Origin of the sequence: Cognataquiflexum rubidum, assembly GCF_022538115.1 — a bacterium.
In the GTDB taxonomy this organism is placed as follows: Bacteria; Bacteroidota; Bacteroidia; order Cytophagales; family Cyclobacteriaceae; genus Cognataquiflexum; species Cognataquiflexum rubidum.
Window position 1 is genome coordinate 1 of record NZ_JAKZAL010000025.1, and the last position, 57,671, is coordinate 57,671.

Genomic DNA, 57,671 nt, shown 5'->3' on the forward strand with positions numbered 1-57,671 from the left:
TATTTCGGTCAAAAGCTTTTTGACAGACTCATCATTGCTTCAATTTATCCTTACTGGAATGATTGCGGATAATCATATAATTAAATATTTGGATTGAATTATTTGATTTAAAGAGCTGAATTACAAAAAAAACCACCGATCAGGTGGTTTTATTGTTTTAATCAGAAGATCGTAATTCCTATTCCTCTTCATCTTCCTCCTCAGCCACGATATCCATTGTCTCCTCTGCCCAAGTCACGATCTTGGCACGCTGCGCATCGTCAAGCTTGCCCGAAGGATGCATTAAGGTGTAGATATCCATCGGCATGCGGCCTTCTTTTACCTCAATGGCGATGTCATCCAGGATGCCCAGCTTATCCATCATGTCGTATTCCTGCCAAATGGAGAAGTTGACTTCCTCACGGGCTTCCCGCACATCCTTGGCCACCAACCAAGAGGAGGGCGCCACATACGAATACCATGGATAAACCGTCTCATTGCTGTGACAGCTGTAACAGGAAGTTTTCAACATAGTGGAGATTTCTTCACTTGCCAAACCTCCGAGCACGATATCGCCGGGATTGTCGGTTTGGACAGCAGGAAGTTCATTGGGAACAAACTGAATCCCAATAAATACTACCCCCAATCCTAGGAGCAGGTATTGCCAAAGTTTCATTAGTTGGATTTCTTTTTGCCGGCACTCCATTCCATCAGAGTCGCAAGATCGGACTCAGACAACTTGCCCTCAGGCTTGTTTTCGAGGAACTTCGCAGGAGGCATTTCCCCTTTTGCCAATGTCTCGTTGATCTTTGCCATGGTAGCGAGTTGCTTGGACTTTTTGGTAGCCTCAAAAGCATCCCAATCCAATTTGGCTTTTCCTTTTTCGTTTTTGGATTCAGCATTGTGACAGCCATAGCACTTTTGCTCCACCACAGCCTTCACGTTTGCAGGCATGTCAGGAGCCATGGCATGCAGTTCAATTTCTGATTCGGAGACAGATTTGGAGGTGCCTTGGATAAATAGCAGGCCGAGGATGGCCAAAGTCGGGAATAAAAATGTTTTCTTCATAATGAGAGTTTTATGGTTCTAGCAGGAATTTCAAAATTTTTCCCCAGTCCTGCAAGAGGAGCTGATAGGTTTAATCCTGTTTTTTTAAAAATGCGCTCATTTTTGGTATAATCGGCTAGAATTCAAGCACATTATGAAAAAAAATGAGGATAGGACCCTGATTTTCATACTCACCTTGCAGAAGGTTATTTACAGAATCCGACTAAAAACAACCGTATGGAAACAAAAAAAGTAAGGTCAAATCACCCCACTCTTGGGCGAGGAAAAAGTGGGATGTTGCGGCTGTGTGGTTGCTATTGGCAGGCAATTCCACTGCAACGACTCGGTGGAATTTGCCTACCCTACACCTGGCCCAAAGCTAAAATGATCCAAAGCGATCATTTCCAAACACTTTGTCCTACCCTTTTATCTTTTGAAATTTGCAATTGGATTCAATCAAAAAACCTCTAATTAAAAGTTAATTCTTGGCAACTTGAATTACAAATTCATTTTGATAGAAAAGCGTAGTTACAAACTACGCTTAGAGCCTACGCCATTCTACATCTAGATGGGCCAATATTCAGTAATAATTATAGATTAATTAAGAGTTATGCATTCCTTTCTAACATAACTTAACATGCCTGAAATTTCCCATTCCATTAAATTTGAGGATGAAATATTTTATATGCCTGATTCTTGTTGCAGCATTAATTGGTTGCGGAAAAGATAAAAACACAGATCAATCCATTTCATCAAATTATAAATTTGAAATTACAGATTCAATCAGAGTCAATCACCTGGAAGAATTGACATTAATTGATATGGAAGACGGAATGTTCTTGGCAAAAGAAGAGGGGCTTTCAACCTACATTATTTTTGACAAATCCGGTACCATCATCTCTCCTATTGAGCTCAAAACAGACGGTCCAAATGCGATAAACATGGTCTATTCAGGAGGGTTTTTTGATGGGAAATTTACCATAATGGATTTACATAAGGGATTGATCCAGTTTTCAAATGAAGGAGAGATAATCAAAAATATCCCTATACCAGAGGATTATCTATATATGCATCCGTACAATAGACCGGCATTTAAATTGGGGAATAAAATAGCATACTACCGTCCTGAGAGAGATCTAAAAGATTGGGAAGACCAAGAGAAATTCTATCGAAAATACTACAATGAACCACTGCTCGAAGTTTTTGATCCCATTACAAAAGAAGTAACGCTGAAAATGGAACTTCCTGAAACTTCAATCTACAAAGACGGCGATTTTCATTTCTTATATCATCCTAAAATCATAAAAAAAGGAAAACTCTGGTATTTATTCCTGATGGCTGAAATGAAGTTTTATGTCTATGAGGAACAGGACGAAGAGCTGATTTTTAAAGAAAGTGTCAGTCTGAACGTGAAAGATCAAATCCCTTTTCCACAGGCCAATTTACAAAACACACAAGAATTATTTTCCAAGCTGGAAATGGTAGTCCCATCCATGATAGAACAACTTTATGTGATCGAAGACAAAATCATTCTTATTTACAAAAAAGGCGCCGGCGAAAATATCGTGAAGAATTACGACAGGGAAAACCAAGCTGAGTGGATGGATTTCTTAGGATCCTTACCAGTATATGCGGCAGTTTTTGATTCAGATTACAAATTGCTCCAAGACGATATTGAATTGCCATCAGGAACAATCTCAAGCCCTATCGTAAACAAAGAGGGACAAATTTTTGTCCAAAAAAATCAAAGGCTTCTTGGGGAAGAAGATTGGAATACATACTATTTGTTAAAGCTAAATGATGGAAACAAAACGGATTGATTGTTTCAGTTTGGGAAAAAAGTTCAAAAACAAAGGAGAGGGTTGAATTTATTTGTTCTTTTCTCGATGTGGTTATGATTTTTTTGACCATTTATCCTGGTGTCACTTTTTGTCTTGAAACAAAAAGTAACCAAAAAGTTCAAGTCGGCGGAATCCTATCCACGCTCATTCCCCCCGCCGGCCCGGTCCGCCGACCTCCTCCCCACAAGTGTTCCAAAAGAGGATCTTCCTGAAGTTTAAGATTACTATCCTAGGTTTAGTTTACCGGCTGATGCTGCGACTGGGTGGGATTTGTAATTACACCCTTTTATGACTCCATCCACGATAGCCATCGGGATGCAATTGGACTATCCGACCAACGGCTCAAACGAAAGATAACAGTGGTTTTCTTCATTTACAAATTCTATTAGCATGATGAATAAATCCGACTTTAAATAATCATAGGCAACAAAAAAAGGTGAGGCCAAAACCTCACCTCTTCACTTTTTTTGACAGTACATTCTACTTAAACATATCCGCTTTTCTGTAAGCCGCAATCAATGCTGTTTCCCACTCTTCTTTTGTGACTATCTTCTTTGCGCAAATGGCGTCTTTGCGGGCTTCATTTTTCTTTTTATCTCCATGCCTTGGCTATTTTTTCCTTTCTCTCCGTGCTCTCAGTGTGCTCTGCGGTGATTTTTTTACTTAAACATATCTGCTTTTCTATACGCTGCCATCAGGGCCAACTCCCCTTCTTTTCCGGGAATGGCATTGCCGTGTTCCATCCCGCAGACGCCTTTGAATCCTTTGGCATCGATGTGCTTGAAGACATTCAGGTAATTGATTTCACCTGTTCCGGGTTCTTTTCTCCCCGGATTGTCCCCAATCTGAATATAGGCTATCTCATCCCAACAGGCATCCATCATCGCGATTAGGTTGCCTTCGTTGCGCTGCATGTGGTAGGCATCATAGAGAATTTTGCAGGAAGGACTGTCGACCGCCTTGCAGATGGCGTGGGTTTGGTCCGAAAACCTCAGAAATAGCTCCGGAGTATCACTCAATGGCTCCAAAACCATCACCAATCCACTTGGTTCCATGACCTCGGCACCACGCTTCAGCGCTTCGATCACATGCGAAGTTTGGATTCCCATCGGCAGTTTTCTCTCAAAAAAGCCGGGAACAACCGTTGCCCATTTGGCATTGACACGCTTGGAGGCCTCCACAGATTTTTTGCAGGTAGCGACAAAGTTGTCGATAAACTCCTGCTTGCCGGAAGCGAGGGAAATCTTCCAATTGTCACCTCCGTCTACCACAAAAACCCCCATGCGCATGTTGAGCCTTTCGAGGGTTTTGCCGATGAGATTTTGGTCTTCAACAGGACGTCCAAGCAGTCCATTGTCCTCCAAAGACCTGAATCCCTGATCAGCCATGAATTCCAGTTGGGAAACAAGTCCGTCTCCGGCGTGGGCTTTAAACATCCCAAAGTGGGGAGCATAATCCAGGTTAAATGGCTTTCCGGCTGCATTGCTTTTTGCAAAGGAGGAAAGGCTAGTACCACCGGCGAGAGCAGCTACTGCAGATCCCAAACTTATATTTCTAACAAAATTTCTCCTTTTCATATCAGATTACTTTTGTTTTGCCCGGTATCGCAAAAGGGTAATAGCCATCTGCATTTGGCAGGACTTTCGGCATGGCATCCCAAGCCAAAGTATTTGGCATTAAATTGATCTCAGAATTGAGGGCTTCATCCCAAGTGACTACCTTGCCAGAATAGGTTGCATTTCGGCCAAGAATAGCTGTCATGGTACTTTTTGCCGCATTTTCTGCATCGGCATATTTGTATTCTCCCTTCACAATGGCAGCGAAAAGTTCATCATGCTCCACCTGATATGGATTTGGATTATTCTCCCGATTGTGGGAGTAAATAGAATTTCCTTTGTAATCAGAAATTTCTCCATGATTTCCTGCGCTCATATATACTTTACCTTTAGTGCCTTGGAAAGACTCGTCAACCCTATTGGCTGCTCCCGGGAAGTGGCGGCATTCGCTGAAGATTACTGATCCATCAGGATAAGTAAAGGTGATACTGTGGTGGTCAAAAATTTCGCCGTGCTCTTTCCCTGTTCGGACCTGACGGCCACCGGTGCCATAAGCCTGTACAGGGTAGCTGTTTTTCACCCAATTGGCCACATCGAGATTGTGGACATGCTGCTCATTGATATGGTCACCGCAAAGCCAATTGAAATAATACCAATTCCTCATCTGGTATTCCATCTCGGTTTGACTAGCTTCGCGTGGATTGACCCATACACCACCGTCATTCCAATATACCTGCCCACCGACAATTTCACCGATGGCACCGTCATGAAGACGCTTGATGGTTTCTCTGTAATTGTCCTGATAATGTCTTTGAAGACCAACCACCACATTGAGTTTTTTCTTTTTCGCTTCTTCTGCTGCTGCCAACACTTTTCGGATACCGGCTGCATCAACTGCTACTGGCTTTTCCATAAAAACCTGCTTGCCTTGCCTTACCGCTTCCTCAAAATGGTCCGGTCTGAATCCTGGAGGCGATGCCAAAATCACCACATCAGCCAATTTGATGGCTTCTTTGTAACCTTCAAAGCCCACAAACTTCCTGTCTTCAGGAACATCGACTTTGTCTTTTCCATATTTCTCAAAAATGGGGGTATAGCTTTTGTCTATCCTGTCTCTGAAAGCATCTGCCATCGCGACGAGTTTGATATTGTGCCCGGTGTCAAAGGCCTGGAAAACGGCACCCGTTCCCCTGCCTCCACAGCCGATGACGGCAAGTTTGATTTGATCAGTTCCTGAGGCATAAGCCCCCGGCATGCCAAAAGGCTGAAGTATTATTCCTCCGGCAAGGATTGCGGAAGTTTTGATAAAGTCCCTGCGTTGATTTTGGTTATTCATGAGTGTATTGTTTTATGGTTATTTGCTTTAATAATCTGTTATCGGAGCCCTGTCATAATAGGCCATGATCTCTGCCTGACTTGGCGGGTTGAGGGGTCTAACCACCCTCAAACCAAGAAAAGGAGCTTCAGGAAACCACCATTGGCTTTTGGGAATCTGTGGATCTATCCTCTTCCATTCTGCCTTTGATGCTGTTCTTTTGGCTGTGCGCAGGTCTGGTCCAGGACTGTTGTAATGTCCACCCCGAATAGCTCCAGGATATAGTTTTTTGATTTCAATGGTAGGATCTTTCACTTGCTTATCCTTCCTGCTCTGGTAGGTATCCGCTGCATATTGGTCTGAAGTCCATTCCATTACATTGCCGAGTATATCGTACAATCCCCATGGATTTGGCTTTTTCTGCCCAATATTGTGGGTTATGTTTCCACTGTTGGCAGCGTACCAAGCGTATTGATCCAGGAGTTTTTCATCCTCTCCAAAAAAATACATGCTTTTTGAACCTGCCCTTGCGGCATATTCCCATTCAGCCTCAGTAGGCAATCTATAGAAAATCCCTGTTTTGAGATAAAGCCACTTACAGAACTGAATCGCACCATAATTGGTCATGCCGATGGCCGGTTTGCCTTCTTTGCCCATGCCTGCCGTCATATCCAAGTATGGAATGCTTGGCCGGCTGAGACCGTCTACCTGTGCAGGAAGTTCTTTTTCCGCAATGGCGATCTCATAATTTTTATCCAAAAAGAGTTCGAATATGTCCCAGGTAATCTCATGCGTTCCCATCCAAAAGGGAGAAATCTCTACCTCATGGACCGGACTTTCATCCGGCAAGGTTCCTTCGCTTCCCATCATGAATTTGCCTCCTTGGATCGGGACCATTCCGAAACTTTGACCCGAATCAGGAATTTTTTGGGAATAGGGAGTAAAAGCTTCTTGCTCGAATGACTTCCATGAGGCAATTGTCACCAATACGGCGGAAACGAACATTACCAGGAAGCCACTTCTTTTCAAAATATGATTCATATCATCGGTTAATTTGAGATTGTTAAGCTAATTATGGGATTCAAAAGAAATTGATGGATTGGTTTTTTGTCTTAGGTCATTTGCTTTCTCCTGTCGGTAATTCGACTTCTTCACCCCAAACATATTTTGCAAACCATTGCCAGTTGTGCCAGGTGGCGGCCAATCTTTCCTTGGGTTTGGTGATGCCATGTCCAAAACCTTTGTACACCACCAATTCTGCAGGCACATTTTGATCCCTTAATCCCTGAAGTAATTCATAGGCATTTGGAATAGGAACCCTTTGGTCAAATTCTCCATGTTGGATCAATGTAGGGGTTTTTGCTTTTTTGATGTTGGTCATGGGGGAAGTTTTGCGGTAAATTTCCTCATTGTCCCAAGGATTGGCTTTCAAGTATTGGATAGTAAATGGATGGATATCCGTGTTGACATAGTAGGTCATCCAATTGGAAATCCCGGCACCGACACTTACTGCTTTGAACCTGTTAGTATTGGTAGTCAAAAATGCTGAAATATACCCTCCCTGACTCCATCCCATGACAGCCATTCTAGTCGTGTCGATCAGGTTGCTTGCGCTGAGATTATCCACACCACTCAATACATCCCAAGCATCTCCCACGCCGAGATTTTCAACATTGAGCGATCGGAAAGCTTCTCCGTAACCTGCCGACCCACGGTAATTGGGTTGAAGGACAAGGCAGCCTTTATTCAGCCATTGCACAATCGGATAGACATATCCCGGAACGGGAGATGGCGTATCAATCCCCGTTGGACCGCCATGAATCACCACCATCAAAGGATATTTTTTGGTGGGATCGTAGTCCACAGGTTTGTGCAGGACACCTTCTATCAGGGCTCCGTCTTTGCTTCTCCAGACCACCACTTCACTTTGGGACACCTTCCAATTTTCAATCTGCTTTGTCAGGTTGGTGACTTTTTTTGCAGCAGGTTTTTGGATGTTGCTTACCCAGATTTCATTGAGTTGGTTTCCGTTGCGGGCATTGACGACTAATTTTTCTCCTGATTGGGAAAAAGAAACCCCTGTCACCATTTCCGGAAATCCTTTCAAGATCGTGAAGGAACCGTCTTTGGGTTCGATCCTGTAAATGTGTCTTTGGGTTTTTTGCCAAAATAGTCCATAGATTCCTTTGGGATTCCAAGTCAATCCAGATGGATTTTCATCAAGTTTGGCTGCAATTTGCTTACTGCTTTTGGATCCCACATCAATGACAAAAATTTTCGAATTGGAATAAAAATTAGAAACAGTATCAGCCACATGGCTTGTGTACAGCAACTGTTTGGAATCCGGAGACCAATCTTCCAATCTGTCCGAACTTGGGTTACTGACCAAAAGCTGGGTTTCCATTTTATCTAGATCCAATACGGATATGTCGGATTTGGAACTTGAATTGATCAGGGGATTTGGCTGATGGGTATATGCTATCTTTTTCCCGTCAGGCGAAATTTTGAAGACATTGACATTGAAATCTCCTTCAGTCAGTCTTTTTGGCTTGGCTCTCGTGATGCAGCCGCTTACAGTTTTGAGGGAATCGGCCGTTTCATAGCAAGGTAACTCAGATGGATTGGGCTGGTTTGGATCAAAAGCGATTTCCCATAAATGCGTCAAGGAATAATCTTTGTCATCCATAAAGAAACCACCGTACCTGCTTTCGATTTTCTTTTTAGAGGGATCATCCTTTTCCCTTTTTGCAAAAATTATCCTTTTTCCATCCGGATGCCATTGAAATGCACTTACCCCATCCTCTTCTTCGGTTAGTGGTATTGATTCCCCACCATTCAGGCGCATAGCATAGACTTGGGTCTTATTGCCTTTATCCGCCAAAAATGCGAGCCACTTGCCATCGGGTGAAAATGTCGGTGCAAAACTGCTGTTGCCGGGATTGTTGGTAACCTGAAAAGGTTCGCTTCCATTTTTGACCATCCATATCTCTGTGTCAAACCTATTGTCCTTCCAGTCAGAAGTCTGTTGGGTAAAGGCCACCAATTCCCCGCTCGGAGACATCACCACCGCACCTACGCTTCTGAGAGAGATTACTTCTTCAAAAGTCGGGTCCTTTTTCTCAGCTTGGGCCAAAACCTGAACATTGAAAGCAAGAACAAAAGCAGCCAAAAGGAAATATTTCATATAATTCGTGTGGTTAAGGATCCGAAAAGGTTGAAAGAATTTCAATTTAACATTTGGAACCAGAATTTCATACCAAATTTTGATTGCCGATTTTTTAACATCCCAATAAATCTAGATTGATATTTTTCCATATCATTAACATTTATGGTATTTTATTAAATATAATGTATATTTTTAGCTATTTTATTGAATTAATTTTAATGTAATGGATGTTTTACTAACTTTGATTCATCAAGAAAGACAAATGGTCTTCTTACACATTGTAGGGTGTTGAAATTGGCAGACAAGCCCTCCGGTCTCGGGGGTAGGGATCTCAGAATAAAGCAAACATGGAGCTCGTGTTTTGCCTAACTGCCCTGTGGAGGTTCGAATCCTTCCCCTACAGCAAGAATAACGAAATCAAAAGGAGCGCAAAAGGCACTTCAAAAATTGAAAAATTTATATTGTAGGATGTTGAAACTGGCAGACATGCCCTCCGGTCTCGGGGGTAGGGATACCGGCATAAAGCAAACATGGAGCTCGTGTTTTGCCTAACCGCCCTGTGGAGGTTCGAATCCTTCTCCTACAGCTGGTTATTTTGGGTTTATTGTTAATTGACTAAAGCTGTGAGCACGTATTCACAGCTTTTTTATTTTTATAGCAATCGGAATTATTTACCACAGAGTGCACCGAGTCCTCGGAGCTGGAGGGAGCAAAGAATCGAGCTGGTCATTCGTAAATCGTAGTTCCCAATTTAAATTGTACCTACTACATTCCTCCTCCCACCTTTTTTCTCTGTAGTGATAATTTTTATTTACCACAGAGTGCACCGAGTCCACGGAGCTGGAGGGAGCAAAGAATAGAGCTCGTCATTCGTAAATCGTAGTTCCCAATTTAAATTGTACCTACTACATTCCTCCTCCCACCATTTTTCTCTGTGGATTCTGAGGCTTTATTGGTGATTATTTTTTTTACCGCAAGGAGCGCGAGGGTTTCGCAATGGTCGCAAACGGAGAAGTGTAAATTGACCACAGAGATCACTGAGAACTCAGAGAAAATCGCAGCAGATTTTTGCTTTTTCCAAAGCATTTTTCATTTAAATTCCTTCTGCGCCAATATTTGTGTCTCCACAAACATTCCTCATTCTTAATTTCTCCCTTTTCCTCTGAGCCCTCTGAGAGCTCTGTGGTGAAAATTCTTTTTTCACCGCAAAGGAAAAGAAGGTTTCGCAATGGTCGCAAAGGGAGAATTGGCGTGAATAATAATTTACCACAGAGCTCACGGAGGGCGCAGAGTTTCTTTTCTCTTTTTTTCTCCGTGTCCTATGTGGGCTCTGTGGTGATTTTATTTTACTCTGTGGTGATTTTATTTTACTCCAAATATTGAGAAATCAAAGATCAGTAGGCGTGACCTTCGAGGCAATGAACGCAGGACGGAAAGAGGCAAAAAAAGTAATCGCAAAGACCGAAATACTCGTCCAGAAAAAATCTGACCAAATCATTTTGACCGGATAAGCATCCACGATTGAAGACGATATCCCCAAAGTTACCAATCCAAAACGGTCCTGAATCCAACAAACAAGAAAACCTAAAACCAACCCAATCACTGCACCGCTCAATCCAATGATTGCACCTTGTTTCAAATAAATTTTTCGGATGAGACTTTCTTTGGCACCCATCGCAAACAAAATAGCATTGTCTTTCTTCTTTTCTATGGCGAGCATAGACAGGGAAAAAAAGATGTTAAACGAGGCGACAGCCAAGATGAAACTCAAGGTCAAAAAAACAAAAAGCTTTTCGATCTTGATCGTCCGGAGGATTTGGGCGTGCTGTTCATCGGTATCCTTGACGGTATAGTCTTCCCCCAAAAATGAAATCAATCTGGATTTGACATTTTGGATGTTTTCTCCTTCTTTCACTTTTACTTCTAGGGCAGTTCTCTTTTGGCCGTAATTGAGCAGGTTACTCACAAAACCTATCGGCGCAAGGATGAAATTGTCGTCAAATTCCTTTTCAATACTAAAAAAAGCGCCGGGCTTTAAAATCCCTTTATTGTACAGCTGACTTGGATCAATGGAACCGGCACTTCTTGGTGCCTTGGGATAAAACACCTGAAGCAGATCCATGTCATTATCCAGGTCCACAGAGAGAAAAAAACCAACACCCCTTCCCATGATGGCTTTGGGCTGGTTTTCGGACCCCAAACTGAGATTTCCCCAGGTAAAGCCCTTTTCAAACCTGCCCTGTTCCATATAATTGTCAGAGACGCCCTTCAAGCGCGCAAGGTGCTGGTAATCGCGGTATTTGAACAAGGCATTGTCCTCAATGACTTCTGTTAATACTTCCACCCCTTCAATCTTGGAGATGGATTCGAGCCATTCCGTTTCGGCTAAAAATGATTTACCCAACTTGGATTCTATCTTCAGCTCTGCATCAAAAGATGCATACAAACCCCTGACAAGTTCCTCCAACCCGTTGAAAACCGACAAAACGATCACCAAAGCCATGGTTCCGACTGCTACCCCGATCATGGAAATACGGGAAAGCACAGTGATAAAGTTCCGTTTCTTTTTGCTACGGAAATAACGATAGGCTATAAAAAAGGAGAGGTTCAAGGTTCCTGAAAAGTTAATTATTCTTCTTCATCCTCGTCCGTAGCTTCGGGAATATCCAATGCCCCGATCACTTTGTCCATGTGCTGGGCGTAAGTCGCCGAATCATCGATAAAGAAAGCAAGTTCGGGTACAATTCTCACGGATTTTCCGATTCTGTTTCCCAAATGCTTTCTGATCTCACTTTTTTTATCATTCAATATTTCAAAGACAGCGCGGTCCTTGTCCACCAAAAAACTGAGGTAAATTCTTGCCACGCTCAAATCCGGGCTGATAATCACCCTCGAAACTGTGATGAAGGCAGATCCGATAATATGCTTTGCTTCTTTTTGAAAAATTCCACCCAATTCCTTTTGGATAAGTTTATTGAATTTCTGTTGTCTTTTACTTTCCATATCTCTAATTATTGTGACAAATTTAGTGAATTTAAATGCGGAACACTTAATTTCGACCCTGCAGTTTGTCCAATCCTTAGAAATAGCTCCAGTTTGTTAAGTTTTTTTAGAATCAACGATCCGTTCAGATTAATCGCCATTTTGGGGATTATGCTCCTGATGAGTACAATATATATTTGGGTGGTGGATATCCCAATTCTTCAGCCCGAAATGATATGGATGCTTTTGGGTGAAAGGATGGCGGACGGCAAGCACATGTATATCGACATCATTGACGATACCGGTCCCTTGTCAGCGGGGGTATTTTGGGTTGTCCATTTGATTTTTGGCAAATCCACACTGGCCTACAAGGTCTTAGCCGCCTTTGTCGTTCTTTTTCAGGTCATCTATGTCAATTACCTTTTTATCAGGTATAAGTCATTTGAGGACAATACCTACATTCCGGCTTTTGTGATGACGGTTTTGTTTTATGTCTCTTTTGACTTAGTGACACTTTCTCCCGCACTCATGGGAAGTAGTTTCATTGTTTTGGCCTTGGGACAGTTGTTTTCCCAAACGGTCCTACAAAAGGAAGGCTCTGACGCAGTTTTGTTGGTGGGGATTTTTGGAGGGATTGCTGCCTGTTTTCATTTTCCTCTGGCGACATTTCTTCCGTTCTTGTTGGTCTCGGGGATCGTGGTCAGCGGTTTTTCTTTCCAACAGATCATCGTCTCTCTGATTGCCTATGCCATGCCATTGGTCTTTTGTGCTTTATACTATTTTTGGATAGATGGCTTTGAGGCCTTTTTCTATGAGTTTATCATCGCACCGAGGTTGATCGAAAGCTATGCGCACGTTTCCCTTAGGGATTTGGCTTTGCTTTTTGCCCTGCCTTTGTTTTTGTCGGTTATGGGATTCTTTGTCGGATTTATTGTCAAGTCACAGACTGTCAACCAACAGAAGCAGCTGCAGCTCAACCTCATCTTTTCCATATTTGCCGTGTCGGCAGTTTTATTGACAAACAGGCGGGCACCTTATCAATTGATCGTCATTCTGCCGGCTTTGACCTATTTTATATCCTTGCTTTTGGTAGTGTACAAAAAAGGGATTGCCATCAAAATCCTGACTGCGATATTTGTTATTGGCATTCCGGCGATCGGGATTACCTGGACTTTGCTCCAAATCAATTCGGGAAAAATGGAAACCTATGCTGTAACCTTTGACCAAAAGCATGAAGTAACCCGGGGCAAACAAATCTTGGTACTTGGTGAAGATTTGGGGTATTTTCAAAATGCTTCCCTTGCGACACCCTATTTACATTTCAGGCTATCCAAGAACATTATCCTGGATAGGGAAGATCTTGAAAATACGGTGGAAGTTTATCAAAATTTTCTCAAAGAAAGACCGGAAATTATCATTGATGAAGAAGGGGTTTTTGCCCGGCTTTTAGAAAGAATTCCCATTTTATCGCAGCAATATGAAAAGCGAGGGACAAGTTATTTTCTCAAAAATACCAACTAGCATTTTATCTTGATAATTAAATAATTTTTATTTTTTTAATTCAATAATTTTGAAAAATCCATTTGTAGAAAATGGATTTTTATTGTTAAATTTATAACCCTCTCAAAAATAAGGCTTTATCAAAAAGTTATTTCAATTGGATTAATGACCAAGGCTCAACCCAAACAAGCCTTAGAAAAGCCAAAAAAACAGAGGCCATTATTTCGGTCATTTTTAAACCCTCTATGCCATGCAAAATCATTTTATTATAGGAGAAAATACCCTATTGTCAAAAGGATTAAATTTAGTATTGGAAAATCTAGGGCAGACAGAAGTGGGGAATTTAAGTTTTGAGGATATCAGCAACCAAATTCTCAAACTCAGCGAAAAGACCGAATTCCTTTGGATAGTGGTTTCAAATGAAAAAAATTCTCCTTTAAAAATTTGCAAGCAGATCAAAATAGAGCTTCCCAAGTCAAAAATCTTTGTGTTCTGCGAAAGTAAAGATCCCATACTCGTCAAGGATTTTCTAAAAGCAGGAATTTCGGGCTATTTTTTACCGGACTGTAGCGTTAAAAATATCAAAGAAGCCATTGGTCAAAGTGAAAAAGGCAAAATCTACATAGATCCCAAGCTGAGATTGTTCCTGACGCAAAACCTCCTAGAAATAGGCAAATCCAGTACGACCCTCCGAGCGCTGACAAAAAGAGAAAAAGAAATCCTCCAGCTGATCGTGGAGGAATATACCACCCAAGAAATAGCCAACAAACTTTTTATCAGTTTTTGCACAGTAGAAACCCACCGACTCCACCTGATCCAAAAAATGGGCGTACGCAATACCGCAGGGCTTGTACGGGAGGCAGTTGCCCGCAATATCTACCAGACATCCATGAATTCCATGACTTTTTAAAATCCATATTTTCATGGATTTTTTTGCAGGATATAATGGTCAATTTTGAATAACTACTCCAAGTTGGGAGGTTTTTAACTTTTAAAAATCGCCCGAGGAAATTGTTTCATTTTTGACATTTTATCTCGCAACATGATAGACCAAGTATTAAATACGGTAATTGTTTTGTTGAACGACCATATCGGTACATCCGAGCCGGATGTCATGCTTGGAAACTTATCCATGGTAGACTCAACACTGGTCGAAGGTGAAAACAGCATTGCAGACCGGGTAGTGGTCTCGGTGGTAAATATACAGCAGGAAAGCACACTCAGAAATATGGCTGCCAACCGGCAGATTTTTGACAATTCCGGGTTGCCCAGAGGAGTCGCCCGAAATCCCGGGATCTTTCTGAACATTTACCTTCTGATAGGAGCCAATAAGACGCAATACAATATTGGACTTCAAAGGATCTCCCAAGTAATTTCTTTTTTTCAGCGTAACTCAATTTTCACTGTTTCAGAAATTCCAAACCTTCCCGATTTTGGCCTTGAAAAGATCATTTTTGACCTCCATTCGACCAATTTTGAGGAACTCAACCAGCTTTGGGGCATCATGGGAGGAAAATATATTCCCTCAGTAGTCTATAAAATGAGATTGGCATATATAGACAGTATGGAAGAGGGCATGGAGATTCCTTTGGTCAAAACGATCGATGCGCAGTTCAACAACAAGACTCTTTAGCCATGGATAGGATCATTTGGAAGTTCGAAAAATTGTTTTCCATCCGGTTTGACAACCAGGCATTCCCCTATTCCGGCGCCAAGGGAGGTTTGATCACTGATTCCCTCACCATCGAACCTGATCTACTGACTGCATCCTTATTCAAAAAACATGACATCCATTTCAGAGTCAGGCAGGACATGTTGTTTTGTTTTGTCCGAATCAAAAGCAATGAGGACTCTCCCTATTTCAGGTTGCCAAGTAATTTCAGCGCAAGATTTTTATTCAGTGTCAAAAGTCCGGTCAAAGAACAAACAGGTGTATCCATCACCCATGGCAAAGAAAACCTCTACAGGTTTCGGATCAATGTCAGGGCTTCCGCCAACTCTATGTCTCTTGCAGGTGCGACCTTAGGCCCGCTCCCATCGAGAGATTTGATGCCTGTATTTTCACCTGGAAATCCCGGCAGCTGGGCTACCAAATCAGTCAATCTCAGTGGCGGTTTTGGAATAATAGATATTGTCACAGAAGGCTCAAGTACTCATAGAATATATACAGATGTCACTACCCAAACCCTATTCTACACGGCTGCAAATGGTAATGAAAATGAACATTTGTTCACCATTCATTTAAACAACTGAAAATAACAAGAAACCATAAAACCATTATCCAATGTCACAGATCAATGAATCCGCAATCAAGACACCGGGAGTCTATATCAATGAAATCCCCCTGTTTCCCCCATCCGTAGCCCAAGTCGAAACTGCTGTTCCGGCTTTTATCGGCTACACGCAGAATGCCATCAACGAAATCGGAGAATCACTTGAAAATGTCCCTACCAAAATTTTTTCCCTGAAGGAATATGAAAACTATTTTGGAAAAGCTGAAAAAGAAGAAGGTATCGAAGTGACCGTGGATATCACCACCGAAAACGGGGCAAGGATCGCCATGACAGGAGATGCCACCATTACCGATCAATCGGAATTTACGATGTATTATAACATCAGAATGTATTTTGCCAATGGAGGTGGACCTTGCTATATTATTTCGATAGGAGATACAACTGGCGCTGCAAATCCTGATGATTATGATGCCGGACTTTTGGCTTGCGAAGCAGAAGATGAACCTACCCTTATTGTTTTTCCTGATGCAGTAAACACCCTCAATCAAGCTGATTATTATGCTTTGATATCCTCAGCCATTGACCAATGTGCCAAACTTCAGGACAGGTTTACAATTCTGGATGTCCATACAGCGGGAACCAACAACACCACAACCATCAGTGGATTCAGGGGTGCGTTCACAAAAAATGACAGCCTCAATTATGGTGCTGTCTATTATCCATATCTAAAGACCACTTTTGATTTTGCCTATGACGATGCAGATGTGGATGTTGTAATCACCACCAATGGAGTCGCTGCAGCGGCAGTAGCTTTATCCACTTTGGTCAATACCGAAACTTCCGTCTACAATTTTGCGCTAGCCAAAATAAGAGAAAAATTAAGCCCTACACTTCCTCCTTCCTCAGCCATGGCCGGTGTATTTGCCAAAGTCGACGGATCGAGAGGAGTATGGAAAGCTCCGGCAAATGTCTCCCTCAATGGGGTATATGACCTTTCCGCAAAAATCAGCGAAGCCGAACAAGGCGGAATGAACATTGACCCAACCTCAGGAAAATCAGTCAACGCCATCAGGCTTTTCCAAGGAAAAGGATTTTTGGTATGGGGAGCAAGAACTTTGGCAGGTAACGACAATGAATGGCGGTATATCAACGTCCGAAGATTTTTTATCATGGTGGAAGAATCTTCCAAAAAAGCAACGATGCAATTTGTCTTCGAACCCAATGACGCCAACACCTGGGTCAAGCTCCGTGCAATGCTCGAAAACTACCTGACCCTTCTCTGGAGACAAGGAGCATTGGCAGGCGCCAAACCAGAGCATGCGTTTTATGTACGATGCGGTTTGGGTCAAACGATGACGGCACAGGATATTCTGGAAGGAAGGCTTATCGTCGAAATAGGAATGGCCGCTGTCCGTCCAGCTGAATTCATCATCCTGCGCTTCTCCCACAAAATGCAGGAATCATAATACTTTCAATTAATCATAAAAACATTTAACCAAAAATATCATGGCTAATTATCCTCTTCCCAAGTTCCATTTCCAGGTTGACTGGGGAGGAACAAAAATCGGATTCAGTGAAGTGACCGGACTCGAAGTGACCATCGAGCCCATCGAATACCGGGACGGCGCAAGTCCCGAATATTCCAAAATCAAAATGCCAGGCTTACAAAGTTTTTCAAACATCACCTTGAAACGCGGTATTTTCAAAAGCGACAACCAATTCTACCAATGGTGGAATACGGTGGCCTTGAATACCATCGAAAGAAGGGATTTGATCATCTCTCTTTTGGATGAAAGCCACGCACCGGTAGTAGTATGGCGGGTAAAAAACGCCTGGCCGATCAAAGTCCAATCCACGGACCTCAATGCAACCGGTAATGAAACGGCCATCGAAACGATGGAAATTGCCCATGAAGGTCTCACCATGATAAACGAGTAGCCATGTTTTCATATCCACCGGTAGGTTTCCATTTTTCAGTAGTCTTCCAGCTATTTCCCCAAACCCCAAATGATTTCAGGTTTCAGGAAGTCAGTGGATTGGATATGGAAATGATGATGGAAACCGTCATTGAAGGGGGACAAAACAGATTTACATGGCAGCTTCCCGTAAGGGCAAAATATTCGGACTTGGTATTGAAAAGAGGGATGTTCATTGGATCAGGGATTTTGATGTGGTGCAAAAATGCCTTTGAAAATTTTGTCTTTGAGCCTGTCAACATCATCATCAGCCTCCTCAATGAAAATCACATCCCCATCCAATCCTGGTATGTGGTCAATGCCATCCCAAAAAAATGGTCAGTCTCCAGCTTCAATGCCGAACAAAGCTCCATTGTCATAGAATCTATTACCCTTAGCTACCAATATTTCAATATCATCAGTCTGGACTCTGCGCTTTCCATGGCAGGAAATATCAGTGCATCCGGTAGTGTTGGTATTTAATTTAACCCTTCTCCTATGCCAATAGAAATCAGAGAACTCCAGATCAGAGCTGCAGTGGGCAACAATGCAGGAAATCAATCTCCACAGAATTCCAATCAACCGGATTTGGAGCAGTTGAGGCAGGAAATTGTAAAGGAAGTGACTGAAGAAGTCTTAAGAATGATACAGCTAAAACTCGAACGGTAATGATCGATCTTGGCCAAAAAGCCGAAAAATTATATGTGCAGGCATACAGCGATGCAGAATTTAAAATCCCTGTTCCTGACAACAAGTTCAGTGCATTGGTCAACCCTGCGACCTATAATGTTTCCTACAAATTTGAATTTGACTCCACCCAAGCTCCGGGGACTTCTGGAGCAAACATGAAATTCAACAGAATTCTTCCCGGAGATTTCCATTTTGATTTCTTGTTTGATGCCACAGGGGTGGTCAAAGACATGTCTGTCCTCAGTTTGGGCATTGCCAATCCTTTTGAAAAACCAGCCAATGTCACAGAGCAGATCGAATCCTTTAAGCACAAAATCATTGATTACCAATCTGACAAACACCGGCCATACTACTTAAAAATCCATTGGGGAGAGCTCTTGTTCAAAGGAGTATTGAAGCAAATGGATATTGAGTACAAGGTTTTTGCGCCTGATGGCAAGCCGATCAGGGCCGTTGCCAAATGTCAGTTTGCAGAGAGTATCGCAGATGTGGAAAGAGCTGCGGAAGAAAACCGGGAAAGTCCGGACATTACCCACGAGCGGATTTTTAAAGGAACAGACCGATTGGATTTGCTTACAGAAAGAATCTACGAAAATGATATCCATTATATCAATGTTGCCGGATTCAATTCCCTTGACAGTTTTCGAAATATTAGAACAGGCACGAAAATCTACTTTCCCCCTTTAGCTAAATAAACCCAAGAAATGATTTCAACTGGCCTACATGAACTTGTAACTTCGAAAATCCTTTTGGGAACTGGTCCTGGTGCACTTCCGGATCAGGAAGTTTCGGGCCGAATCCAAATCCTGGACATTACGGTCTACAAGGAACTCAACAAAATCCCCTTTGCTGTAATCAAAGTGGCGGATGGTTCGGCTGCGGATTCAGATTTTTCGATCGGCAACAGTGGTGAGTTTGCATTGGGCAAAAGCATCGATATCCAACTCGGATACAGTACTGATGACCAGTCGGTTTTTAAAGGAATCATCATTGGGAATTCCCATATCATCAGCGGCAGTCAGACAACCTTTAACCTAACCTGCAAACATGAGACAGTCAAAATGACTGTGGCCAAGAAAAACAGGCATTTCAATGAGCTCAAAGACAATGAGATTGTCGAAAATCTCCTTCAGGAAAATGGATTGACAGATTTTGATATCCCCTCTTTTGGAAGTTCACATGAGCAATTGCTTCAGGCCAATGTCAGTGATTGGGATTTTATTCTCAGCCGAATCGACTCTAACGGTATGGTCTGTAAAATCCAAGACGGCACTTTTTCGGTCTTCAGGCCCAATCCATCTCAAGATCCTGTTTTATCCCTGACCTATGGGGCAGACATCATTTCTATGAAAATGGATACCGATGTAAGGTCTCAGTGTACGGCGGTGAAGGCTTTTTCCTGGGACTATGCAAACCAAACGCTTTTGGAAACAGAGGGGGCAGACTTAAATGGTGCTTCCCCCGGAAATATCCAGACTTCGGATTTGGCAGACATCAACGGGCAGGAATTTGAAATAAAAACCCCTGTGATGCTGACGAATGAAGCCCTGCAATCCATTGCTGATTCCAAAAAGCAAAAACAGGCACTCTCCAAAATCAAGGGAAAAGTGACCTTCATGGGCAACTCCGGAGTAAATCCCGGTGACTGGCTGGAAATCAATGGTGTAGGGGACCAATTCAGCGGCAAAGCCTTTGTAAGTGCAGTACAGCATCGGACGAGAAACGGCAATTGGGAAACTGAGGCAACCCTAGGCTGGGAGGAAGATTTTTTTACCGAGAAATTCAATCCTTTTCACCCCAGTTCAGGAAGCGGTCAATTCTCAGCTATCCAAGGACTACAAATCGGAATCGTTACTGATATCATGGATCCCCTAGGAGAAGGCAGAGTCAAAGTCCGTCTGCCGATGGTCAATATGAATGACGAAGGCATTTATGCCCGAGTGGCAACGTTGGATGCCGGAAACAACAGGGGAACATTTTTCAGACCTGAAATAGGCGATGAGGTAATCATCGGTTTTATGAATGGTGACCCTTCCCATCCTATCATTCTTGGGATGGTCCACAGCAGCGCCAAGCCGACGCCACTTGAACCCGAAGAGTCCAATGACAAAAAAGGCTATGTCTCCAGATCTGAAATCAAAATCACTATCCACGATGGGGATAAAAGCATCGTCATTGAAACTCCCGGCGGAAGGAAATTTACCATGGATGATACAGCAGGAACAGTACAGGTAGAAGATCCTATAGGTAATGTCATGGTGATGGATGACAACGGTATTTCTATGGAATCCCCAAAAGAAATCAGCATCAAAGGCGGAACCAAAATTTCTCTCACAGCCCCGGAGATGGCCTTCAAGGCGGATATGAAAATCAGTATGGAGGCGGGTGCCACCTTAAATCTAAAAAGCGGCGGCACAGCTGACCTCGAAGGAGCCATGGTCAATGTCAAAGGAAGTCTAGTCAAAATAAATTAAAGGAAACATGCCCCCAGCTGCAAGGATCACAGATATGCACATTTGCCCAATGGTGGAACCAGGGCCTGTACCTCATGTAGGTGGACCCATATTGCCTGCCGGCGAACCAACTGTCCTGATCGGAGGGCTTCCTGCCGCAAGGGTAGGAGACAAAGCAGTATGTGTCGGACCCCCGGATACGATTATCGCAGGTTCAGGTACGGTTTTGATCGGTGGCAAACCTGCAGCAAGAATGGGGGATTCTACCGCACATGGAGGAGTAATTATACTAGGTTGTTCCACTGTAATCATTGGAGGATAGAAACATGGAAAATATACACCGGTCATTTATTGGAACAGGTTGGAGTTTCCCCCCACAATTTGAAAACGAGGGAAGCAAAACCAAGATGCTCAACGACGAGGCCGATATCCAAAGCAGCCTCGAAATCCTGCTTTCGACCAAAAGAGGGGAAAGGGTGATGCGCTCTGACTATGGTTGTGACCTCCACGAACTGGTGTTTGAGCCGCTTACGACGACATTCAAAACCTACATCACAGACCTGATCAGAACCTCGATTCTCTACCATGAACCAAGAATCGAAGTCGAAAAAATCGAGCTCAATGATACCGGGGAACTTGAAGGAAGAATCTTGATAACCATTTCCTACAAGGTCAGGGCCACCAATTCAAGGTTCAACTTTGTATTTCCATTTTATAAAACTGAAGGCACTGAACTGACTTAAAGCATTATGGCCTGCAACGACAAAAACCCATTGACCAGAGAAGGTGTGGACCGGTTGACTAGAAAACTGGAAGCCCTTCCTCCCACCTTTGCCAAGGTGGACGAAAGGTCTATGGAAGATTTGATCCTCTTTGCAAAAAAATACGCAGCCTATATTAAATACAAGGATTTGGATAATACCGATGCAGGCACTTGGGAACCATTGATGAAAGTGGATATTTCGGTAGTGTTGGCTGTTTTGCTTTCACTTGATATGCTGGAAGTGTCGGACTATATCAAGCTCCTTTACAAAAGAACTAAACTTGGGATCGCTGCTTCAGATGATGCGGAAGCAAGTTTACAGTTCAAATTCCTTTTCGATTTACTCTTTTCTCTGGCCAAAACCATTGATGAGCAGTGTGGATTTTTGAAGGAGGAAATAGACCACCAACAAACCATCAAGTCTGTTATCCAAACCAAACTCAATACACCATTTTCAAAACTATATAATTTCAGGGCGGACAACATAGCTTTGTTATCCACGTCTAATCAGACCGACAATACAGCTCCGCTGAACACCATTGATTCTCACCAAGCGCTGGCATTGACTTATTTTTCTCTCACTTCGGAAAAACTGAAAATCACCCTTCCCGGAACCGAAACCAGAGAAAAAATCAGCCATGTCATCAACCATAATTTATTCAATAATCAGATTTCTCTTTTGCTCAGCGGAATATCTTCCATTCTTCAAAAAGCCCAAGAACTTTTTACCAAATCCCTGAATGAATATTCCAACCACGAACCACATTATGGTTTGTTCTTGGCATTTCTGAAACTTTTCAATGCTGCACAAAACAGCCTCAATGACTTTAGCGTCAGACACCTGGATTTCTATTATAAGGATGTATTGAGGCTTAAAAACCAAAACCCTGTTCCGGACAAGGTCCATCTGACCATCGGACTTCAAAAACACATCCAACAGCATTTGTTGCCGAAAGGAACGCTATTGAAAGGCGGAAAAGACCCAAACGGCAAGGAAATGCACTACAGCCTGACCCAAGATGTGGTATTCAATCAGGCTGAAGTAAAAGAAATCAAAGCTTTCCAGATCCATAACAAAAGTCTTTTGGCCTTTCCTGTCATCAATAGTCCTGATGGACTCGGTGGCAAATTCGAAGGGGATGACAAAAGTTGGTTCGCATTTGGGGACAGAAAAATGTTGCCAACCAAAGAAGCAGGATTTGCAATAGCCTCCAATCTTCTCTTTCTCAAAGAAGGAGAGAGAACTGTCAAGATCACAGTCAACTTTGAAAATCCGCTCCGATCAAAAACGGCCATTTCCAGATTTGGAATACTTAGAAATCAAAAATCCATTCCATTCGATATCACCCTCACCGGAGAAAAAGATTGGGTTTCGAAAACGGTGGATGCCACATTTTCCGAAAATCAAAATGATTTGAACTTTGAGTTTTCTCTAGGGGTGGAGGAGCCACCGATTCTTCCATACCTCGAAAAGACCCATAAAAAAAACTTCAATACCGCTTTACCCTTGTTGATGGCATATCTCGATCAGGGAGCAAGCAATATTTGGTATGCCGATCTGATGAATAATCCCATCGCCTCCATCAAGTTGGAAGTCAATGTAATTGGTGTCAAAGACCTGACACTGAGCAGCGACGGAGGTTCTATAGATGCTTCCAAGCCTTTCAAACCTTTTGGTGATTTTCCCAAGCTGAATGCGAGTTTTTATATTGGTTCCAGGGAAATTTTCCAAAAAAAGCTGGACTATATCAAAATCAACCTTCCCATTTCGGTACCCATCTATTGTGAATACCTCCATGGAAACGATTGGGAATCTTATCCTTTTCCCAAAGATGTGAATGGCTATCTGGTTCAGAAAAACACAGCCGGCAATCTTCTCAAACAGGCTTCCCTAGACTTCCGAAGTAATGAATTCCTTCAGGCCAAATCCTATGAGGGTTTTCTCCGAATCAGGCTAAATACCAGTGCATATTCCCTTGCAACCCATATGTCCGAGGTCAATAAGGCACTTGACAACATCGTGATCAATTCTCAGCAGGGAAGTTTTCAGCCCATCGAGGTGACAAAAGTTGAAAGCAGTCAAGCAGTAGCAAAAGCCATAGAAATTGAAAATTTGGTGTTCGATCAAAATTTGACAGCCAACCTTAAAAAGGTATCAGAGATTTCAGGTTTGCTCAAGGTGTCCGGAAATTCTGTTCCTGTTCCTAAGGAAGTCATCGCTGAATCTTTTTCCATCGATTACACAGCATCTGAAAACATCCCGATCAATGCAACTTCAAATTCAAAACATGCATTTTTTAACCTCTCTCCTTTTGGGTATTATAAGCCTATACCCGGAGAAAAATCGCTTGTCCCCCGGTTCAGCCAAGAAGGGGAGCTGTTAATAGGAATAGCAAAAACCGAAACTCCTATAACTATTAATTTGCTTTTTCTTCTTGCTGATGGCAGTTCCAACCCTTTGAAAAACCTGGAAACCGTCACTTGGTCATTCTTAATTGAAGAAAACCTATGGTCGGTATTTGAAGACAATCAAGTCATCGACGGGACAATCAATCTCACAAGAACTGGAATCGTAACCTTGAGCATTCCAAAAGAAGCGGGATTAATTCATACTGCTTTTACTTCAGGGCTCATTTGGGTCAAGGCTTCCGTCGCTGCAAACACAGACGCAGTCTGTAAAATCATAGATATCAAAGCCCAAGGTGCCTTGGCCGAGTTAGTACAATCCGAACAGGAAGGCATCGAATTCAGAAATCTCCTTCCTGCAGGCACGATCAGCAAACTGAAACTTTCTGACAGTGCCATCAAATCCATTACCCAACCCGCTGATTCTACAGGTGGAAGGGTAAGGGAAAGCGATCCTGATTATTACCAAAGGGTCAGCGAGCGGCTAAGACATAAACAAAGAGCTATCAGCATCTGGGATTATGAGCATTTGATTCTACAGGAGTTCACCTCAATCTACCAGACAAAATGTCTCAACCATACCGGGTTTTATGAAAAAAACGGAGAGAATATTTTCTGCGAAAACTTCCCCGGACATGTGACTGTCATCTGTATCCCCGACCTCAAAAACAAAACCAACATCAATCCCCTTCGACCTTATACTCCCATAGCCACACTTACCGATATCAGTCTGTTTCTTGAAAAACTGAAAAATCCATTTGCGCAGCTACATGTGGTCAACCCACAGTTTGAGGAAGTGCAGCTGGAGTTTGAAGTCAGGTTTCATGACAACATGGACGAGGTGTTTTACAGAAATCTCCTCGACATAGAAATCGAGCAGTTTCTCTGTCCTTGGGCATGGGATAGCAACCAAAAGATCACATTCGGAGGAAAAATCAACAAGTCAACCCTCATCAATTTTGTGGAAGAAAGACCCTATGTGGACTTTCTCAGTTGCTTCAAAATCCACCACATCATCAGGGACGAGGAGGGTAAAGTCGCCAAGAAGAACTCTGATTTAGAGGAAATTACCGCATCGGGTTCGAGATCGGTATTGGTTTCGCATTTTGAGGAATCCAATCCATCCGCTCCACGCCATATCATCCAAGTAATCCAAACCTGCGACTGCTGATGAAGACCTCTCCGACCATACCAAAAAATCCCATTCTAGCCCATTCCTTGGACTTTGAGCGGCTACGTCAGGAAGGATTGGGCCATATCGAAAAACTGTCAAGCAATATCTGGACGGATTATAACAGCCATGATCCTGGGATAACCATCTTGGAGGCGCTGTGCTATGCCATCACAGAACTCGGGTACAGGTCCCATTTTGAAATCAAAGACCTCATAACCCAAGCTACCGGACAGACTTTTTTCACGGCCAGGCAGATCTTGACATCTGCGCCTTTGACGATTACAGACTATAGAAAACTGTTGGTAGACATCCCCGGAATCAACAATGCCTGGCTTTTTACCGACGCAAAACAGGAAGTCCCCATTTTCCTCAATTGCAAGGAGGACAAACTACAGTACGGAAAAACAGATCAGAAATTAGTATTAAAGGGCCTTTATTCGGTCTTGTTGGATCTTTCCATTGACCTCGAACTCGGAGATCTCAATACCGGCGACATTGAATTGGAAAACATCCCCTTTGCTTTTTCTACCATGGTCGATATGGAAGCCGGCGAGTTTCAACTCAAATTTGAACTGCCAAGTATCAAAGAGGTAAACAAAAAAATTCTGACTGAGGATACTTCCACTTTTACTATTGAAAAAAATTCTTCTAAGAATTGGTTCTATCATTTCAAAATCGAATTGCCGGATGGAGAAATCGTGGAGATTCCATTTAAAGTGAGCATCCCAAAAAACCCATCCAAAGGAAAAATTCTTGACAGCCATGTGGCTTTTATTTTGCAGGACATTCCATTTGCAACCTTGATTCTGGAAAGCTATTTGGAAAAAATATCCAAAGCCGATACTATCCTCAAAAACGCCATCAAGACCCTCCTTAAAAACAGAAACCTGTGCGAGGATTTTGTAAGCGTAGAACCGATAGATTCTGAGGAAATCGCATTTTGCTTTGATGTCGATGTCACCGCAGATACCGATATCGAGCAAGTGCAGGCTGAGATTTACTACACCATTGAGAATTACCTCAATCCTCCGGTTTCATTTTTTACCCTCAAAGAAATGACGGAAAAAGGCGTTCCGACGGAAGAGATTTTTGAAGGACCTAGACTGGCACATGGCTTTATCGATACCGAAGAAATAGAAAAAGCACAGCTGAGATCGGTCATCTATGCTTCCGATATCATCAATTTACTGATGGATATCAAGGGAATAAAGGGGATCAGAAATTTTCTGATGACGAAATATGATAGCGATGGAAAGCCGGTCGCCGGTCAAAAAGGAATCTCTTGGTGCATGCCTGTAGGTTCCTTGCACAAGCCTGTGATGAGTACAGGTTTCTCAAAAATCCTTTTTTTCAAAGATGGTTTTCCGTTTTTGTCCCAATATGAAGAAGTTCGGGATACCGTTCAGTTGCTTCATGCCCAAAGGTCCATCGGAAAGTTGGTTCCCACTTTTGCCGATCTCCCTGTTCCCAAAGGAAAACAAAGAGATACCATGAGCTATTGGCCGGTCCAATACGACTTGCCGATGGTCTATGGCGTAGGGGAATTTGGACTTCCCTCGCATGCAGACAACCTCCGAAAAGCACAGCAGCAGCAGCTGAAAGGGTATCTGATGTTTTTTGAGCAGCTCTTGGCCGATTTTAATTCCCAGCTTTCCAATGCCAAGAGTCTCTTTTCTACCGACGAAATCAGGCAAACCTATTTTGCCCAATACCTTGGAAGCATCCGGGAAATCGATGGTGTCCTTCACACAGATTTGGAAAAAGCCATAGCCAACGATCCTCTCGATCCTGTGAGTCAGGCTTTATGGCAAAGACTTTACGAAAATCAAAACCTGTTTTTTGAGAGAAGAAACAGGTTTCTGGACCATCTTCTTGCCCGGTTTGCAGAGTCCTTCAATGACTATGCCCTACTCATGTATCAGATCAACCTCGATAACATCAGTCTTGAAAAAATCGAACCTCAGGAAATCATCGACATCAAAATCCGGACCCTTCAAGCCTATCCCGAAATCAGCTATTCCAGGTCCTTGGCATTCAATTATTTTCCACAGGATGAAAATTTTGAACTTGATGAAACCAGGCTTTGGGATACCGATAATGTGTCCGGACTGGAAAAACGAATCAGCCATTTGACCGGAATCAGTGATTTTTCAAGACGGTTTCTGTATTGTATCAAAAATGTTGAGATCATTTGCGAGGAAAAAGAAGTCGGAGAAACAATCCACTGTATGCATTCATTTTCCCTGACTTCCAGAAACGGAGTCAGACTCGTTTCCAAGAAATTTGAGGACAAAGCACAAGCTGAAGCGGTATTGACTGAAGTGATGGAATTGGGAACCAACCCTGAAAATTACCACTATACCACCAAAAAAATTAAGCTCAAAAAGCAGAATGTGATCATTCTTGAAAGTGAAAAGACATTTCCAACCGAAGGAGATGCCCTTGCCATCATACAGGATATCACCGAAGAAATGGCCATGGACTGTGATGACCCGGAGGGCTTTCACCTGATTGAGCACCTACTTTTGAGACCCAAAAGCAAGAATTTCAAATTGATGGAAGTCTGTCTGCAGGATTGTGACTGTCCCTGTGAACAGGACATTTATTCCTTCAGGGCTTCGGTGGTATTGCCTCATTGGCCCATGCATTTCGATGACATGGCCTTTCGTCAGTACTTCGAAAAGAAAATCCGGGAGGAAGCCCCGGCCCATGTCCAACTGAAAATCTGTTGGGTCAGCAATGAGAAGCTCCGGGAATTTGAATCAAGTTATAACACCTGGATCAAAGAACTGGCAACTTTCAAAGCGACAGGAAATAACCATGCAACGTATCAGGAGGCCAATGACAGGATGCTGTCAATATTGGCAAAACTCAACTCTGTGTATCCAAAGGCCACGCTCCACGACTGTGAAGAAAGTGATGCCGACAAAAACCCGGTCATGCTGGGCAAAACCATTTTAGGAACTCAAAAATTATAATCATGCAGCCTTTACAATCATACCCCGTTTTTGAAGCTGATCAGGTGCTGTCCAATGGACACCTGAACAACTTGTTGAACTACCTGGAGCAGCAGGAAAGGCTGACGCGTATCAAGCTCGTGGGCAGAGGTATCGTCTGCGGATTGGAAATCAACACTTCCAATGCTGCCATCAATATCAGTAAGGGCTGCGGATTGACTTCCCAAGGATACCTGATGCAGTTGTGTGATACCAACTACACCCATTTTATCTCCTATTCACCGCCGGTTCTTCCAAATGACCTGTATTTTTTGACCCAATGTGGCGAAGAAAACCGGGACAAAGTTCCTTACTATGGTTCCAAGGATATCCTCCAACTCATCCCTGACAGCGACAAAGAAACTGAAGGGAAAAAGTCAATAAGTACTATTAATAAACAAGATTATGCCGTTGTCTTATTTCTTGAAGCCGAACAGATAAACCTCAAAAACTGTGACACGCAGGATTGTAATGACAAAGGCAGCAGAATGGACTTCATTCTCAGGGTTCTTTTGGTCAAAAAGTCACTTTTCGATTCCAGCAAGGCCATTACTTTCAATTCCATTCTTCTGAAGCGCTTCAATGTCCCTGTTGCAGATATGAAAACGGCTGAGGATATTTTCAACGGTTTTCTCGCGATCACAGATGACAGTACCCTGACCAAGCTTTCCGAAAACCTCATCCGAAGTTGGGACAGGTTTGCAGTTCCTCTTGGGCTTCCTGCTGAAAATCCATTGAAAGGGTTAAACCTGATAGCTGTCAAAAAGAAGCTGTCCGGCAAAACAGGCCAAAGGATTTTTGTGCAGTATTTCTATGATTTTGTGGACGACCTGCTCAAAGCCTACATTGAATTCAGGGCAAAAATGAGAGAGGTTTTTGGTGAATGCTGTGCGGACGAAATGGATTATCCCATGCACCTGACCTTGGGATTGGCAAGTGAAAATACCATTCTGGGAAAAAGGAATACCCACAGACACTATTTTGAATCCTCTCCGATATTAAATGGACAGGGGAATAATGCTGACGAAGCCATCTTACTTTTGGAAAGATTGGTGGCCATGGTCAGGGGATTTATCGGGGATAAACTTCAGACCAACGAACCCATCACCATTACCCCTAATACTTTGGGATATGATTTTATCAGCTACAGAGCCATTCCTTATTATTATGATTGGAAAGCGGTCAATCCTGTATGGTATTTTAGCAGAAGTTATTCGGGCAATCAAAGGTTTAATTTGGGATACCGTGCCGCACAACAAACCGATGCTCCGGAACCGATCAAAAATCCGCTTTTGTATGACCTCGAAAGGTATAATGCATTCAGGATTGAAGGCCATATCGGAAAAAATTACCGAACCGCCTTGACAGAAATCATCCGCCAAAAGCAACGGTTCAACCTTCCTTTTGATGTTTTGGCGCTCAATGCCATCGACCTGTCGGCAATATTGAACGGCAAAGAAATCCGTTGCCATGTGGAAGACCTGGAATCTGACTACAGAGTGATGATCACCGGCATCGTCTGTCAGTTGCAGCAAATCATGGCCTATGTCGGTAATCTCCGCCCCAAAAGAACCATCGAACCAAATAGAGAACTGGGTGGATTGACCTTGAAAAGGGGTTTTAACATATCCAAAAATCTGGTGGATATGCAAAAAACCATCAAAGCTGACCTTTCTAAAAACCAAGCTATCAGTATTTCCAATGGAGACATCATCAAAAATCTTGCATTACGGGATGTCGAACCTGGTGAAAAGCTCGCAGATTTTGTGGCAAAAGATGTTTCGAATTTTATCGTTGACCAAAAAGTATTTTTTGAACACATCATCAGGCAACCGGATTTGTTGTTGATTTTCCTGCAGCAATTGGCAGAAATAGTGAAGTACCTGCTTTCCTTCGATTTGGACAAATTCGATGAAGATGCATACAATAAATTGTGGACTCCCTATTCCAAAACCGTTGCCAGCCTGATCAAAGAAGCTACAAACTCTGAAAATGAAGAGATCAAGAGGTATTTCTCCCCAAGCAACAATGAACTGCTTTTCAAATGTGCCAATGAAAAACTCTTTGCCTTGAAGGAAGAATACCTCAAAAGGTTGGAGCAATACCATGCCGCCATCAATTTCAATGAGTATTTCAAAAAACATCCGGGATTGGAACATAAGGCCGGTGTGACCAAAGGGGGCACTTTCATCTTGGTATATAACGGTGAAGTAGAAAGAGTTTTGACTTTGCCGGAATTGGCTAATCCAAACTTAAACCTTGACTTATTTACTAGAAATAATCTGACAAACTTGTTGGCAAAAGAGAGTCTGGCAATAAAATCAGAACCTCAAAAAGCCAGTATTTCTACAAACATTGGAAAAGATGTAAAAGAACTTGCCATCACCGCAAAACGCACAGAGTTTGAATTTGCCTCTGACCTGATCAAAAAACTGAATCTCGGAGACGCAGCCAAAAGTGTACTTGATGCACTCAATATCAGGGACAATGAAATCCGGGATCAGGCTACTCCGATCGCCAAGGGAACGGTGATAGCTGATTTTTATCTTCCATATCTCTGTTGCAGTGACTGTCCACCGATCGCTTATGTGATCCCTGAAGAAAAAAAACCTGAAAATAAAGGGCCTGTAGCCAATGCCGGTCCCGATCAGACCATAACTATTGTTGAATCAGCCACGGTTACTTTGAATGGGTCTGCATCCACAGATGCAGATGGGACCATAATTGAATTTTTATGGACCCAACAAAGCGGCCCATCAGCAGTCATCATCACACCCGATCAGGTACAGACCATTATTCAGTTCCAAAATCCGGGGCAATATGTTTTTGCGCTGAAAGTGACTGATGACAAAGGTGCTTCTGCCCAAGACACTGTAACCATTATTGTAAATCCTCCTGCAAATAACCCTCCTGTTGCAAACGCCGGACCGGATCAGGATATTGACTTTAATCCATCAACACCGGTGACTACTTTTTTGAATGGATCGGGATCGACGGATGGAGATGGCTCGATCGTAGTATTTTCTTGGTCTCAGCAGAGCGGTCCATCGGCCGTCATCAATACACCTGATCAGGTTCAGACCAGAGTGCTTTTCCGGTCTCCCGGTCAATATGTATTTGTGCTCAAGGTAACCGATGACAGAGGTGCCGATGCCGAAGACAGTGTTACCATCACCGTAGTGGCTCCCCAAAACAATCCTCCAGTAGCAGAGGCAGGCGAGAACCAGTCTGTTTTGGTTCCAAATCCAAACACTCCTGCAACTGTTATTTTGGATGGAAGTAATTCCACCGATCCTGAGGGAAATGCGCTTGATTTCATTTGGACATTTGAAGGAGGGCCAATGAATCCTTCAATCACCGATCCGAATCTGGTGCAGACAACTGTGACCGGACTTTTGGCAGGGATATACAAATTCGGGCTGAAAGTGACGGATACGGGCGGGAACAGTTCCAGTGATTCGGTCGAGGTAAGCGTTGCTGTCAGGGATGGAGGAGATGATATCTTGATAAAAACCTGCGGACCAATCAGGGAGATAATCAAAGCCTTTGAGACATTTGACAATACTGATTCCAATGACCTGTTTAAAAGGTTCATCGAAATTTATTCCCCTTATGGACAGATAAAGGAGTTCTTTACTTTGATGAGACAAATAGCAGGAGAAACGACAGACAAACAGATTGAATTCTTTGTCAGTGAATTTGTCAATACCGGATTGCTTTCTCAATTCGTGGAATGGCTACAGCAATTGCACGATGTAATTTTGAAATTTAGAGAACTCAGAAGTTTGGCTTTTGAGCTTTACCGGATCTTGAATCTCTTGGCGACATATATAGTCTGTATCCAAAAAGAGGATTTTGATCAGGCAAAAATCCCGATGGAAAATATCTTTTCATTCATAGAGGAGCATGCTATGGTGTGGGCATCCATGCGGGGAACCGGCGCATTTGGGCGAATAGAAACCCAGCTTGTCCTTAGGATTGCCAATGATATAGGTGCGGCCATAGCCCAGACAGAGGAAAATGGGGAAGTGAGCACCAAACCAAAATATTTAGAACGACTTCAGAAAATCGGGAATATCATCTGATTTGAAATACCATGTCCGAAATCCAAAACCATAAAATCCATACAGCTTCCCTTCAGGTAGATTTTGAAGGGTTGGAAGAAGGATTGGGAGTGCAGGACAGTCTTGGTTTGTTGTTTTACGAAAAAATAAAACCTGCTTTAGAAAAAACTTTTGACAATTATGGAGATCCAAAAGCCACTATTGTCTTTGATAAACTTGAACTGGATTGTGGACATATTTCATATGAAAACTGGGAAGAGAACCTGGTAAAACAGGTTTTAATACAACTTGATGAAAATTTAAAGTCAGTATCAAAAGAGAAAAATGAAATCATTCCTGTTGGAAAAAAGGCTGAAGAAGTTTTTATCCATTTTCTTAAAAAAGGATATTTCCCTTGGAACAGTCCTTTTGCAAATCCTAGAGATTTGGAAGATTCGGTGGTTTTGGAACCTCCATTTTTAGAAAAACTCAGGTTTGTTTTTCTTAAGTCTCCGGCACTTCAAGAGCGTTTCTTTCATGCTTTTAGCTCCGATTTCATTTCAAAAGTGGTTTCAGGATGGAGTCTAAAATTACATCCTGATGTAACCAATTTGGTTTCTTTTCTAGATGGAGCCAATCTCCAAGAAGAATTATTTCAAGTATTGGTTCGTATTGATCCCGAGAAAAAACCATTTTCCTTAACCCACTTTCTTGAAAATCTGATCACCAATTTCTCTTTGGAAAATTTGACATATTTGGGAGAGTACTTGGCCAGAGAAGTTGATACGGGGAAGGAACTAAGAAAAGAAATGAAGACGTTGGTTCTTGAAACCAATCCACCCGAATTGCAAAGAAAGATTCCCCATCTAATGCAAAGTATCCAGAAAAGAAATCCTTCATTTTGGAAAGAAGTAGGCTTTTCACTTGAGGAAGTAGAATTTCTAAAAGGTGAATTCCTGCAGAAGAAAATAGGAAAACATAATTCAAAGCCATTAAACCAAAAGGACTTCCCCAAATCACAGCCTGATCCAAGACCAATGAAAAGACCAAATCCATCCCCCAATCAATTGGGATCAAAAGAACAGGAAGATCAGGAAATAAAAGAAGGAATATTTGTGGAAAATGCAGGTTTGGTTCTTTTGCATCCATTTTTGGCCGGACTCTTCGGCAACCTACAACTGACAGAAAACGGAAAGTTTGTGGCAGAATCCGACCAATCATTGGCTGCAAGGATGCTCCAATTTTTGGTATTTGGAGAAAATGAACTTTCAGAAAATTTCTACCCTCTCAATAAAATCCTTTGCGGGATGGGCGTTTCTCAAGTTTTGGGAGTGGAAATTGACATCAGTCAGGAGTTCAAAATTGAAGGTGAAGAATTGCTTCAGGCAGTAATTGGGCATTGGTCTTTCTTGAAAAACACAAGTATTGACGGTTTACGGGAAACTTTCCTGCAACGCAACGGCAAAATCAGCCGGGTAGAAAAAGGGTGGAAACTCCAGGTAGAACGAAAAACGGTAGATGTGCTTTTGGCCAAGCTGCCTTGGGGACTCGGTATCATCAAACTGCCTTGGATGAATGACATGATGTTTGTCGAATGGGAATAAAAATGCGCTGACTATGGAGGATTTAAAAACCATCATTGAGTTTTTGGAAGTCAGTTTGAAAAACCGGCTCGACAACTTTTTCCATAGTAAAATTTTGGAAGATCAGGATTCCACAGAATTGATTTTCGACACGCAAAGCACAGTGTCTAGATTAATCAGGCATTACAACTTGAATAAAGAGAATTTGCTTTTATTGTCTGCCGCCTTGGTTCCCCATATTGTTCCAGGATTTTTTGACAAGATCATTCGGGAATACCTTCCCCAAGGCGGGGATTTTCCTGAGTTTGGCGGGGTAAAACCAGAGCAGCATAGAGGCATGGTTCCCACGGGAGAAACCATTCTTTTTTTACTGGCGGGAATGGACATTCCGCAAAGGTTGAACCAACTCTCGATCTTTGATCAATCCAATCCATTGATCAAACACCGGATCTTATCATTGGAAACTGTCAAAACCGGAGAGCCAAGATTGAGCGGAAAACTGGTCATGGACCCCGAATACGTGGAAGTGATGACCACCGGAAAGATTTCCCTTCCCGCTTTGAGCATCAATTTTCCAGCAGAACACCTGCATTCTGAAATGACTTGGGAAGACCTTGTACTCCCGGATCAAGTCTGGCATCAGGTCAAAGAATTGCAGACTTGGCTCAAACATAAGGATACTTTACATTCAGATTGGGACCTGGGACGGAAGATCAAACCCGGGTATAGAGCTTTGTTTTACGGTCCGCCTGGAACAGGCAAAACCATCACTGCGACACTTTTGGCAAAGTATACCGGAAAGGAAGTATTCAGGATTGACCTTTCTATGGTCGTATCCAAGTATATCGGCGAGACCGAAAAGAACCTTTCAATGCTTTTTGATAAAGCCGAAAATAAAGATTGGATCCTGTTTTTTGATGAAGCAGATGCGCTTTTTGGAAAGCGAACCGGTGTCAGAGATGCGCATGACAAATATGCCAATCAGGAAGTTTCCTATCTGCTCCAAAGGATAGAAAGCTATAATGGCTTGGTGATTTTGGCCTCCAACTTCCGAAACAATATTGACACGGCCTTCATCAGGAGGTTCAATGCCATTATTTATTTTCCTGCACCCAAGGCAGACGACAGATTGGTTTTGTGGGAAAAATCCCTGCCAAGCCAGTTCAAAATAAGCAAAGAAAACGGACTCAGGGAAATCGCCGAAAAATACGAACTGACCGGCTCCCACATCATCAACATCGTCCAATACCTATCTCTGACTGCCTTAGAAAGCCGGGATTTTGTATTGACCAAAGACATGATGATAAAAGGAATAAAGAGGGAAATGGAGAAGGAGGGGAAGTAGCAAGAAAGATCATCATTTACAAATAAAAACGAAGGAAATGGAAGCGATAAAGGAGACTAAAAGGTCGAAAGTCAAGACAAATTCAAATGGAAAAAATCCCTTTTTCATGGGTAATCCATTTCAGGAAAAGTTGAAAATAAGCCGACCAAATGACCAGCAGGAAAAAGAATCGGAAAAGATGGCCGGGCAGGTGATGAGGACAGTTCACGAAAATAAAAAAACTGAACCAAGCTCTCATTTCGCTTCTGAACTCAAAACCAACCCAGGAAGGGGTGGCACACTTTCTCCTCAAACCAAAAGGCAAATGGAAAGTGCCTTCGGTAGCGATTTTTCCGGCGTAAAAATCCATTCTGATGAACAGTCCACCCGGTTGGGAAAGGAAATCAACGCAAAAGCTTTTACTGTTGGCTCGGATATTTACTTTCAAAAGAAATATTTCAACCCAAAAGATGGCGTGGGAAAAAGACTTTTGGCGCATGAACTCGTCCATACCCTGCAGCCAAATGCGTCGAGCAGTTTTTCTATCAAAAGAGAAGGGGAAGAACAAAAAGATAAGGCTGATGACAAACCTAAGGTTGAAACAAAAGTGGAGGTCGCTACAGAATACAAAGAAGGGGAAATCAAAGGAAAGACAACCACCACCAGGTCAGGGGAAGAAAAAGTGACCGATGCAATTACTGCCAAGGCTTCAGAAAAAACTTCAGGCGATACCGTGAGCACTTCCGCAGAACTTGTGGCAAAAGACAAAGCTTCGGGAATTTCTGCCACCGCAGGAATCAAAGCGGAGGAAACTCCCTTGGACCTCTCCAAGCCCGATAAAGCAAAAGCCTATTTCAAAGTAAATGGAAGTTGGACACTATTCGATTCAAAACTCAAACTGGACTCGGGGATTACAGCCGAAACGGACTTCAAAAATTCCCCCTCCCTGTCTGTGGATGGAAAAGCGATATTTTTTCCAAATGGCCGTCTGACACCGGAAATCGCAGGAAAATTTCTTTTGGACGAACAGGGTCCTTCGGGACAAATTACACCCGGAGTTTCCCTCAAAATCACTGACATGCTCTCCGCGAAAGCTGGAGTTCCGATAGACATTGGATCTGATGGAAAAGTAAAGGCAGGAGTAGGATTGGGTCTTGTGTTCAAGTTTTAAAGAAATTCCTGCTAAATCATACCCATGAATTATAAGGCAAATAGATAACTCATTCAACTTAAGAAGAAATATAAATGGAGGCTGTACAAGAAAATAAGAAATCTCATTCTAAGCCAAAAGTTCTTGGAAAGGAATCTTTTTTTTCTGCAACACCTATCCAGACCAAACTTAAAGTAAACCAACCCGGCGACAAATATGAAGTTGAAGCAGACCAAGTCGCTGAACAGGTAATTCAAAAAATCTCGGCTTCGGAAAGTGATACTTCCTCACCTAGCCAAAAAAATGAACCCTTCATCACCCCCAACCCAACATCAGTCCATTTAAAGGGTAATTCAGATGATGAAAATTTGAGCCAAACATTGATGACGAAGAGGACAAATGCCGAAACGCCTGTGGTTTCCTCAAAAACATCCTCTCAACTTTTTACTTCCAAAGGAGGTGGAAATCCATTGCCCAAAAATACCCAGTCAGAAATGGAACAAGCATTTGTGACGGATTTTTCCAAAGTCAAAATACATACTGATACCTCTGCCGCTACGTTGAGCAAAAACCTAGGTGCTATGGCTTTTACGCATGGCGCAGACATTTACTTCAACTCAGGAAAATTTGATCCTGATAGCCAAAGCGGTAAGAAGTTATTGGCGCACGAACTGACGCATTTCATCCAAAAATCAAAAGAGATACAGAGAGATCCTGATGAGGATGCAAGGAAAAAGGAACAAGAGGCAATTGCTAAGCTTAAATCCGAAATAAAGACAGCCTTTTCCCTCAAATCAGTTGAGGATGAAACCTCCACTTGGACTTTGGAGGAATTGAGAATCACGAAGGAGGCGATCGCAAACATTCCAAATGAAGATATCCATGCTCTAAAAGACGTAGTTCTGAAACGTGTCTCCAGTTTGGGTGGAAAAACCGCAGGTCAATTTTCTTCTCAACAATCGGTAAATGATACAACGGTAACCGACGAATATGAGCTTTCATTGGCAGATTTGAATTTTAAACCGGGAACTCCGGAAGTGGAGCAAAAAAGATTGGTGCAACACGAAGTCGGCCATGCCATTGCTACATTTCCAAGCAGGCAGGCTAACTTGGCTTCTAACAAAGCTTTGGCAGAATATAACACCAAGATAAACAAGGAAAATGAAAGTAGTATCACCTTTACTATGGCCAACGATGAAATGAACCTTGCTGTTGATGAACTTACCAAAAAGGTGGAAGAGTTTAACAAAGAGTCAGAACCTACAATAAAGAAACAATTGAAAGGTGAAATGGATGCCTTGAGGAAGATAGCAGACCAAAAAAGAACAGAAAGAACAAAAAATGAGAAATTATTAAAAGCTGACGAAGCAGCTACAAAAACTGCCAAGACCGCTTCAGACAAAAAAGAAAGTGAAGCCAAAAAACACGGCATCAGCCAAACAGACCTCGATGCCATCGATCAAAGCACTTCCACAGCCAAGTCAAACCATGACAAAGTCCTGTCAAAGGCAATTGGAGGTGTCACTAACGATATGAAAAATCTGGGAGAAGCCGTACAATACCTGACATCAGTACAAGCCCTAAGCACCGAAATTGAAAATTTCCATTCCCAAACCAAGTCCAGAGAAAAATCCGAAGCCGAGGTAGAAAGCTATATTGTTGGTGTCGACAAGAAAATGGAAGAAAGAATTCAAGCATTTGAATCATTGTCAAATACTGACGCCAAGCATGCAATTTTGATGACATTGGCCCCTGTGGAGCAGGAACAGGAAAAATTCTTTCATGCTGCAAAGGCAAACGCATTGGCACATGAAAGGTCGGCGAGGGTTCAAAAATTTGTGGCATTTGTAGAATTAAAGAACATTCCCCCGATTTCGGATTACGCTCAAGAGAATTGGCCGCATAAACCAGAGGAGTTCTATGCTGAGGCTTATTCCTTTTGGACTTCAGGAAAATTGAAAGCTGTTTCTCCAGACCTTCAAAAGTGGTTTGATGAAAAAAAATACAAATAACCCTAATCAAAGAAGGATTCTTAAGCTAGCGGGATTTGAATGAAAACCCGATCGAGAATATTACCATAGTTTTATTTGACCAGGGGTGGACCTATCCATATTATTTTGTAATTTCTCTATTCTATCCTATTCTTCCCTTACCTTCACCCTATGGAAAATCTACCCCCTTGCCCGGCCTGCAAATCTGAATATACTTACGAATTGGATGGCAAATTTGTCTGCCCGGAATGTGCTTTCGAATGGGAGGCAGAGGAAACCGTTGTTGAAGAAGGACTTGTGGTGAAGGATTCCAACGGGTCCATTTTGGCAAATGGGGATTCAGTGACCATCATCAAAAATCTACCTGTCAAAGGTGCCGCCCATCCCATCAAAGCCGGGACAAAAGTCAAAAACATCCGCCTTGTAGAAGGTGACCACAACATCGACTGCAAAATTGAAGGATTCGGTTCCATGGCCTTGAAGTCTGAGTTTGTCAAAAAGGCTTGAAAGGAAGTATGAGTTACGAATTACGAATTACGATTTACGATTTACGGACATTTTTCTAGCATTTGGGCATTTTTAGTATCTCGGTGGGTTTTAAAGGAATCTTGGTAAAACCTGGATTGAAGTCCAATTGAAGCGGCAATGGACTGTCGACCGTGGTCTGTGGTCAATTCACTTTTTTTCCACCGTCTATGGACTATCAACCATGGACAATGAACAAAAAAACATCCTCCCCATTTTCATGAGGAGGATTTGTTATTTACAGGCGATCTTATTCACCCTTGTGGCATGTCTACCACCTTCAAAATCTGTCGTCAGGAATATATCCGCAAGCTTGGCTGCCAAATCAAAAGGAATAAACCGAGCCGGCAAAGCCAAGACATTGGCATCGTTGTGTTGTCTTGCCAAAGCTGCCAAATCCTCATTCCAGCAAAGCGCTGCCCGTATTCCCTGATGTTTGTTGGCAGTGATGGCAACGCCATTGCCGCTGCCACAAATGAGGATTCCCTGCTTGAATTCACCATCTTCGATGGCATTACATAATGGATGGACAAAGTCCGGATAATCTGCTGAAGCGGCCGTATATGGACCAAAATCTTTGACCTCATAGCCCGCAGATTCCAATACTTTAATCAGCTCGGTTTTATATTCAAAACCGGCATGGTCTCCTGCTATGGCGATTCTTTTATCCATTGTCTTTGTATTTCAGGTTGTCTTCCAATTCTTTTTTGGCTCGTTGCCTTTCGAGTCTTTTTGCTACCTGGATTCCGACTTCGTAAAGCACCAAAATCGGCATGGCAATCAAAACCTGACTGATGACATCCGGCGGGGTAATCAATGCAGATAGGATCAAAATCACCACGATAGAATGCCTTCTATATGCTTTCAACATGGCTGCTGTAACCAAACCTGACATTGAAAGGAAATAGATAACGACAGGAAGCTGAAACATGATGGCAGACGCCAACACGAGCATACTCAGTGTACCTATATAAGAAGTAATGTCAAATTCATTGAGGATACTTGGATCCAACTGGTAATTGGCCAAGAAGTTAATCGAAAGTGGCGCAAGGATAAAATACCCAAATGCGGTTCCCAAGAAAAACAACAGGCTAACAAAAAACACCGCACCGCGGGCGGCCTGTCTTTCTTTAGAATACAGTCCTGGTGCGATAAATTTCCAAACTTCCCAAAATAAGTAGGGAAATGAAACAATCAGGCCTACAACCATACTAGAGGTCAGGTGCATGGAAAACTGTCCTGTCATCTGCCTGCTTTGGATGGTAAATGGAAGGGTATCGATACACAAAGGTGGTACGTTAAGGTAATCAGAAATCTGGCAAAGCACCCTATAAGTGATGAAGTCTACCTTAGAGGGACCAAGGATGACAATACCGAAAACAAATCCTTTTGCAAGAAATGCTGCAACGGTAAATATTAATATGGCTGCAGCAGAGCGCAGCAAGTGCCATCTCAACTGCTCCAAATGGTCCAAAAAGGACATGCCTTCTTCTTCCTCTTCTTTATACTGATCTAAGGCCACGCTTTTTTAGGATAATTAATACAATGGAAACTGAACCATCCAGTCATTGACTTCGGATTTGATTTTGGCCAGTTCAGCCTCATCACTGTGGTTTGTCAGTGCCCTGTCAATAAGTGATACGATTTTGCGCATGTCCGCTTCTTTTAACCCCCGGGTGGTGACCGCAGCAGATCCAACCCTCATTCCTGAGGTGACAAAAGGCGATCTGGTATCAAAGGGAACCATGTTTTTGTTGATAGTGATATCTACTTTGCCGAGAGTTTCTTCAGCCAATTTACCTGTCAGGTCTTTATTGCGAAGGTCGATCAGCATCATGTGGTTATCAGTTCCGCCTGAAATGATTTGGTATCCCAAACCTACAAAAGTATCCGCCATGACAGCTGCATTCTTTTTGACCTGAAGGACATACTCCATGTACTCATCAGAAAGTGCTTCTTCAAAAGCGATGGCTTTGGCTGCAATGATATGTTCCAATGGACCGCCCTGTGTTCCTGGGAATACGCCTGAATCCAAAAGGGAAGACATTTTTCTCAATTCACCTTTAGGCGTCTTCAACCCAAATGGATTGTCAAAATCATCACGCATCAGGATCAATCCACCTCTTGGTCCGCGAAGGGTTTTGTGGGTGGTAGTAGTCACGATATGACAATACTCCAATGGATCATTCAAAAGTCCTTTGGCTATCAATCCTGATGGATGTGAAATATCTGCCAATAACAAAGCGCCGACTTGGTCCGCAATGTCTCTCAACCTCTCATAATCCCAATCGCGGCTATAGGCCGAAGCGCCACAAATCAACAATTTTGGTTTTACTTCCAATGCCTTGGCTTCCACTTTGTCGTAATCGATGACTCCGGTTTCTTCCTCTACGCCATAAAAATGCGGCTTGTATAATTTCCCCGAAAAATTAACTGGGGAACCATGGGTCAAATGCCCTCCATGTGAAAGGTCGAAACCCAAGATCGGATCACCGGCATTGAGCACTGCCAAGAAAACAGCAGCATTTGCTTGTGCTCCGGAATGCGGCTGCACATTGGCCCAAGTAGCCCCAAAAAGCTCCTTTGCCCTGTCAATTGCCAATTGCTCGATCTGATCTACAATCTCACAACCTCCATAATACCGCTTGCCGGGAAGTCCTTCTGCGTATTTATTGGTCAGTACTGTACCTGCTGCTTCCATCACCTGCTTGCTGGTGAAGTTTTCTGAAGCAATCAATTCAATTCCGGTTTTTTGACGGTTTTCCTCTTTGGCAATTAGGTCAAAAATAGCCTGATCTCTTTTCATGGGGATATTTTAATAGGTCGGCCAAAATTAGTTTTATTCAATGGATTATCCAATGGAATATAAAATGAATATCTCCTCAAATCTGCAATAAGGCCTTGATTTGAATAAACCAAAAACCCTCTGATTGCAAATCAAGAGGGCTTAATTAATGGGTTTATGTTAATTTAAAATTTATGTTCGAAATATGATAGTAATATTGAATTTCAACTTAATTCTTGGCATGAGACTGAAATGCCCGGTACATCGGTCTTCCGACTTCGTTCCGATAGCTATCGGAATTCCGTCCTGCCTGCAGATGAATAAAGGCTACTGACAAAGAAGCGGGTAACCACTTAACTTAAAACGGTATCCTCACATTCAATGCAATATTCCTTCCCATCTGATTGACACCAAAAGGTCTGAAAAGAGATAAGTGATCCAAATAAGCTTTGTTCAACAGGTTGGTTCCGCTGACATAGACATCCACCGTATTGTTCCCCACTTTCAGATTTCCTCCGATATTCATTCCCAAAAGGAAATAACCCGGGGTTGCTTCTTCCAAAGGTGCTGCTCTTTCCTGGTCAAAAACCAAAGATCCCAAAACGCTGATGTATGGTTTTTGAAGAATTCCGATGTCATTTATTCTGAAATCTACATTTTGATTCCATCGGAACGCTGGGATGTAGGGAAGGTAGCTCAGGTCATTTGTTCTCTGACCGATGACCATCGCATAGGACGTTGAGCCGCTGATCCATTTGACCGAAGTAGGCTGGATATCCAATTCGATTTCTCCTCCATAAAGTCTAGCGTCTGCCTGCTCAAATGACCATATATCCAAATCCTGCTGAACTTCTCCTGTCGGGGCAAAGAAAATATAATTGTTGATGTTATTGTAGAAAACTTCTCCGGAAAGCGCGAATCCTTTGCCGCTGTACCGAATACCAAAGTCGGTCTGGATGTTTTGCTCTCTTTCAAAAGAGGCATTTCCTTTTTCAAATCTTCTTGTGCCAGGATGTACCCCATTCGAAAATAGCTCAGCCAAATCCGGCGCCCTGAAACCCTGGGCGATGTTTAACCTGAATCTCCATTTATTATCCGGTCGAAAAGTCGCCCCACCGCTAGTGGTCACACCATCGAATGTCCTCTCGAGCTTCCTGTCTTCAGGTTCGCCCGGTAAGATAAATCCGAAATCAATGAAATGTGGCGCACTTGCATCCACATTCACTTTTCTGTAATCATATCGTAGGCCACCTTGGATGACCCATTTGTCTTTGTTGTAATTCAAAAGACCATAGACCGATCGGTCGTCTTTTCTTGCGTCAGGGATAAGGAATTCCAATGCATCATCGTAGTTGATGGTATTGAGCACAAAGCCCTGAACGCCAAAAATTGCTTCCAAATGAGGATTGAGGGTCTTGAAGTACTTAAGATCGTACATGATATTGGTCTGGTTCAATCCCAAATCAACACTTTCAGGGCCAGATTCCAATTCTTCTCTGAGGTTCTTATGCAATCCAAAGGTAGCTTTGAACTTGTCCTCACCCAAAAACACATTGGTCTCTGAGGAAATAAAGTGGTCAGTGACATTTTGATAAGGAACCTGTGTTTTGCGGTCACCTCTAAAAGTTGCAAGCTCATCTATCCCATTTTCATCCAAGATGCCAAGCTTCTGCTTCATGTAAGTGTAGCGGAGTCTTGTATCTCCCCATTTCTTTTGAAGTCCCACTCCTCCTTTGAGGTTTTGGGTATTGAATCTGGTATTGCCCATTGTCCGGCCATCCCCGTCAATGTAATCTGCATGGGATTCCAAAGCACCGTTCATAGACCAAACAAAGCCATTCTCAGCAGCTCCTTTGACACCGACTTCAGATCGTAAACCAAGGTTATTGCTGTATCCCCGCAGGTTGACATAGCCATCTACATCACCCTTGGCAGCATCATTTTCCTCAATGAGGTTCACAACACCTGCCATCGCACCTGATCCATAGATTAAAGAAGCGGGGCCTTTGATCAACTCGACATTGCCAATTCCTGTCTCTGTCAATCCCAAACCATGGTCAGCACCCCATTGTTGGTTTTCAAATCTTCCTCCTTGGTATACTGACAACACCCTACTGAAAGAAAGTCCTCGGATGACAGGTTTGCTGATACCGGGTCCCAAAGAGATTTCATTCACGCCCGGGGTTCTGGTCAATGCCGTCATCAAACTTGGTGAAGGCATTTTGAGAATTGCCATCCTGTCAACTTTTTCGATGCTGATGGGAGAACTTTCCTTGCTCATGATATATGCCCCCGAAATCACGACTTCATCGATATTGGTCGTAGATTCCTCCAATTGGATCACAACAGCCTTCCCTGCGGTATTTGGCCTCACAGTTTGCACTTGGGTGGAATACCCTATATAGGATATTTGGAAGGTTATATTTTTTTCCGGCAGGGAAGTGATTTTAAAATTTCCTTCGAGGTCAGTGACCACTCCGCGATTGAGTTCGGGAACGAAAACTGAAACACCCGGCAAAGGGGAATTGGTATTTTTATCAAGGACTCGTCCTGTGATGGTAAGGTCTTGTGCTGCCAATACCCCGACGGAAATCAGAGTAAGGGCAATAACGAATAGTAGTCGCATTGCTTAAATTGCTTGTAATTTGAAATAAATTAAAATAGGGAATTTAGAAAGGTAAGAACCTACCTTTCAAGAAATAAAAATCAGGCAATAGCAGGGGGGCCCCGGTGGTCAAATCCAAGCTGGACTTGGGAGAAAAATTCTACTGAGGCAAAGGATGATTCAAAACTTTGGTCAAAAACAATCGATTCAGGAACAGGAACTTCAAACTGATAAACAATATAATCAGCATGTGCGAGCAGATCCAGGATGATCAGTTCTTCTTCTGTATGCCCATGGTCAGGTTGGGATTCCTGTTCGAAAGATAAAATCGGATGAGCATGGGTAATGATCTTTCCGTTCAACTCATGAGAGTGAAAAAACAACACACCATTAGCCAAAATGCTGAGCATCAATGCCAAGCTGAAATGACTGAGGAATGGGACTATGTCGCGGAATTTTTTCACTTATTTCAATAATTCAAACAGATAACGCAAATATATATAAGATTGTTAATCAAAAATTACCATTCATAATTTTATTCCCTGTCGAATTATATTTTTAGAATAGCCTAAAAAACAACCTTTTGCCATATTTTGAGTAGTTTTCCGACATGGTTGATTTCAGATTCAGACCCGAAACCTATTTTGAAGCCGAGCTTACATCGGTACTTTTGATCAGGCTTGATTTTCCTGAAAGTCAGTGGGGGGAAGTAATAAGTATCTATGCCAACCTTTTGGATGGGATGATCCACTATGAAGCAGTGGATTTTTATGGCAATGACATCAATCTGAGTCCTTCCAAGAGCTTTGAGACTTTGTCCACCCAGGAAGTGATTTTTATGATTGAAACTATGGAAACGGATTGGGACAGTGCATCGGGAAATATGGGATTGACGCTATTGGGAATCCCCGAAGTAGAGAGCAAGTATTATCCTGATCTTAAAGAATACTTTTCCGAAAAGAGGAAAGGTTTTGGGCTGGATTAAAAATCCAGAATCGTCTCGTAAGCACGAGTGAGTGAATGATAGGTTCTGAACCAATACTCATATGTCTCAAAAGAGATACAATCACTGATCTCCATTCCCTGAAAATTTACTTTCTTGATGCTGTTGGAAGGAAGCCAGCTCCTCAGGTCATTGGCCTGATCGATGGTGAGTTGGGAGAGTTGGACGATTCTTTTTCCTTCGATGACTAATGGGATCAATTTCATCATTGCTCAGTTATTACCTTACAAATGAAAAGCAATAGATCTTAGAATCGGTTAATTGTAAATTACGATTATGTTAACTTTAGAATTTACTTCTATTTTGATTTCAATTAGTCATCCTGTTCAAAAGCTTTGGCACCTTAGTACATGGTAAATATCATCCTCATTGTTGTTTTTTTGGTTTTGGGCTTTTTCTTGCAGCGGTTCAAATTTGTCCCCGCAAATACCTCCAAGTACCTGAACAGTTACCTGATTTACATAGTCCTACCAGCTTTGGCATTGCGGTATTTACCCAAAATCGATTTGCGGACAGAGTTATTGTTGCCGGTAGCCGCGGCATGGATTGGATTTGGGCTTTCTTGGTTGATTTTTGGAACACTCGGTAAAAAGTACAATTGGGGAAATTCCATTACAGGTTGTCTGGTGATTACAGCAGGCTTGGCAAATACCTCTTTTGTGGGAATCCCAATCATACAGGCTCTTTATGGGGAGGAAGGTGTCAAAATTGCCTTGCTGATAGATCAGGCCGGGTCATTCATTATTGTCAGCAGCGTGGCAGTCATCGTGGCATCGATTTACAGTGTCGGCAAAAAAAGGAAGAGAGACATCACCAGAAAAATTCTCACATTCCCACCCTTTTTGTTCTTTTTGATCGCCTTTGGGCTTAATTTTTATGGTCTTGAGATCGGAGGAAGATTTGATGCATTATTGCAGGTCATAACAGCTACTTTGACTCCTGTGGCATTGACTTCTGTAGGTTTGCAGGTCAAAATGGACTTTGCCGCATTGAAGTCAAAGTTTCTCTGGTATGGACTAACCTACAAACTTATCCTGATTCCTTTGGTAATTTTGCTTCTTTTCAAGTATGTGTTCCGATTGGAAGGTTTGATTTTGCAGGTATCGGTCATGGAGGCTGCCATGGCCCCGATGATTACGGGCTCGATCATTGCCATCACCCACGACCTCGAACCCAAACTTGCTTCTCTCCTTGTGGGAATCGGAATTCCGCTTTCATTTTTTACCCTCGCTATCTGGTATTTTATATTGTCTTAGTAGCTGACAATTAACCAATAACGTTTAATGCTGGTTTGGTAGGTTTCGGAATTGCCCACCTAAAGGCGGGTACATCATATTCCGTACCTAAAGGCACGGAAATCCACTGAAATTTTTTCTACCAATATTTTGTCCCTAAAGGGACAGTGACTTCAACCAAATAATACCTAGAATCACTTGCTTTCAATCAGAAGGATTATTGAATAGAAGTAGGTCAAAATGACCTCGACTTCGCTCGGCCACCGGATTTATGCTAATAAAGGAAGGGGAGGAAAATGCGGCTTCGCCGCATTTTCCTCCCCTTCCGTACCCGACACTGAGCGAAGTCGAGGTGAACATTAATAAATTTGGTTACCGATAAGAAAGCGGATATACAAATAAATTTTATACCTCAATCTAAGTTTGTAAAGTAGGGTTAACCAAATAACCTTTAACCAAATACTTGTACTGAGCGCAGTCGAAGTAACCAAACAACCCTTAACCAAATCCCCAATTAATCCAACCTAGTAGTATCCGGCTTGGCTGGTTTTGGCTTTAATAATCCCCTCAGGACTTTTTTGGCCTCGTCTGCAGCTTTGGTTTTGGTTTCTTCTATTTTCTTATCGGCTTCTTTCTTCACACTGTCTTGGAGTATATCTGCTTTGAGCTTCAATTCTCTTTTTAGACTGTCCTCTGCCGCTTTGAACTGTTCTGTGACTTCCTGTTGGATAATTGCGGTTTCATTGCTTACCCTTGATTTGAGCGCAGTGGCCAACAGGTTTTCAATGCTATTGCCACCGGCCAAACCTACCTTAGGCGCGTTGTAAGTGCCACCAAGACTGACGGCTACAGGAATAATCGTGGATTCGCTGACTTCATTTCCTGAAATGGCAGCAAGAAGGGTATTGGCTTGGGTACCAAATTTTCCAGCAGGAACTTGCATATTGATCAGGTATTTGATCGTTCCATCAAATCCTGTACTGCCTTGGATATTGGCTTGGTAATCCCACAGCTTCACATCAAACGGCTTCACGTCCAGGACGCCGTTATTGATATCGATTGGAATAGAAAGGTTTTTGAATTGGATGGTATTCGTATCATTCAACTTGGTAAGGCTTGTTATCCCTTGGATGATCGGACTGTCTTTCAAGGCGGCTTCCGCGATTTTCAATAGACCTTTACCATCCAAAGAAGAAAGAATCGGCATCATATCCTGTCCCAATTTTCCTGAAAAAGCCAAAGTGGAGTTGAAATTTCCTGTCAGATGCTCGGCAATCGGAGCAAAGGCCTTGATTGTATTGAAGGATTGGAAGGCCTGGGGAATACTGAGATTCGCAAGGTTCAGGTTAAAATCAAACTTGGGTTCTGACAAATCTGTAGGGTCATAGGAACCGTTCAGTGTCATTTGACCACCCAATGTACGCATGGATGCATCAGAAAATCTGAGGATGCCCTCTCTTAGGGACATGTTTCCTTTTACGTCTTTCAGGGAAAGGTTGTCATAGACAACTTCCACCGCAGCGACTGACATGGAGAAGTCTATGTTTTTTGGCAATTCTATCACGGTCAATGCAGCTGTATCGGCTGTAGTCGATTCCGTCATCCATTCATTGACATTGAACTTGCTGGAATTCAGACTCAGCTGACCTTTCAAAGTCTCGCCCTCCTTCAGGAAATAATTCATGTAGTTGGAAAGGAAGCCCGTGGCCTGAAGTGGACTTTGACCCACTTGGGAATCAAACTGACTTAACGTTATTCTGTCAGGAGAAAAATCGGCTTTGGCCTGATTGATCTTAATACCTTGCGGAATATCGGCAGAGGAAAATGCAAAACTGCTCACACCCACATTTCCACGGGTATTCAATTTGTCGTATCGTCCTTCCTCCACGTCTTTGTAGGAACCTTTGGTTTGGATGTCAGCCTGAATTTTCCCTTCCATTTTCATTCCTTCCATCGGGAAAATGGTTAGTATCTTACCCAAATCAACTGTTCCGTTGAGGGCTCCGTCCCAATTGAGCAGGGTAAAGTCATTGATTTTCATGCGGCCATTGATTGCTTCATCTTCCAATTCAAATCCAAACTGACTCAGGTCGACCAAAAAGTCATTCATGTTACCGGATGTATTGATAACAGATGCATTGATGTTGAGTTTGTCAATTGGTGCCGGATAGTCAGTACTCTTGATATAGCCATTGCTGAGCAACATTTTGATGTCCAGGTTGGGGATGATTTTGGCTGCTGAGTCATACCTGCCTTTGGCTTGTGCATTGACATCTAAGAGCCCTTTGAGTTCCATTCCTTCAATCGGAAATATGGATGTCATTTCCTCTAGGTTAAGCTTTCCTTGCAGTACCCCATCCATGTCATAGCTCTTTAGATTGGCCAAAAAGAAACGCCCCGAAATCGGATTGCTTCCAAAATCAAGGTTGAAGGTGGGGATATTGACGATGGTATTGTCCAGGTTGTCAGTTTCGTTTTTGACTTGCATTTCGATGTTTACATTACTCACGGGACGTGGCAGATCCGGATATTGGAACATCCCGTCTGCTACATTCAGCGATACATCAAAGGCGGGAAAGCTGGTTTCATTGTAAATACCTTTTACAAATCCTTGAAAATCCATAGTACCGGAAGTTTTCAAATCTGCAAAACTATCCGTATAGATGCCCGGAACCAAAGACAGGATGCTTTTGAAAGTATTGTCTTTGCCGCCAAAGGATAGGGCAATTTCAATATCCTCGGCAGGCATGGCAATGAATCCCTTCATATCAAAAAGAAAGTCATTGAGTGCAAATTCCCCTTCACCGAAGGCAAACTTCATATTGGCCATGTCAATATTCATGGTGGTTTCTCCCTTGAACTGCTTGTTGGTAAGGTAATCGGTACCCTCATAGGCAATGTCAGCGATCAAAGCTTCCATTTTTATTGGCAAATCGTAGACATCAGCAGTAAAATCGCCGCTTCCTTCGAGGTTGATATTTCCCAAAGCCATGAAATATTGTAGGGATCTGTCATCATAGATCAGGTCAAAATCCTTCACCTGAATCAGATCAACAGCAACCTGAAAATTACTTTCTACTACCGTATCTTCTTCAGAAGGATAAGTGATGTCATAGTTGGCTGTGCCATCTTCCAAAACCTTTACAAAAAGACTACCTCCATCTAAATGGATTCCGGTGAGTGTAGGAATATCTCCAAACAACACCGACTTCAGATTGAAATCCACTTGGAGTTTGTCCATATGCACCAAAGTGTCACCCCGGAAAGGTTCATTTCCGACAATTCCAAATTGCTCTACAGTAGCGGATATGTGTGGGAATCTTTTGAAAATGCTCAGGCTAACATTGTTGATGTCATAATAAACCTGCGCGTTGACCGAGGAGGCGATTTCTCTTTCGATTCTTTCTAAGATTTTTCCTTTAAAAACAAAAGGCAAAGCGAAAAGAGAAACCAGTAAAAAAATAAAAATACCGAGTATGATGAGCAATGTCTTTTTCATAATAGATTGGATTAAGGCAATCTTAATAACGGAGGAAAATGTATTTTGGATTCCTTTTGGAAGAACCCAACTTTCCTATTTTTTCCAGATTTTTTGGATATCTCTGCCTAGTTCGTTGTGGACTAGACCATTGGTAGCTACAATTTTCTTACCAAAAAGGAAATCATCACCCATCTCAAAGTCAGAAACCCTTCCTCCGGCCTCTTGGATGATGATGATTCCTGCCGCCACATCGTAAGGCTTCAGGTCATATTCAAAAAATCCGTCGAACCTGCCACAAGCCACATAACACAAGTCCACAGCCGCACTTCCCATCCGTCTCAGGCCGTGACATTTTTCCATCAAAAGCCTCAAAACTGCCAGGTAATTATCTATTTCACCAAAGGCACTGTATGGAAAACCGGTACCGATCAGACTTTCTCCCAAGGTTTTTGCTGGGCTGACACTGATTTTCTTTCCATTACAATATGCCCCGTTTCCTTTGAATGCCGAAAAGCATTCGTCGAGGTTAATCTCATATACCACACCAAGAACAACCTCTTTTTTATATTTGAGACCAATACTTACTGAAAAAACCGGGAGGCCATGGATGAAATTGGTCGTTCCATCCAAGGGGTCGATGATCCATGTATATTCTTTTCCGTTGGTTGACCCCGTTCCTTCTTCGGTTATAAAATCCGCCTCAGGCAAAATCCGGCTGAGTCGGTCAACAATAATTTTTTCGGCCTCTTTATCCACGTAAGATACAAGGTCGTTCAGCCCTTTTTGCTCGACTTTATTGAGGTCAAAGGATTGTCTTTCTTGGCGGATAAATGCACCGGCTTCCTTGGCGACTTTTTCTGTTTGTTGGAGGATTGGTAAGAGGTTAATCATGGTGGCGAGATTTTATGGTCAGGGATTTTTTAAAGTTAAACTGGTAAAAGTAGTCAAGGATTGAAAATCCGGGCAAATATGTTTCTGCAATTTTTAATTCAAAACAATTGGGAAAAAAGTCTGTCGAAGGAAATTATCTTCCACCGATTTGTGGGAGGATATCTTTGTCTATTTCCCTTGAACCACAAGTACAATCTCACCTTTTATCGGATGCTCTTTGTAGTAGGCGACAAGTTCCTGAAGGGTTCCTCTGACATTTTCCTCATAGATCTTAGTAAGCTCCCTCGATACGCTTGCCATTCTGTCCGGACCAAATGCCTCGGCAAACTGCTCCAAGGTCTTCATCAGGCGGTGAGGAGATTCGTAGAATATCATGGTGCGGGATTCTTCCAGCAAAGATTCTATCCTTGTCTTCCTCCCTTTTTTGTGGGGAAGAAACCCTTCAAAGGTAAACCTGTCGTTTGGAAGCCCTGAGTTGACCAATGCGGGCACAAAAGCTGTAGCGCCGGGAAGACAGTTGACTTCAAGCCCTGCGTCCTTAGCCGCCCTTACAAGAAGAAATCCGGGATCTGAGATCCCCGGCGTCCCGGCGTCACTGACCAAGGCAAGCACTTCTCCACGCCTCATCCTGTCGACTAATTTTTCAACAGTTTTATGTTCGTTGAAAATATGATAACTCTGAAGCGGACGGTTGATTTCAAGGTGTTTCAATAATTTTCCGGTAGTACGGGTATCTTCAGCCAAAATCACATCAACTGATTTCAATACTTCAATTGCCCTGAGTGTAATATCCTTGAGGTTGCCGATAGGCGTGGGAACCAGAAAAAGGCTAATCGTCTTTTCTTCCGACATACTAAATCTTGTCTATGGCCTTGGCGAGTTTGTGGTCCTTTTCGGTGACAATGTCTCCTGCATCATGGGTGTTGAGTTCTATGGTGACAGTATTGTAGACATTGCTCCAATTGGGATGGTGATTTTGTGCTTCAGCTAAAAAAGCCACCCTTGTCATAAAAGCAAAAGCTTCCTGAAAATCTTTGAATTTGAAAGTTTTACTCAGACAGTTGTTTTTTTCGGTCCACATGGTTTGAATGGTTTAAAGTGATATTACGCCTTCGATCTTCGAAGCCTTTTCATAAATGTCCAAAATTGAATCGCTGTTTGGCATCAGGGCCTTGATAGTAGCGGAGACATACTTTCCTTGGGAGGAATGTTTTAAGGTCATTTTATTATTAGGCAATAATGCGGCCACTTGTGATTCCCTGCCATTGGGAACAATAAATTTGAACATATACAATGTAGGGAAAGTGGTCTGAGCTTCAAGTTTGTCTTTGAAAGCCTGCCTGTCAAATGTGTCTTTCATCTTTCACGAATTTAAGGGATTAACACCACACAATAAAAATAAAATCCTTGTCCATAAAAAAACCCGCAGGAAGTCCTACGGGTTTTGTTTTAGATTTCTGATTGATGGATCAGAAAAACTTATATCTGAAATCTTTTACGTCTGCGAGATCTTCCAATGCCATCATGATCATATAAGCCGTCCTTTGTGACGCGCTCAGGGTCAATTGGCTTTGGTATGAATTGTAGCTAGCAACATCCGTCGCAGGAGTTAAGTTGTTCAATTTAATAACAATGATTCCTACATCTTCGTGGACAGGCTTGCTGATGGCTCCTGTGGTTTGCAATCCAAAAGCACCACCGATTGCCTTTGGAGCATATCCTACGCCCGGAAGAACAGATGCGTTCATTCTGAGGTCCGGAGATTTATCCAAAGAGGCTTCGTTAGGAAATACAGATTGCATTTCTTCCAATGTGGTTTTTCCTGCAAGTTTTCCTTTGATGATTTCTGCTTTTTTGTCATTTCTGACTTGGGTCAATACCTGCGGTTTCACCTGATCAAGGGTAGCAGTACCTTCTTCATATTTCTTTTTAAGATTGGCCACGATGTAAGAATTGTCCAATTCAAACACTGTAGAAACAGCTCCTTCAGCCGCATCGTTAAATGCCCACCTTACGACTTCTCTTGCACTTTGAAGGTTGTTCAAGGTTCTGGCAAATGCATCAACATTATTTGCCTGGATGATTCTGTATCCTTCTTTCTCTGCATTGGCAGTGAATTCGGCAGCATTACCGGCACTTGAGGCAAATGAATCAGCTCTTCTGAATACATCGTTTCTTGTCACATCGCTTGGACCCAACTCCAATTCGATGGAAGCGATTTTATAAGAAGTGGACTGAGGCAAATCAGTGATAGAAATGATATGGTAACCGAATTCGGTTTCAATAATTCTATTGATCAACCCTGTTGTTTTGGCAGCGAAGGAAACGTCTGCAAAAGCATCCACAAAGTCTGCTTTGGCAAACCAACCGAGGTCACCGCCTCTTTGTGCTGTTCCATCCTGACCGTTTTGTGCTGCAGCTGTAGCGAAATCAAGACCATCCTGAATTTCTTTCAAAACCCTTTCAGCATTCAGCTTCACCTCTGCTTTGGCATCTTCGGACAATTCAGGACCAGCGCTGAACAAAATATGGGAAGCTCTCATTCTTGGAGTTCCCTCAAATTTGGAAGTCACCTTATGGGTAATGTAGGAAGACCTGTTGGTCAAGAATGGACCATAAGTCTCACCCACCTGAATATCGTCAACATTGGAAGTCAGTGTATTTGGAAGTTCTTCCCCCGGAGCAACCACCGCAAATGGAGATTGGCCGTCTGAGTTACGGATAGCAAAGGCTGAATCAGCATCTGAGTTCCTGAGTTCTTCAGTCAGTTTTTTGATCTCTGCAATGACTGCAGCGGAATCTTCTGAACTTGGTATCAGGTCAAAACTCACATATTCCAAATCAGCTGCATTCTTGACCTTGAATTTCTCTGGATATTTGGAAATGTAGGCTTTCAATTCACTGTCAGAAACTTCTACTGCTGAATCTGAAATAGCATAAAAAGGAATGAACAAGTGATCCACATCGGCGATGCTGTTTGCCATTCTGTGCTCTAACTTTCCTTCTTTCGAATTGGCATATTCGGAAGTCGAAAGCAGGTTGTCATACTTGATTCTCAATCTTCCTTTGGCAAACAACTTTTCTTGCTGTTCCCAAAAAGCAATCTGCTCAGGTCCGGCTGTTTCGAGTGATTGCAAAAAGCTGATGAGCTGTGACCTGTCAAACTCCCCTGTGGCAGGATTGGTCAATTGTTGTCTTAACTCAGCGATGATGTTTTTGCCCTGAACCATATCCACCAATTCGGCATCGGAGATTGTCAGACCTAAGGCCTCGTACTGCTCTGCAAATACCTTGTCTACGATCAAGGCCTGCCAGGCCTGTTCACGCAAAGTACTCATTTCATTTTCGGAAGGAGTTCTTCCTGTATTTTGTTGGAATGAGATTTTGATCTCTTCGATCTTTCGGATGTATTCCTCATAGGAAACGTCTTCACCTGCAATCTCTCCCACATTGTTTGCGCTACTACCCAATAGGGTAGAATTAGGGCCCAATAGATCCCCTCCAACGAGGAAAAATATCAATCCAACTGCTATAACACCGATTGCAAGACCTGTTCTTTGTCTGATTTTTTTAATTAAAGCCATTCTCCTGTTTTTTGAAGTGCCGCAAAATAATTCAATCTACCTGTAAATTCAAAATAATATCACTGTCAATAAATTACTTATTGGATTCCGCCCCGAAATGTATCTTGATTTTTACTGTTTCTATCCTATGATCTAGTTTTGAAACTATAGTAAAAGTATATGATTCAAAGGTAATAGACTCCCCTTTTTGCGGAAAGTCCTCTTTAAGAGAGATAATAAATCCTGCCAAAGTTTCGAAATCTCCGTAAGGAAGATCCCATCCATATTTTTCATTTAAATAATCTATTTCATGTCTCGCACTCAATAAATACTCATTGTCAGAGAGTTTTTGCTCAATCAGATCATCCTGATCGTACTCATCCTGGATCTCTCCGAATATTTCTTCTATGATATCTTCCATGCTGACGATCCCGCTCGTCCCTCCAAATTCATCTACCACCAAGGCAAGGCTTTTTCGGTCTTTTATAAATTGGATCAGGAGTTCATTGGCCAAGGCGGATTCGGGTACGATGATGATCGGAGTCAGGATATCGGAGATCCTTTTGGGTTTTTTGAACATCTCCAATTGGTGGCAATATCCAATCACATCATCTATGGATTCTTTGTACACGATGATTTTTGAATGCCCGCTTTCGGCAAAAACCTGCTTGAGATCATCCATTGAATCCTCTATATCCACAGCCACGATATCTGTACGGGGTACCATACATTCTCTAACCCGGATGGTTTTGAACTCTATAGCATTGTCAAAAATCTTTGCGTCCAAATCCACTTTCACATCCTGCCCGCTGTGGTGCAGGCTGTTTTTGATAAAGCTGTTCAGATCTGTCACCTTAAATACCGGCTTGTCTTCACTGTAATCAAGCCTCAACACTTTGGTGATAAACAGCCTTGACATCCCTACTATCAACCATACCAAAGGGTACATCAAAAAATAAATAAGCTGAAAGGGTAAGGAAAAAAAGGATAACAAGCTGTTTGGGTTGAGCATGAAAATACTCTTGGGAAGAAACTCGCCTGTAATCAAGACAATTATGGTAGACAAGATGGTCTGAATGATGACCACATTTGCTTGGTTGTTAAAGTTTGCAGGGAGCCAATAATTAAGCCAGGTAATTATCTCCGGCTCCAGCAAATAGGCCATAAAAATACCGTACAAAACGAGTGCGATCGTATTCCCGATAAGGGTTGTTCCGATAAATTGCCCCGGCTTTTTGACAAAAGTTGAAAGCACCCTGCCTGAAACGGATCCCTGTTTGCTCTGAAGCTCTATCTGTAGTCTGTTGGCAGACACAAAAGCCATCTCCATACCTGAAAAAAAGGCGGAAAAAAGCAAGGTGATGATAACGTAAATGAGGTATTGTGACTCTATCATTTTGATTTTCGGCTTTTTACTTTATTGACGGGGACTTGCTTCTCTTCTCCTGATTTTATGGTTGCTTCATTTTTTCTATACCTGTACCAAAACAGTAAGGCTACTGCAAACATGAAGACCGGATAAGAACTGATCAGTCCCGAGGTTATCGTCAGATGGGTACCGATGATTACCAAAGCAGCGGCAAGTGACAAGAGTAAGAAGTCCGGTAATTTCATGCTTAAATTCCTTCTCCAGGGAGAATGGTCCTGCTGTTGGTTACTTTAAATAGCTTGTATTCACTGAATTTGTCATCTGACTCCATTCCGGTACCATTGAAGATGGTTTCCTTTTCTTGGATGGTGACAAATTTCTCTGTGTAAATTTTCTTTGCATTGGGATCCCAAAACAACTCCTCAGAGGATAGCTTTTGATCCTTTTCGGTATTATGCACCCTCACATCCCCCTCGCCCCTGTAGATATTTTTGGTCCTGTCAAAAAATCCCTTATCCGCACGCATCGTGGTGATGGTATTCCCTTCTTTGTCAAAAAAGGAGATGTCTATTCCTTCAGGAAACTCAAGGTCCCCTGTCGCAAACTCCATTTGTTTTTTGGCCTTGACATGGGTCCTGATGATCGTGGAATCACTGTGGAAAAGCTCAACATCAAAAGCCAATCCCACAGGTCCTTTGTAAGTCTCCAAAATACTGCTGTCTACTTCCTCACCACAGGAAAACACGCCGAGCAGAAGGAACAGGATAAGATATTTGAAGCCACCAATAAAACTCATGGCTACAAAGATAAGAAAGATTGGTAAATCATCGAGGACATAAAAAAAGGCAGCCTTTTCTGACTGCCTTTTGTGTTTATATTTTGGAAGGATTAATCCCTTGTCGCCAATGTAACGGTCTCTCCGATCCAGCATCCTACCGTAATTGTTTCACCGACCTGTCTGCTTTCGGTAAACAATTCTTCTCTAGACGGGAATCTTGCTCTTGCTTCTCCCATTCCCTTGGAATCTCCTGCTCTTGAGTAGGCATTGTATGCGGCAATATATACTGCCTGATCTTCTACCCTACTTACTCCTCTTCTACAATCTGCAGAAGAACTCATGTACATTTCAGCGATAAGCTTCCATGCTTCTTTGGCTTTTTCAGCATCTAATTTGGCTGCTGAAAGTGCTTCAGTTCTTGCGGAGCTTTTCTTACCTGAAAGAGCATGAACTTTTGCGAGTTCGTAGTGAACGTCTGCTTTTTGGACATCATTCTCAGCCAGACCCAAAGCTTTTTCCAAAACCGGTAATGCTTTTTCATATTCCCTGTTTTGCATATACCTCATTGCTCTCACTTGTGAGGTAGCAAAAGTAGGTTTTTGGTTATCAATGACTTCCAATGCTGCAAGGAATGAATTTGAGCCATAACACTTATACTTGACAGAATAATCAAAAATCTTTTGTGCCATAACCATATTGGTCGGGTCTGCAGTAAGCCTTGGACCAAGTGTGTTTTCGATAAATTCACAATCAATAAGCTCCATTGCTACGACCAGCTGCTCTAGAGTGCTTTTGGGAGCAGAAATGTCTTTTCCGTTAGCCTCGGCTTCCGCCAACAAAACATTTAGCTTTTCATATCTTTCTAACAATTCGACTTTAGTAAATGCTTTGTTGTATGCATTATGTCTATACACCAAATCAAAATAAGCAGCCACCAGATTGATGGTATTGAAAGTTCCATTTAATTCAACCACCCTGTCAAAGACTCCAAGTGCCTGACCTAATTTGGCTTTATCGCCTTTATAGTAATTGTAATTATAATAGGCCTTATTTTCTATCCACTTTGTTTCGTTGTCATAATTTTCTTTCCTGAGGTCGAAAATTGTGATGACAGAATCCTGATAAATTCTCTTTTGCGCTGCATCTGTGGTAGCTGCTGCTGCACCATTGTATATAGTCACACCGTTGATATAGATGGATTCATTGAGCTTTGGGGTGTTGACGAGCAACCAGTTAAGGGGCTTGGTCGCATCGACAAATTGCTCTGATTTCATGTAATCCACATAGG

47 protein-coding genes (1 of these 47 running past the window's edge) are annotated in these 57,671 nt (G+C 42.5%); 23 read left to right on the forward strand and 24 right to left on the reverse strand.

Going from position 1 to position 57,671, the window contains the following annotated elements; translation table 11 throughout:
• Positions 1-178 precede the first annotated feature (178 nt).
• Together MMU05_RS19940 and MMU05_RS19945 are read right to left on the reverse strand one after the other, a co-directional pair.
• Positions 179-655 carry a heme-binding domain-containing protein gene (locus MMU05_RS19940; protein WP_241143425.1) on the reverse strand — a complete coding sequence of 159 codons (477 nt, stop codon included), beginning with the start codon at positions 653-655 and terminating at the stop codon, positions 179-181.
• On the reverse strand, positions 655-1,047 hold the full coding sequence (locus tag MMU05_RS19945; RefSeq protein WP_241143426.1) for a heme-binding domain-containing protein: 393 nt from the start codon (positions 1,045-1,047) through the stop codon (positions 655-657). Before MMU05_RS19945 ends, MMU05_RS19940 begins: the two co-directional genes overlap by 1 nt.
• 650 nt (positions 1,048-1,697) lie before the next feature.
• Here MMU05_RS19945 and MMU05_RS19950 point away from each other — a divergent pair.
• A complete protein-coding gene (locus tag MMU05_RS19950; protein ID WP_241143427.1) occupies positions 1,698-2,846 on the forward strand; it encodes a hypothetical protein in 1,149 nt (382 codons plus the stop codon).
• A 680-nt stretch (positions 2,847-3,526) separates the two neighbouring features.
• Here the strand turns inward: MMU05_RS19950 and MMU05_RS19955 are convergent.
• The 6 genes from MMU05_RS19955 to rbfA all read right to left on the reverse strand — a co-directional run bounded on the left by MMU05_RS19955 (position 3,527) and on the right by rbfA (position 11,907).
• Positions 3,527-4,444 (reverse strand): hydroxypyruvate isomerase family protein, encoded by a 918-nt coding sequence (locus tag MMU05_RS19955; RefSeq protein ID WP_241143428.1) that lies wholly within the window; start codon positions 4,442-4,444, stop codon positions 3,527-3,529.
• A gap of 1 nt (position 4,445) precedes the next feature.
• Positions 4,446-5,759 (reverse strand): Gfo/Idh/MocA family protein, encoded by a 1,314-nt coding sequence (locus tag MMU05_RS19960; protein WP_241143429.1) that lies wholly within the window; start codon positions 5,757-5,759, stop codon positions 4,446-4,448.
• A gap of 27 nt (positions 5,760-5,786) precedes the next feature.
• Complete coding sequence (locus tag MMU05_RS19965; RefSeq protein ID WP_241143430.1) at positions 5,787-6,779, reverse strand: formylglycine-generating enzyme family protein; 993 nt, start codon at positions 6,777-6,779, stop codon at positions 5,787-5,789.
• A 76-nt stretch (positions 6,780-6,855) separates the two neighbouring features.
• Positions 6,856-8,922 carry a S9 family peptidase gene (locus MMU05_RS19970; protein WP_241143431.1) on the reverse strand — a complete coding sequence of 689 codons (2,067 nt, stop codon included), beginning with the start codon at positions 8,920-8,922 and terminating at the stop codon, positions 6,856-6,858.
• A gap of 1,369 nt (positions 8,923-10,291) precedes the next feature.
• Positions 10,292-11,515 carry an ABC transporter permease gene (locus tag MMU05_RS19975; RefSeq protein WP_241143432.1) on the reverse strand — a complete coding sequence of 408 codons (1,224 nt, stop codon included), beginning with the start codon at positions 11,513-11,515 and terminating at the stop codon, positions 10,292-10,294.
• A gap of 17 nt (positions 11,516-11,532) precedes the next feature.
• The gene (gene rbfA / locus MMU05_RS19980; protein ID WP_241143433.1) at positions 11,533-11,907 is read right to left on the reverse strand and encodes a 30S ribosome-binding factor RbfA; all 375 of its coding nucleotides are present in this window, start codon (positions 11,905-11,907) and stop codon (positions 11,533-11,535) included.
• 93 nt (positions 11,908-12,000) lie between these two features.
• Between rbfA and MMU05_RS19985 the strand changes: the two genes are divergently transcribed.
• The 20 genes from MMU05_RS19985 to MMU05_RS20080 all read left to right on the forward strand — a co-directional run bounded on the left by MMU05_RS19985 (position 12,001) and on the right by MMU05_RS20080 (position 38,655).
• Positions 12,001-13,407 (forward strand): hypothetical protein, encoded by a 1,407-nt coding sequence (locus MMU05_RS19985; protein WP_241143434.1) that lies wholly within the window; start codon positions 12,001-12,003, stop codon positions 13,405-13,407.
• Positions 13,408-13,636: 229 nt separating this feature from the next.
• On the forward strand, positions 13,637-14,296 hold the full coding sequence (locus MMU05_RS23070; protein WP_272493296.1) for a LuxR C-terminal-related transcriptional regulator: 660 nt from the start codon (positions 13,637-13,639) through the stop codon (positions 14,294-14,296).
• Between the two features lie 132 nt (positions 14,297-14,428).
• Positions 14,429-15,019 carry a Pvc16 family protein gene (locus tag MMU05_RS19995; protein ID WP_241143435.1) on the forward strand — a complete coding sequence of 197 codons (591 nt, stop codon included), beginning with the start codon at positions 14,429-14,431 and terminating at the stop codon, positions 15,017-15,019.
• Positions 15,020-15,021: 2 nt separating this feature from the next.
• On the forward strand, positions 15,022-15,639 hold the full coding sequence (locus tag MMU05_RS20000; RefSeq protein WP_241143436.1) for a hypothetical protein: 618 nt from the start codon (positions 15,022-15,024) through the stop codon (positions 15,637-15,639).
• Positions 15,640-15,670: 31 nt separating this feature from the next.
• Positions 15,671-17,086 carry a phage tail sheath family protein gene (locus MMU05_RS20005; protein ID WP_241143437.1) on the forward strand — a complete coding sequence of 472 codons (1,416 nt, stop codon included), beginning with the start codon at positions 15,671-15,673 and terminating at the stop codon, positions 17,084-17,086.
• Positions 17,087-17,126: 40 nt separating this feature from the next.
• Positions 17,127-17,558, forward strand: a complete 432-nt coding sequence (locus MMU05_RS20010) for a phage tail protein (RefSeq protein ID WP_241143438.1) — start codon at positions 17,127-17,129, stop codon at positions 17,556-17,558.
• A 2-nt stretch (positions 17,559-17,560) separates the two neighbouring features.
• On the forward strand, positions 17,561-18,058 hold the full coding sequence (locus MMU05_RS20015) for a phage tail protein (protein WP_241143439.1): 498 nt from the start codon (positions 17,561-17,563) through the stop codon (positions 18,056-18,058).
• Positions 18,059-18,073: 15 nt separating this feature from the next.
• The gene (locus tag MMU05_RS20020; protein ID WP_241143440.1) at positions 18,074-18,244 is read left to right on the forward strand and encodes a DUF5908 family protein; all 171 of its coding nucleotides are present in this window, start codon (positions 18,074-18,076) and stop codon (positions 18,242-18,244) included.
• Positions 18,244-18,960 carry a CIS tube protein gene (locus MMU05_RS20025; protein ID WP_113923263.1) on the forward strand — a complete coding sequence of 239 codons (717 nt, stop codon included), beginning with the start codon at positions 18,244-18,246 and terminating at the stop codon, positions 18,958-18,960. Before MMU05_RS20020 ends, MMU05_RS20025 begins: the two co-directional genes overlap by 1 nt.
• A 9-nt stretch (positions 18,961-18,969) precedes the next feature.
• Complete coding sequence (gene vgrG / locus MMU05_RS20030) at positions 18,970-20,739, forward strand: type VI secretion system tip protein VgrG (protein ID WP_241143441.1); 1,770 nt, start codon at positions 18,970-18,972, stop codon at positions 20,737-20,739.
• Positions 20,740-20,746: 7 nt separating this feature from the next.
• Entirely contained in the window at positions 20,747-21,040 is a 294-nt protein-coding gene (locus tag MMU05_RS20035; protein WP_241143442.1) for a PAAR domain-containing protein, read from the forward strand.
• A 4-nt stretch (positions 21,041-21,044) separates the two neighbouring features.
• The gene (locus MMU05_RS20040) at positions 21,045-21,461 is read left to right on the forward strand and encodes a GPW/gp25 family protein (protein ID WP_241143443.1); all 417 of its coding nucleotides are present in this window, start codon (positions 21,045-21,047) and stop codon (positions 21,459-21,461) included.
• Between the two features lie 6 nt (positions 21,462-21,467).
• Positions 21,468-25,058 (forward strand): baseplate J/gp47 family protein, encoded by a 3,591-nt coding sequence (locus MMU05_RS20045; RefSeq protein ID WP_241143444.1) that lies wholly within the window; start codon positions 21,468-21,470, stop codon positions 25,056-25,058.
• Positions 25,058-28,039, forward strand: coding sequence for a hypothetical protein (locus tag MMU05_RS20050; RefSeq protein WP_241143445.1), 2,982 nt, complete (start codon positions 25,058-25,060; stop codon positions 28,037-28,039). Before MMU05_RS20045 ends, MMU05_RS20050 begins: the two co-directional genes overlap by 1 nt.
• Positions 28,040-28,041: 2 nt before the next feature.
• Positions 28,042-32,142: a PKD domain-containing protein gene (locus MMU05_RS20055; RefSeq protein WP_241143446.1), complete on the forward strand. Its 4,101-nt coding sequence runs from the start codon at positions 28,042-28,044 to the stop codon at positions 32,140-32,142.
• Positions 32,143-32,153: 11 nt separating this feature from the next.
• Positions 32,154-33,704 carry a contractile injection system tape measure protein gene (locus tag MMU05_RS20060; RefSeq protein ID WP_241143447.1) on the forward strand — a complete coding sequence of 517 codons (1,551 nt, stop codon included), beginning with the start codon at positions 32,154-32,156 and terminating at the stop codon, positions 33,702-33,704.
• A 13-nt stretch (positions 33,705-33,717) separates the two neighbouring features.
• Complete coding sequence (locus MMU05_RS20065) at positions 33,718-35,028, forward strand: ATP-binding protein (protein ID WP_241143448.1); 1,311 nt, start codon at positions 33,718-33,720, stop codon at positions 35,026-35,028.
• Between the two features lie 106 nt (positions 35,029-35,134).
• Positions 35,135-36,178 (forward strand): eCIS core domain-containing protein, encoded by a 1,044-nt coding sequence (locus tag MMU05_RS20070; RefSeq protein WP_241143449.1) that lies wholly within the window; start codon positions 35,135-35,137, stop codon positions 36,176-36,178.
• A gap of 74 nt (positions 36,179-36,252) precedes the next feature.
• The gene (locus MMU05_RS20075) at positions 36,253-38,169 is read left to right on the forward strand and encodes an eCIS core domain-containing protein (protein ID WP_241143450.1); all 1,917 of its coding nucleotides are present in this window, start codon (positions 36,253-36,255) and stop codon (positions 38,167-38,169) included.
• A 150-nt stretch (positions 38,170-38,319) separates the two neighbouring features.
• Positions 38,320-38,655, forward strand: coding sequence for a zinc ribbon domain-containing protein YjdM (locus MMU05_RS20080; RefSeq protein ID WP_241143451.1), 336 nt, complete (start codon positions 38,320-38,322; stop codon positions 38,653-38,655).
• A gap of 252 nt (positions 38,656-38,907) precedes the next feature.
• Here MMU05_RS20080 and rpiB read toward each other — a convergent pair whose 3' ends face one another.
• From rpiB to MMU05_RS20105, 5 genes are all read right to left on the reverse strand, one after another.
• Positions 38,908-39,345, reverse strand: coding sequence for a ribose 5-phosphate isomerase B (rpiB, locus tag MMU05_RS20085; RefSeq protein WP_241143452.1), 438 nt, complete (start codon positions 39,343-39,345; stop codon positions 38,908-38,910).
• The gene (tatC, locus tag MMU05_RS20090; RefSeq protein ID WP_241143453.1) at positions 39,338-40,195 is read right to left on the reverse strand and encodes a twin-arginine translocase subunit TatC; all 858 of its coding nucleotides are present in this window, start codon (positions 40,193-40,195) and stop codon (positions 39,338-39,340) included. The genes rpiB and tatC overlap by 8 nt, the downstream gene beginning before the upstream one ends.
• A 15-nt stretch (positions 40,196-40,210) precedes the next feature.
• Positions 40,211-41,479, reverse strand: a complete 1,269-nt coding sequence (locus MMU05_RS20095; protein ID WP_241143454.1) for a serine hydroxymethyltransferase — start codon at positions 41,477-41,479, stop codon at positions 40,211-40,213.
• Positions 41,480-41,816: 337 nt separating this feature from the next.
• Positions 41,817-44,084, reverse strand: coding sequence for a TonB-dependent receptor (locus MMU05_RS20100; RefSeq protein WP_241143455.1), 2,268 nt, complete (start codon positions 44,082-44,084; stop codon positions 41,817-41,819).
• 80 nt (positions 44,085-44,164) lie between these two features.
• A complete protein-coding gene (locus tag MMU05_RS20105) occupies positions 44,165-44,527 on the reverse strand; it encodes a hypothetical protein (RefSeq protein ID WP_241143456.1) in 363 nt (120 codons plus the stop codon).
• 146 nt (positions 44,528-44,673) lie between these two features.
• Between MMU05_RS20105 and MMU05_RS20110 the strand changes: the two genes are divergently transcribed.
• Positions 44,674-45,048: a UDP-glucuronosyltransferase gene (locus tag MMU05_RS20110; protein WP_241143457.1), complete on the forward strand. Its 375-nt coding sequence runs from the start codon at positions 44,674-44,676 to the stop codon at positions 45,046-45,048.
• On the opposite strand, the gene MMU05_RS20115 is transcribed toward MMU05_RS20110, so the two are convergent.
• Positions 45,045-45,275: a hypothetical protein gene (locus MMU05_RS20115; protein WP_241143458.1), complete on the reverse strand. Its 231-nt coding sequence runs from the start codon at positions 45,273-45,275 to the stop codon at positions 45,045-45,047. The genes MMU05_RS20110 and MMU05_RS20115 overlap by 4 nt on opposite strands.
• A 141-nt stretch (positions 45,276-45,416) precedes the next feature.
• On the opposite strand from MMU05_RS20115, the gene MMU05_RS20120 reads away from it, so the two are divergent.
• The gene (locus MMU05_RS20120; protein ID WP_241143459.1) at positions 45,417-46,322 is read left to right on the forward strand and encodes an AEC family transporter; all 906 of its coding nucleotides are present in this window, start codon (positions 45,417-45,419) and stop codon (positions 46,320-46,322) included.
• A 493-nt stretch (positions 46,323-46,815) separates the two neighbouring features.
• On the opposite strand, the gene MMU05_RS20125 is transcribed toward MMU05_RS20120, so the two are convergent.
• From MMU05_RS20125 to MMU05_RS20170, 10 genes are all read right to left on the reverse strand, one after another.
• On the reverse strand, positions 46,816-49,800 hold the full coding sequence (locus MMU05_RS20125) for an AsmA-like C-terminal region-containing protein (RefSeq protein WP_241143460.1): 2,985 nt from the start codon (positions 49,798-49,800) through the stop codon (positions 46,816-46,818).
• 75 nt (positions 49,801-49,875) lie between these two features.
• Entirely contained in the window at positions 49,876-50,673 is a 798-nt protein-coding gene (locus MMU05_RS20130; protein WP_241143461.1) for an inositol monophosphatase family protein, read from the reverse strand.
• 168 nt (positions 50,674-50,841) lie between these two features.
• Positions 50,842-51,525 (reverse strand): 16S rRNA (cytidine(1402)-2'-O)-methyltransferase, encoded by a 684-nt coding sequence (gene rsmI / locus MMU05_RS20135; protein ID WP_241143462.1) that lies wholly within the window; start codon positions 51,523-51,525, stop codon positions 50,842-50,844.
• A 1-nt stretch (position 51,526) separates the two neighbouring features.
• On the reverse strand, positions 51,527-51,754 hold the full coding sequence (locus MMU05_RS20140) for a 4a-hydroxytetrahydrobiopterin dehydratase (protein WP_113923288.1): 228 nt from the start codon (positions 51,752-51,754) through the stop codon (positions 51,527-51,529).
• A gap of 12 nt (positions 51,755-51,766) precedes the next feature.
• A complete protein-coding gene (locus tag MMU05_RS20145) occupies positions 51,767-52,033 on the reverse strand; it encodes a DUF493 family protein (protein ID WP_241143463.1) in 267 nt (88 codons plus the stop codon).
• A gap of 109 nt (positions 52,034-52,142) precedes the next feature.
• Entirely contained in the window at positions 52,143-54,257 is a 2,115-nt protein-coding gene (locus MMU05_RS20150) for a peptidylprolyl isomerase (RefSeq protein ID WP_241143464.1), read from the reverse strand.
• A 73-nt stretch (positions 54,258-54,330) separates the two neighbouring features.
• Entirely contained in the window at positions 54,331-55,629 is a 1,299-nt protein-coding gene (locus MMU05_RS20155) for a hemolysin family protein (protein ID WP_241143481.1), read from the reverse strand.
• The gene (locus MMU05_RS20160; protein ID WP_241143465.1) at positions 55,629-55,850 is read right to left on the reverse strand and encodes a hypothetical protein; all 222 of its coding nucleotides are present in this window, start codon (positions 55,848-55,850) and stop codon (positions 55,629-55,631) included. Before MMU05_RS20160 ends, MMU05_RS20155 begins: the two co-directional genes overlap by 1 nt.
• 2 nt (positions 55,851-55,852) lie before the next feature.
• A complete protein-coding gene (lptC, locus tag MMU05_RS20165; RefSeq protein ID WP_241143466.1) occupies positions 55,853-56,536 on the reverse strand; it encodes an LPS export ABC transporter periplasmic protein LptC in 684 nt (227 codons plus the stop codon).
• Positions 56,494-57,671 carry the 3' portion of a tetratricopeptide repeat protein gene (locus MMU05_RS20170; RefSeq protein WP_241143467.1) on the reverse strand. Its footprint extends 124 nt past the window's final position, so the window shows 1,178 of its 1,302 coding nt (coding positions 125-1,302); its start codon lies off the right edge, out of view; its stop codon occupies positions 56,494-56,496. Before MMU05_RS20170 ends, lptC begins: the two co-directional genes overlap by 43 nt.

What these genes read in the sequence shown, in the direction of transcription:
- MMU05_RS19940 (WP_241143425.1), bottom strand. Translation starts at nt 655, where the DNA reads ATGAAACTTTGGCAATACCTGCTCCTAGGATTGGGGGTAGTATTTATT.
- MMU05_RS19945 (WP_241143426.1), bottom strand. Translation starts at nt 1,047, where the DNA reads ATGAAGAAAACATTTTTATTCCCGACTTTGGCCATCCTCGGCCTGCTA.
- MMU05_RS19950 (WP_241143427.1), top strand. Translation starts at nt 1,698, where the DNA reads ATGAAATATTTTATATGCCTGATTCTTGTTGCAGCATTAATTGGTTGC.
- MMU05_RS19955 (WP_241143428.1), bottom strand. Translation starts at nt 4,444, where the DNA reads ATGAAAAGGAGAAATTTTGTTAGAAATATAAGTTTGGGATCTGCAGTA.
- MMU05_RS19960 (WP_241143429.1), bottom strand. Translation starts at nt 5,759, where the DNA reads ATGAATAACCAAAATCAACGCAGGGACTTTATCAAAACTTCCGCAATC.
- MMU05_RS19965 (WP_241143430.1), bottom strand. Translation starts at nt 6,779, where the DNA reads ATGAATCATATTTTGAAAAGAAGTGGCTTCCTGGTAATGTTCGTTTCC.
- MMU05_RS19970 (WP_241143431.1), bottom strand. Translation starts at nt 8,922, where the DNA reads ATGAAATATTTCCTTTTGGCTGCTTTTGTTCTTGCTTTCAATGTTCAG.
- rbfA (WP_241143433.1), bottom strand. Translation starts at nt 11,907, where the DNA reads ATGGAAAGTAAAAGACAACAGAAATTCAATAAACTTATCCAAAAGGAA.
- MMU05_RS23070 (WP_272493296.1), top strand. Translation starts at nt 13,637, where the DNA reads ATGCAAAATCATTTTATTATAGGAGAAAATACCCTATTGTCAAAAGGA.
- MMU05_RS19995 (WP_241143435.1), top strand. Translation starts at nt 14,429, where the DNA reads ATGATAGACCAAGTATTAAATACGGTAATTGTTTTGTTGAACGACCAT.
- MMU05_RS20000 (WP_241143436.1), top strand. Translation starts at nt 15,022, where the DNA reads ATGGATAGGATCATTTGGAAGTTCGAAAAATTGTTTTCCATCCGGTTT.
- MMU05_RS20005 (WP_241143437.1), top strand. Translation starts at nt 15,671, where the DNA reads ATGTCACAGATCAATGAATCCGCAATCAAGACACCGGGAGTCTATATC.
- MMU05_RS20010 (WP_241143438.1), top strand. Translation starts at nt 17,127, where the DNA reads ATGGCTAATTATCCTCTTCCCAAGTTCCATTTCCAGGTTGACTGGGGA.
- MMU05_RS20015 (WP_241143439.1), top strand. Translation starts at nt 17,561, where the DNA reads ATGTTTTCATATCCACCGGTAGGTTTCCATTTTTCAGTAGTCTTCCAG.
- MMU05_RS20020 (WP_241143440.1), top strand. Translation starts at nt 18,074, where the DNA reads ATGCCAATAGAAATCAGAGAACTCCAGATCAGAGCTGCAGTGGGCAAC.
- MMU05_RS20025 (WP_113923263.1), top strand. Translation starts at nt 18,244, where the DNA reads ATGATCGATCTTGGCCAAAAAGCCGAAAAATTATATGTGCAGGCATAC.
- vgrG (WP_241143441.1), top strand. Translation starts at nt 18,970, where the DNA reads ATGATTTCAACTGGCCTACATGAACTTGTAACTTCGAAAATCCTTTTG.
- MMU05_RS20035 (WP_241143442.1), top strand. Translation starts at nt 20,747, where the DNA reads ATGCCCCCAGCTGCAAGGATCACAGATATGCACATTTGCCCAATGGTG.
- MMU05_RS20040 (WP_241143443.1), top strand. Translation starts at nt 21,045, where the DNA reads ATGGAAAATATACACCGGTCATTTATTGGAACAGGTTGGAGTTTCCCC.
- MMU05_RS20045 (WP_241143444.1), top strand. Translation starts at nt 21,468, where the DNA reads ATGGCCTGCAACGACAAAAACCCATTGACCAGAGAAGGTGTGGACCGG.
- MMU05_RS20050 (WP_241143445.1), top strand. Translation starts at nt 25,058, where the DNA reads ATGAAGACCTCTCCGACCATACCAAAAAATCCCATTCTAGCCCATTCC.
- MMU05_RS20055 (WP_241143446.1), top strand. Translation starts at nt 28,042, where the DNA reads ATGCAGCCTTTACAATCATACCCCGTTTTTGAAGCTGATCAGGTGCTG.
- MMU05_RS20060 (WP_241143447.1), top strand. Translation starts at nt 32,154, where the DNA reads ATGTCCGAAATCCAAAACCATAAAATCCATACAGCTTCCCTTCAGGTA.
- MMU05_RS20065 (WP_241143448.1), top strand. Translation starts at nt 33,718, where the DNA reads ATGGAGGATTTAAAAACCATCATTGAGTTTTTGGAAGTCAGTTTGAAA.
- MMU05_RS20070 (WP_241143449.1), top strand. Translation starts at nt 35,135, where the DNA reads ATGGGTAATCCATTTCAGGAAAAGTTGAAAATAAGCCGACCAAATGAC.
- MMU05_RS20075 (WP_241143450.1), top strand. Translation starts at nt 36,253, where the DNA reads ATGGAGGCTGTACAAGAAAATAAGAAATCTCATTCTAAGCCAAAAGTT.
- MMU05_RS20080 (WP_241143451.1), top strand. Translation starts at nt 38,320, where the DNA reads ATGGAAAATCTACCCCCTTGCCCGGCCTGCAAATCTGAATATACTTAC.
- rpiB (WP_241143452.1), bottom strand. Translation starts at nt 39,345, where the DNA reads ATGGATAAAAGAATCGCCATAGCAGGAGACCATGCCGGTTTTGAATAT.
- MMU05_RS20095 (WP_241143454.1), bottom strand. Translation starts at nt 41,479, where the DNA reads ATGAAAAGAGATCAGGCTATTTTTGACCTAATTGCCAAAGAGGAAAAC.
- MMU05_RS20100 (WP_241143455.1), bottom strand. Translation starts at nt 44,084, where the DNA reads ATGCGACTACTATTCGTTATTGCCCTTACTCTGATTTCCGTCGGGGTA.
- MMU05_RS20110 (WP_241143457.1), top strand. Translation starts at nt 44,674, where the DNA reads ATGGTTGATTTCAGATTCAGACCCGAAACCTATTTTGAAGCCGAGCTT.
- MMU05_RS20115 (WP_241143458.1), bottom strand. Translation starts at nt 45,275, where the DNA reads ATGATGAAATTGATCCCATTAGTCATCGAAGGAAAAAGAATCGTCCAA.
- MMU05_RS20120 (WP_241143459.1), top strand. Translation starts at nt 45,417, where the DNA reads ATGGTAAATATCATCCTCATTGTTGTTTTTTTGGTTTTGGGCTTTTTC.
- MMU05_RS20125 (WP_241143460.1), bottom strand. Translation starts at nt 49,800, where the DNA reads ATGAAAAAGACATTGCTCATCATACTCGGTATTTTTATTTTTTTACTG.
- MMU05_RS20130 (WP_241143461.1), bottom strand. Translation starts at nt 50,673, where the DNA reads ATGATTAACCTCTTACCAATCCTCCAACAAACAGAAAAAGTCGCCAAG.
- rsmI (WP_241143462.1), bottom strand. Translation starts at nt 51,525, where the DNA reads ATGTCGGAAGAAAAGACGATTAGCCTTTTTCTGGTTCCCACGCCTATC.
- MMU05_RS20140 (WP_113923288.1), bottom strand. Translation starts at nt 51,754, where the DNA reads ATGTGGACCGAAAAAAACAACTGTCTGAGTAAAACTTTCAAATTCAAA.
- MMU05_RS20145 (WP_241143463.1), bottom strand. Translation starts at nt 52,033, where the DNA reads ATGAAAGACACATTTGACAGGCAGGCTTTCAAAGACAAACTTGAAGCT.
- MMU05_RS20150 (WP_241143464.1), bottom strand. Translation starts at nt 54,257, where the DNA reads ATGGCTTTAATTAAAAAAATCAGACAAAGAACAGGTCTTGCAATCGGT.
- MMU05_RS20160 (WP_241143465.1), bottom strand. Translation starts at nt 55,850, where the DNA reads ATGAAATTACCGGACTTCTTACTCTTGTCACTTGCCGCTGCTTTGGTA.
- lptC (WP_241143466.1), bottom strand. Translation starts at nt 56,536, where the DNA reads ATGCTGGATCGGAGAGACCGTTACATTGGCGACAAGGGATTAATCCTT.